This window comes from Runella sp. R0.1_18, from assembly GCF_057652155.1.
In genome coordinates, this window is sequence record NZ_JBYFCK010000035.1 from 1 (window position 1) to 41593 (window position 41593).

Genomic DNA, 41593 nt, shown 5'->3' on the forward strand with positions numbered 1-41593 from the left:
GATGGAACAACAGGTTTAGCTAAAACGGTTAGTCCTACAACAACAACTTCATACACGGCTACTTGCACAGTTGGCACTGCCCCATGCGCGGGAACAGGTACAGCAACGGCCACCGTCACGGTTACGCCCAAGCCGACACCCACACCGACGGTCAACAGCCCAACGATTTGTGCTGGTCAATCAGCAATCTTGACAGTTTCAAACTGTGCTGGCTCGGTTAGTTGGAACGATGGAACAACAGGTTTAGCTAAAACGGTTAGTCCTACAACAACAACTTCATACACGGCCACTTGCACAGTTGGCACCGCCCCGTGCGTGGGAACAGGTACAGCAACGGCGACCGTCACGGTTACGCCCAAGCCGACGCTTACCATTGAAACGACTGGTTGTTCAACCGATTTAACCACTTATTCAATTTCATTTACGAGCAATGGTTCTGTGGTATCGGATAAAGGGACTATGTTAGCCACTACTATATCGGGTATTCCATCTGGTCAAACGGTCACTTTAACTGCAAGCTTGAATGGCTGTACGACTGTATTATCAGTCAATGCACCGAATTGTAATTGTCCAAGCCAACCTATTGCCCTCGTACCATCTCAGGTAGTTTGTAAGGGAAATTCTTATCCTAAAATGGAAGCAAGCATAACGGGTTCAGGGACAATAGAATGGTACAAAACGAATACCAGTACAGAAATATTAGCAACAGGTACTACATTCACCCCCACGGGAATAGTGACAGCCAATGATAGCTTCTTTGTTGCAGTAAAGCCTACTGATTCCTCTTGTCCTCTAATGAATCGAACTAAAATTACTATTACCACACAAACTTGTCCCGATAATGTCGATGTAGCCTTGAAGAAGTATATCAATAAGAAAATCGCAAAAATAGGTGACGAACTGACTTATACGTTAGAGGTATTTAATCAATCGAAAGTAGGTGCAACGGGAGTAGAAGTAACGGATAGTATAGCAACAAGTATTCAGTTTTTGGCTGGAAGTTTTGTGGCAAGTCGTGGTAATGCGACTATAAGTGGAAATGTGATTAAGTGGATTATAGGCGATATTGCAGCTAATGGTGATACGGTAAAGCTATCCTACAAGGTAAAAGCAGTAAGTGAAGGAGTCCATTTCAATACAGCCGAAATATGCAAAACCAATGAAAAAGACATAGATTCAACCCCCTGCAATAATAAGGAAGAGGAAGATGATCTTGATCGCCAATGTTTTAGTGTTCCAATTAAATTATGTGCTGGAGAAAAAGTGCAGATGGACGTAGCTTTGAGGTATACGGAAGTGAGCTGGTTTAAGGATGGCCAGGAAATTATTTCTTGGAGAGGGCGCAATAGTGTCTTGGCTGAATCAGTAGGCACATATACCTTCACATCCACTAATGTAGCGTGCCCTGTGAGTGGTTGCTGCCCTATTATTATTGAGCCTGGCGATAACTGCTGCCCTGTGCAGTTGTGCATTCCACTTACAGTAAAAAGAAAAAAGAGATAACTAACTAATCGGTATATTTAAAGCTCCTGTTGACGTTGTTAAGAGGAGCTTTTTACTTATTATGAAGCTCTTTCTGATTTGATTAATAGTATTTTCTTTTTTTGTATTTGCAAATACGTTTTACACAATTCCCTGATTCTCATATTGTCCTGCTCCCCTAAGCCGCTACCAAATTAAAGTAGATATTTTGATTTTTGTCAATAAACTGTTGTGGGGTTAAATACCCCAGAGCTGAATGGGGTCTATCAAAGTTATAAGAGTTCCACCACTCGTCCAAATCCTGCTGAACCTCTTGTACTGTTTTGAAGTATTTCAGGTTAAGACACTCTTTGCGTTGCGTACCATTCAAGCGTTCTACAAGCCCATTTTGAGTGGGTTTACCCCGCTGTGAAAATCTAATTTCAATGCCATTTTCTCTTGTGAATTTTTCTAAGATGTGGCTGATAAATTCAGGACCGTTGTCGCATCTGATATACGCAGGCTTGCCTTTTTGAGCTATCAACTCCTGTAAAAGTTTCACAAGTTTTCTGGCCTTTATACTTGTCGCAGCAAACGATAGAAGTACTTTTCTTGAGCATTCGTCAAGCACATTTAAAATTCTTACTTTACGCTCATCACTCAAAAGTACATCGCTTAAAAAATCCATAGACCAGCCTTGATTTATCTGTTCTGCCGGCAACGGATTTATGGCTACTCTCTTTATCTTCTTACGTGCTTTGGGACTTCTTAAATTTAGCTTTTTAGCCTTATAAACCCTATAAACACGTTTTTTATTCCACGTTTTAGCTTGATTACGGCACTAATAAAACAATAACTTAAAACCCCAATTGGGCTTTTCTGCGGCTTTGTCTTGCAACATCTTTTCTATTTCGCCATCTTCGTTTTTGCGTTTACGCTTATAGTACAAACTTATTCTTCGCTGCCCTAATACCCGACTGCATCGCCTCACGGAAACCTGCTTTTCTACACTAATTTGCCTTACGATTTGTTGATGGATAAAAGGGGCTACAACTTTTTTAGGAGTTCATACCCCTCCTTGAGTATGTCGTAGTCAAGGCTTTTGTCGGCTAGTAGCTTCTTTAACCTTGCATTTTCTGATTCTAACTCTCGCATGCGCTTGAGCTCGTCTGTACCCATACCCCCATATTTACTTTTCCAATTGTAGAAGGTAGCTGGTGAAATACCATGTTCGCGGCATACATTTTCTATGTTCTTGTCTTTGCCTACGCTACCCAATATCGCTAAGATTTGAGCTTCGCTAAATTTAGTTTGTTTCATTGTTTTACCATTTTGATTGTGAAAATTAAGAAATTCCCTCCAACTTTAAATGGTTACGTCTTGTGGGAGCAGGACAATATAAATTATATTTTTTTCTTATCTTTTGATTGACTTTGCTACTTTTGTTCTTTAATACTAAGGCAAATAATGAAAAACTTGATTATCTTATTCATAATGGTATTTTTTTTACAAATAAGCTTTGCTCAAAAAACACCTACAACCATAACTGGTTGGCAACAAAAATTACAAACAGCCAAGCATGACACCACTAAAATGGTTTGTTATTTAGAAATAGCTAATTTACAAATTAGAGCAGATAGTATTTTTTATTATGTTCGGAAAGGACTAAATATAAGCAAAGGATATCCCAATCATATTATTAATGCTAAATTGTACAATGGTTTAGCTATGGCTTATGACCGATTAGGAAAATCTGACTCCGCTGCTTATTATTATGACCAAGCCTATCAAATAGGTTTAAGATTGAAGGACGACAAACAAATTAAATATGCACTTTTCAATAAAACTTTGTTGTGTAAATCGTCAGGACAACGCATAAACGAGTTACAACAAATACTCAAAAAATACAATTTTTTACAATCTAGAGCTTACGATAGGTTATTACTCTTTAGTATCTATACTAATATTGCTCAAGATTATATTACATTAGAAAACCTTAATAAAGGGAAAGAATATTTGCAAAAATCTCGAAAATTTATGATTTCTTTTCGAGACTCTGTCTATTATAATGTTCAATACTCAGTACTTTTATCATCTGAAGCAGACCTTTTTTACAAAAGCAATACTCCATCCATTACTCAAACCTTTTCCGAAAGGTATAAACCTTTTTTAAATGAAGCAGAGAAAATTGCTTCTATCAAAAAGAACGAGTTATCATTAAGTATGATGTCGGTAGTATATGGAAATTATGCTACTATTTTAACCCTTGAAAAAAAATATAATGAGTCTAATTACTACATCAATAAAGCTACTGTTGATATAAAAGTATTACCTGAAATCATTTTATATAATAAATATTATTCGTTGGGAAAAAACTACGTAGGGCTGGGTCAAATCAAAAAAGGGCTTATGTATCTAGAGAAATCCTATAATTTTTTTAAAAACTCTCAGTTTGATGACAAAGAATTTAATATATTAGAGAACATGGCTATGGCCTATAGTAAACTTGGAAAAGTCAAAAAAGCAAATGAATATTTAGTAAAAGCATTGAGTATTAATAAAAAATATAATAATAACCAACAACAACAACTAAGCTTAGAAGTAGAAAAACAACTCGAACTTTCTGAAAAGCAAAAAGAAATAGCCTTCCAAGAATTCCAGAACAAACTCAAAGACGAACGTATCAAGATAGAACAGCAGCAAAAATATATGTTTATTGGACTTTCAGCTTTAACCATTTTTCTTTTGGCTTGGGCGCTTAGTAGTTATCGAAAACAACGTCACCTAAGGCGCCTCTTAGAAATACAAAATTATTCTTTAGAAAAGAAAACGAAAGAACTTACCGATGCAAATCATGTCAAAGATAAAATATTTGCTGTATTGGGGCATGATTTACAAAACCCTATCAACGAACTAAAAGCGATATTGATGTTATTTAATTCTAATGCCATTACACCATCAAAACTAAAAGAATTTATGATACCACTTGCAAACAAAATAGAATCAGTTGAGGGGATGTTAAATAATCTTTTATATTGGTCACTTTTAGAATTAAGTTATCAAAATAATAAGCGTCATTTAGTAGATCTTAATCCTATCATTGAAAGAGTATTACAACAGTTAAAAAATAACGTTGAAGCAAAATCCATTAACATATTGTTGGAATTAAAACCAACCGAAGCCGTAGTAAATGAAAAGGAAATAGAAATTGTATTGCGTAATTTACTCTCTAATGCCATTAAGTTTACCCCCATAAACGGTACTATTTTAATAGAAAGTGTAAATACCAATAATCAAGCAAGCATTAATATAAAAGACTCAGGTATTGGTTTGCCAGAGTCTTTTAATTATAATACGCGCTTCCCAGAAACTCAAAAAGGTACATCTGGTGAGAAAGGAGTAGGATTGGGTCTAAAAATCTGCAAGGAACTAGTTTTAAAAAATGCGGGTGAACTTACCCTTAACAGTACTCTTGGTGGTACAACTGTATCTCTACTCTTTAAGTAAAGAGCTTAAATTTTTACTCATCAATATGTTTGTTCTTATCAAATAGCTGTAATAATCCTTCAAATTGAGGTCGATATGATTTTCCAATTGGGATAGCTATCTTTCCAATCCAGATATTTTTTGTATCTATACTAGTAATTTTTTTTACGTTAACAATGTAAGACTTGTGTACTCGTATAAATTTTTGAGAGTCGAGTTGAGTATTTAAAGATGAGATAATTTCATTAACAATATAAGGTACTTCGTTATAAAAAATTTTTGAGTAAATAGTAAAGGCTTCTATATAATCTATTTCATTTAGATTAAACCTTTGTAATATTCTACCCATTTTTACAATAATAAAGTCATTATCCAGAAAGCTATGATTACCAAAGTTTATAGATAATGCTCTATTTACAGCCATTATAAATCGCTCAAAAGTAAATGGTTTTACTAAATAATCTACCGCTTTTCCAATTTCGTAACTATCAACCGCATATTCTTTATGCGAAGTAGTAATGATAGTAGGTGGAAGATTGGAAAAACTTCGTAACAGTTCCAAACCTGAAATATCAGGTAATTCAATATCTAAGAATACTAAGTCTATTTTTTCAGAACAAAGGATATCGACGGCTTCAGAGTACGTTTGACAAGTCTTAACTAGTTGAAAAAGTGGCATCTTTTTTAAATAACTTTCAAGCATAAAGCTAAATACTTCACTATCCTCAATGATTAAACAGTTTCTAATGTGCATAATTTAAAAAGTTAAGATAAATTGATATTCATAAAAAATGTGCCAAGAAATCAACAACTTACCTAGGACATAACGCCAAGGATTATTTTTATGTATCAAAAAGGTCTGTTTATGTGTATAAATTAATCTTTTTGTGTAAAAAAAATGCTTTTTTGTATAATAACAAAAAAAGAGACAACTATCTTAAAGTATTTTACATATTTGACATGCCTATATTATTGACTTTTGTAAAGTCAAAATAGATATTTGGTGTTATTATTTTAGATATTGGTGATACCTTATTTATAAATATCAAAATTGGACTTCGATTTGTAGTGGGGGTATAACATACATACTTAGTACCCTACACGATGAACGTTTTTTTTAACCTAAAGGCATTGATAAAAATGCCATTAATCTCACTCTACCTACTTCTAACGGGGTGTTATACTGAATCTAAATATACGTATTCAGCAACATTATTATGTACCATTGGAGCATCTTCTACACCCAAAGGTATTGATTCTTTACCTATGCCACATCATCGTGAAGGTACTGGTAATAGTCATTTAACAATTTCTACTATCCATAAAGATGCCCAAAAGTGGTTTGACCAAGGACTGAATTACTTGCATGGGTTTTGGTACTTAGAAGCCTATCGGGCATTCAAAGAAGTCATTAAATACGATTCTACTTGTGCCATGGGCCATTGGGGTTTGGCAATGTGTGCCCCAGGTTTTGGGGGAAATGAGCCCATCTGGCAAAATTCTATCAATAAAGCACTCAAACTTCAAGCTTCTTGTACACCCTTTGAAAAAGATTTGATAGAAGCTTCGGCTGTATTGGTTAATGGTGGCATTGCAAAAGCCCAAACACCATTCAGAAACCTTTACAAAAAGTACCCCAATCAACCCGAAGCTATTGCATTTGCTGCCATCATTCTACGTCAACACGATAACGCAACTACACAGCAAGAAGTAAAACAGCTTCTTGAAAATTCGTTCAAAAAATATCCCAATAATGCAGCGCTAATGCATTATTATATCCACGTAATGGAACTACGGCCTGACTTCGCTAAGGCGTTTTCTGTTACTGAAAAAATGCTCAAAATTGGCAAAAACTCTCCACACCTGTCACACATGCCAGGCCATTTGTATTATCTGGTTGGTAACTACGAGAAAGCTGCCAAGGTTTTTAATCAGACTCGAACTCAAGAATTGGCCTACCACAAAGCTGAAAATATCCCCCTCTCTTCTAACCAAAACTACATACATAACTTACAATTTTTGGCAGTTGCACAGGCTGAACTTAACGACTACAAAACTGCTTACAAAACAGCCAAAGAATTAGCTTACATAACGCTGAGTAACAAAATCCCTAATACTGGAGCCGCCCAAATGCTACTATATGAAGGACGAATTTTACCTGCTTTGGTAGCCATCCGCTACTGGCAATGGCGAGATGCAAAAGATGAACTTAATTTTTGGCTGCATACCCCAGATGCCCCCATCACCAACCCGATGGTACGTATTTATCTGCAAGCTATAAGGGCTTATGTACAAGGTATGGCATCAATAACTCCCAAAGAAGGAAATACCCTCGTTTCAGCAAGCAAAATGGCACAGGACGAGATTGCCATTGCCAAAGGAGCCGAACTTACCCAATTGATGCAACAGTTTGAAAGGGAAGCAATGAAGTATCAACAAACAGCAGAGTTCAAAAGTATCAACGAAACCTACGATATACTCAACATGGCTCGCTACGAACTGGCGGGTTGGATAGACAACCTTAATGCTTCAAAACCCTTCAATGATGCGGCGTGGCAGGAGGCCATCAAACTGCAAAACCTAATAAAGTACGACGAACCACCCCGCCTAATGTACCCCATAGAGGAGAGCTTAATTCGGTTGCATCTCTACCGAAACGACAAGCAAGCGGCTTTGCAAGCTCAAAAGGCAGCCCTCAAGCGGAGACCCAATAGCAAACTAATTTTAGACTTAATATAACATAACAACTAATTTTTAAAACTAACATGATACAATCAAAAAAACGCCCCAACGATGGGCTGAATTTAAAACCCTGGTACAACCTCCTCGTAGGCATTGCTCTGCTTTTTTCTACCCAAGCCAATGCTCAAGTTATGCTATATGACCTCAAATATGCTACTCAAACATATACCTTTTTAAGAGGAGACCCTAATCAAAAAACAGGATTCGCTAGTGCTAGTATTCAGCAAGCACACATCTGGATGCATTCCACAGGTAATAGTTCTGTGTTTCTAACACGAGGTGCTAATGGACTCGCAGCAGATGGGACAGGTACGTGGGTTGCCCCTACAACGGCTATATTACAGTCATATAGTTTCATCACTAATACTTATAGTTCAGTATCATCAGGTCCAAGTCCTTTATTTTTGGGCAAGTTTTTTTCTGTTGGAAATGGCAACTTTATACTTACAGGTGTGGGTACATCGGGAATATGTAAATATACACAATCTGCTGCTGTATCTCCCACAAACCCATCGGTTTTGACTGTTATCAATGCAGGTGTAACAGGCTTATCAGCGAGTTCGTTTAATTACGCCAGTTTTGCTGATGGAAGTGATGTTTATTTTCATCGAGGTGCCCCTTACGAAGATATGTTTAAGTACAATGCTATTACCAATACGGTTAGCCCTGTTACTACCCTTTTAACTACGGGCAATGCCACCAGTTCGTCGGCAAAGATAGGCAATGCTATCTATTACAAAACGCCAACAGGACCTTTGTATAAGTATGACTTAGTCACCCAAACTCACACAAAAATCCAAGCGAATTCGGATGCTATAACTCGAAATTATATGGTTACTGACGGGCAAACTTTATATGCATTACCAGTCGATCTTTCACAAACATTGTACGACTATAATTTTTCAACGAATACATGGAGAGGTCTTGCAACTTTCCTTCAAATGTCTTCAACCAATAGGTTAGTATGGAATGGCACTTCTACCGTACCCGATGCAACAGCCTCGGTAATATCGGCTACTTGTACGGGTACAAGTACCAACAGCAATGCCCAACTTATACTAAATTCTTTTGCTAATGTTACCAAAGTTGGATATAGCATTGGTAACACCTATACGGGGCCTGCTTTTGCTTCGGCAACTACACTGACCACTGCCCCTTTTACCGTAGCAAGTACCTTGCCCAATCCTACTGTAAATCAGCCTTATACCATACGAGTTTTTGCTTCGGCTACGTCTTACATAGATAAAAAGGTGTTGATTAGCCCTATCAACTGTACGGCAGCAGATTTAAGCCTGACGGTAGCAACAGCAACACAAACAGGCAATAAAGGCGAAACGCTGACCTATACTTTTACGGCTACCAACAGTGGGCCAAACGCTGTAACCGATGCCATAGCCAATATCAATATTCCGAGCAATGCAACCCTGCTAAACGCCAACCCCAGCCAAGGAACTTATACCGAAAGTACCAAACAATGGAACATAGGGGCAATAGCCAATGGCGGTAGCAAAACACTCACGATTAGTGTAAAGGTCAATTAATAATTATTCATCATAACATTTTAAAGTGTAATTAATTTTTAAAACTAACATGCTACAATCAAAAAAACGCCCCAACGATGGGCTGAATTTAAAACCCTGGCACAGCCTCCTCGTAGGCATTGCTCTGCTTTTCTCCACACAAGCGAATGCTCAAAAAATTGGAACTTATCATTTGAGTAATAGTACTTATCACGGAGGTGATTACCTCAGGCAATATACCAGAGGTGTTCCAGATAATCTTCCGATAGGCCCTAATGTTGTCAATTATAAAAACGACATAATGTGGATGAATGGATATAAGGGTACTTACTTTGCAACACGAGGAGATAATGGAACAGATGGATCAATTGCAGGTTTAAGTACATGGACAGCCCCTACAACAGCTGATTTAATAAAGTACACTGTCGGCATTGGATGGAGTAACGTTTCATCAAGTACAAGCCCTTTGTTTTTAGGCAGGTTTTTTTGTATTGGAAGCAACACTTTTATACTTACAGGTGTAGGGACATCAGGAATATGTAAATATAGTAGTACTTTAGCTGTATCTGCCAGCAATCCATCGGTTCAGACCGTAATCAATGCGGGTGTAACAGGCTTAACAGCAACTTCGTTTAACTATGCCCAGTTTTACGATGGAACTTATATTTATTTTCATCGAGGTGCCCCCTACGAAGATATGTTTAAGTACGACCCAGTTACCAATACCGCCAGCCCTGTTACCACCCTTTTAACTACGGGCAATGCCGCCAGTTCTTCGGCAAAGATGGGTAATGCTATCTATTACAAAACGCAAACGGGTCCTTTGTATAAGTATGACTTAACCACCCAAACCCACACAAAAATACAAGCTACTACGGATCTTATAGTCCGACGTAGTATAGATACTGACGGTCAGTATTTATACGCTCTACCAAGTAATGGTACTAACACAGTATATGACTATAATTTTGCAACAAACACTTGGAACGAAACTGTAAACGCCGTCTCAATTTATTCAAATCAAAGGCTTGTATGGAATGGACTTTCAACCTCACCCACCGTAACAGCCTCGGCAATATCTGCTACTTGTACGGGTACAAGCACCAACAGCAATGCCAAACTTGTGTTAAATTCTTTTGCTAATGTTACCAAAGTTGGGTATAGCATTGGTAGCACCTATACGGGGCCTGCTTTTGCTTCGGCAACAACGCTGACCACTGCCCCTTTTACCGTAGCAAGTACCTTGCCCAATCCTACGGTAAATCAGCCTTATACCATACGAGTTTTTGCTTCGGCTACGTCTTACATAGACAATACTGTAATAATTAGCCCTATCAACTGTATAACAGCAGATTTGAGCCTGACGGTGGCAACAGCAACACAAACAGGCAATAAAGGCGAAACGCTGACCTATACTTTTACGGCTACCAACAGTGGGCCAAACGCTGTAACCGATGCCATAGCAAACATCAATATACCGAGCAATGCAACCCTGCTAAACGCCAACCCCAGCCAAGGAACTTATTCTGAAAGCACTAAACAATGGAACATAGGGGCAATAGCCAATGGGGGTAGCAAGACATTGACGATTAGTGTAAAGGTAAATTAAATTTTAAACAAACATTATTATGAAAACAATTATATCAAAACCTAACACCCGAAACGCTAAGTTTCTATGGGCATTCTTTTTGATTTTATTCATCACGCATCATTCATCATTTATCACGTCAGCCCACGCCCAAGCCTGTGCCTCTACTACGCCCTCAGTTTTGGCAAAATGGACTTTTCAAGAATTTACTGCAAATGCACAGTGTAACGGTGCTATTCAAAGAAGTAATGCTGCATCAAGAATATATCCTGTGTTAAAGTCTGATGCTTATGTTTATTGCCCAGACATCAACTCGGGTTGTGGACAGGCATTATTAGGTAGTACGGGGCATACAAACACAACTGATTTTTCCAATGCCCTTTGTTTAATGAATTTTTATTATGTAGAAAGTCTTATTGGTGGAAAATTTTGTACTGGAATTCCTTGTAATGGATATGACCCTAATAGTACGGTTTGGAATCCAGCTATTCCTGCCAATATATACACAACCTATATTATACCCCAAGGTAAGTATGGCTGTTTGAGTAGTTTTAGTTTGAAGATATCAACGCCAAACTCAACTACGCCAACCTTTGCAAAACAAGGTGTAGCAGTGTATCGCAATGGTGTACAGATTTATAGCCAAACCCAAAATATTACAAAGCCTCATGAGGTAATGACATTTACATTTCCAAGTACAGCAATGTTTTGCTCTGATGGCTCTAAAGAAGTAACGTATAAAGTTGTTTTTGGATTGGTTGAACGTTTAACAGATTTTAAAGCAGGTCGCCCAACAGGTTATGATGATATAACAATTAATGGTACTTGTGGCAGTAACCCAAGCCCCATTGCCGCTGTAACCCCTGCTACTTGTAGTGCTACTGGAGCAAATAGCGATGGTAGAATTAGCGTAGTGCCTGGTTCTTTTGCAACTACTTACAAAGCTGCTTATAGCAAAGGCAGTACTTATACTGGCACTGCCACCTACGCCAGTGGTAGCACTGCCATACCTATAACGGGTACAGTAGATGCCAAACTGCCCAACCCAGCTTCGCCTCAAACTTATACCATGCGGATATTTAGCCCTACGTGCTATACAGACAAAACCGTAACGCTCAATCCTGTTGTTTGTCCTGTTACCTGTAGCTCGCCTACGGCTAAGGTTGCCGCTGTATTGGCTACCTGCACAGGTACAACAGCCAACAATAATGCCCAAATTGCCGTTACTGGTGTAACTTATGGCGACAAAGTAGCCATATCGACAGGAGCAACTTATACAGGTACAGCCACCTATACAACTGCTACGCCCTTAGTGTCGGCAGCATATACTTTTACAGGTTTGCCCAATCCTGCTACTAACCAAACTTATACCGTTAGGGTATATAATGGTAGCAATACTTGTTTCAAAGATTTTCAGGTAATACTTGCCAATAAAGACTGTACCCCAGTGATAGCTTGTACATTTCCAGATGGTACTGTAAATGCAACCCCTGCTACTTGTACGGGCGGCATTGCCAATAGCGATGCTCAAATCAATGTGTCGGGTGTAAGCAATGGCGACAAAGCTGCCTATTCGATAGGGAATACCTATACAGGTACTACTACTTACGCTACGGCTACGGCATTGGTAAGTGGAGCAACCAACTTTACGGGTTTGGCAAACCCAGCGGCAAACCAAACTTATACGGTTAGGATATACAACGGTAGCAATACTTGTTTCAAAGACTATCAGGTAATACTTGCCAACAAAGATTGTGCTCCAGTAGTACCTTGTACATTTCCAGATGGTATAGTAAACACAACCTCAGCCACTTGTACGGGTAGCACTGCCAATAGCGATGCTAAAATCAATGTGTCGGGTGTAAGCAATGGCGACAAAGCAGCCTATTCGGTAGGGAATACCTATACGGGTACAACCAATTACGCAACGGCTACAACATTGGTAGGCGGAGCAACCAATTTTTTAGGTTTAGAAAACCCAGCGGTAAGCCAAGTTTATACCGTTCGTATTTTCAACGGAAAAGATAATTGTTACAAAGATTTTCCTGTTACTATCAACACCACAATATGCGTACCTACTTGTACCACTCCGACAGGCACTGTAACGCCTACCCAAGCTACTTGTACAGGAAGTACGGCAAACAGTAATGCTCAAATAGCAATAACTGCCGTAAGCAATGGTGACAAAGTAGCTTATTCGATAGGTTCTGTGTTTTCGGGCAATAATTATAGTGCGGCTACTGCCTTAGTGGGAGGTGCATACACCTTTACGGCATTGCCCAACACAGTAGGTGGACAAATTTATACCGTTAGAATTTACAACGGTTCGGATGCCTGTTATCGAGATTATAGCGTTACCATCAACGAAAAAATATGCGTACCTACTTGTACTACTCCCACAGGTACTGTAACGACTACTCAAGCGACTTGTACAGGAAGTACGGCAAACAGTGATGCCCAAATAGCCATAAGTGCTGTAAGTAATGGCGACAAAGTGGCTTATTCGGTAGGTTCTGAGTTTTCGGGCAATAATTATAGTGTGGCTACTGCCTTAGTGGGAGGTGCATACACCTTTACGGCATTGCCCAACACGGTAGGTGGAGAAATTTATACCATTAGAATTTACAACGGTTCGGATGCTTGTTATCGAGATTATAGCGTTACCATCAACGAAAAAACCTGTGTGCCAGCCTGTACCAGACCCACAGGCACTATAACCCCTACCGATGCCACCTGTACGGCAGGTACGGCAAATAACAACGCCCAAATAGCCATCACTGCCGTAACCAATGGCAACAAAGTAGGCATTTTTGCCGATGATATTTATACAGGCCCAGCCTATTCGGCAGCCACAGCCTTAGTGTCAGGAGCATATACTTTTACGGCACTTAGCAACCCAACAAGTGTAACAACTTATACCATCAGGGTATTCAATGGCAATGATGTTTGTTACCAAGATTACAATGTAAACATCAACTCAACTACTTGTCCTGTCCCAATACCACCTTGCGTTCCACCAATAGGTACAGTGCTTACGGCTACACAAGCTACTTGTGGAGCATCGGGCATGACCAATATAGATGCTAACGTGGCAGTAACAGCCGTAACAGGTGGCGATAAAGTGGGTATTTCGGCAGGAGATTCTTACACAGGCGTATCTTATGACAAAGCCGTGGCTTTGGCGGCGGGAGCTTATACATTTACAGGCTTGCCCAATCCCTCAGGAACACAAGTTTATACAGTAAGGGTTTTTAATGGAGCAGACGATTGTTTTACAGACGAGACAGTAACACTCACAGAAAAAGTGTGTGGAGCTTGCCAAACAGCTTGCGGAAGTATTTCGTCAGCCTTGGCTACCGATGCCGTGAGTAGTAATAATACTGCTTGTTTTGCGATTTGTTTGGGTACACAAAATATTGACCTTAAACTTACAGCAGGTGTAAGCCCTACTGCGGGTAGTACCTGTGGTAGTACAGGCACAGATTTTGTTTGGACATTTACCCTACAAAATACAGGTACAATGGCTGCTACCGATATTCAAGTAGCTGACCTTATGCCCGATGGTTTGACATTTGATTCTGCAAACCCAAGTGTAGGTACTTATTCTCCTGGTTCAGGTTGGTTAGTGCCGAGTTTGGCAGCAGGGGCATCAGCTACGCTTACGGTTACTACCAAAGCATTGGTAGCAGGTACGTATAAATATACTGCCGAAGTAATGTCTGCCTCACCGCTCAATGACCCAAACAGCACCCCTGCTAATGGTGTAAGCACCGAAGACGATTACAGTAGTGCTACTGCCACCGCAACAGGCAATAGCTCACCTACTATCAGCAAGGAGTTTAGCCCTATGCAAACGAAGGCTAATACACCAGTACGTTTGACGATTAAAATTACCAATAACGAACCTACACCTGTAAGTCTTACCCAAGATTTTATAGATGTATTTCCAACAAGTCCTGTCGGAGGAACGCCTTCTGCAATGGTAGTAGCAGCTACGCCAAATTTGAGCAGTAATTTAACAGGAGTAATTGCCACCGCAGGAGGGGCAAGCATCAAAATACCAAGTGGAACAGTGCTTCTACCTGGGTTAAACCAAATATCAGTAGATGTTATTGTACCAAGTGATGGTATGTATTGCAATGATATTGCCGTAGGAAGTCTGAAAACTACCATGGGTAATAACTGTTTGGCAACTGAGGCTTGCGTAATTGCTAGTAGTAATTTCCAAATTCCTCCAAGTATCAAAAAATCATTTAGTGTATCAAGTGTCAATACCAATACCAATGCGACACTGACCATCACCATTCAAAATCAAGACCCTTTGAACTTTACTCTCAGCGAAAAATTTGTGGATTATTTACCAACAGGTTTGATTTTGGGTGGAGCTACTTCGGGTACTTGTCCTAATATCAGTACATTCGGTAGCACCGACCAAGTGGGTCTTACAGCAGGGGCGGTTATTCCGACAGGTTCTTGTACCATTGTTGTGCCTGTAAAGTCTGCCACAGCAGGAACTTACTGCAACAGAATTGGATTGAACCAACTTACGGGTACAATCGGTACATACGAAAATATTGGTAATCAAAATATTGCAGAGGCTTGTTTAACCGTGGTAGCTGCACCATGTGCCGCCATAGATTTGACAAGTATCACACAAAGCCCAATTGGGAATATTGCCCCTAATGCTACGGTAAACTTTACTACTTTGGGTACAGGTATTGATGCCACAAAAACAGCATTCAATTGGTCGAACAGTTCGATAGGTGGAAGATTTAATCCACAAGGTAATACTGCAACTTGGACAGCCCCAACAACTGCGGGTGTTTATACCCTAAAAGTAATGGGTGATAATCAAGTAACAGGTTACGGAGCTTGTAAAGATTCGGTAACGTTATCTATTACAGTGACGCAGGCTTGTACACCGCCAGTTGCTACCATTTTACCCAAGATACAAACGATTTGTGTTGGAAGTGTAGCTGCTGCTTATACGGTTAGCCCAAGCACAGGTGTAGAATACACATGGTATGGCCCATTAGCTGATACCACCAATAGTTTAGGTACAGCCATTGCAAGTCAAACAACGGCAATGTTTACGCCCTCAGGAACAACCTTAACCACAGCAGGCACAAAATATTATGCCGTAGTTGTGAATAATACAGGTGAGGTCACGTGTGCTGATACTGCATTTGTAAAATTAGTTATCAATCCCAAACCAATAATCGCAGATAATTCTGTCACAATATGTGCAGGAGAGTCAGTCGATTTAACTTCTAAAATTACAAATTACAATACGTATTTAAGCCCAGTGTGGACAGTAGGAACGGCGAGTGGCACGGCGGTCACGACGCCAAGTTCGGTGAAACCGACAGCAACGACGACCTATGTGTTGGTGGCCCAAAATGCAGCGGGTTGCAAAGACACGGCCAACGTGGTAGTGACGGTGAATCTGAAGCCAATCGCAGGCACTGACCAGACGTTGGCTTGTGCGAATGCCGCGACGAATACGCTGACAATTTCAACGACGCTAGTACCCAGCCCCGCGGGGGGGGCGTGGGCACAGCTAGGAACAACTCCAGCAACGGCGACGATTTCGGGCAATAACGTGACAGACATGAGCGTAGCAGGCACGTATCAGTTTGTGTATACCTTGAACGGATGTAAAGATACGGTAGCAGTGACGGTGTCACCTTGTGCTGGATGCGTCAAACCCGATGCGGGAGCCGATGCAGCCTCGGTATGTCAACCGACGTCGACGGCGAAGTTGACGGCGGTGACGGCAGGTGGTACGTGGGCACCGATAGGTAGTCCAGCCAACCCAAGTGCAGCGACGATAGATGCGAGTGGCAACATCAGCGGTTTGAATGCGGCAGGAACGTACAGGTTTGTGTACTCGGTGACGGGTGGTGGTCAAACGTGTACGGACACGGCTCAAGTGATTGTCTTGGCCAAGCCCACGATAGCCGATGGTTCTGCGACGATATGCGCGGGCGAATCGGTGGATTTAATCTCGAAAATCTCAAATTACAATACATATTTAAGTCCAGCGTGGACAATAGGAACGGCGAGTGGTACGGCGGTCACGACGCCAAGTTCGGTGAAACCGACAGCAACAACGACCTACGTGTTGGTGGCCCAAAATGCAGCGGGTTGCAAGGATACGGCCAATGTGGTGGTGACGGTGAATCCCAAGCCAAGCGCAGGCACTGACCAGACGTTGGCTTGTGCGAATACCGCGACGAATACGTTGACGACTTCAACGACGCTAGTACCCAGCCCAGTGGGTGGTGCATGGACTCAGCTAGGCACGACCCCCGCAACGGCGACGATTTCGGGCAATAATGTGACAGGCATGAGCGTAGCAGGCACGTACCAATTTGTGTATACCTTGAACGGATGTACGGACACAGTAGCAGTGACGGTGTCGCCTTGTGCGGGATGCGTCAAACCCGATGCGGGTCCTGATGCGGCCTCGGTATGTCAACCGACGTCGACGGCGAAATTGACGGCGGTGACGGCAGGTGGTACGTGGGCACCGATAGGTAGCCCCGCCAACCCAAGTGCAGCGACGATAGATGGTAGTGGTAACATCAGTGGCTTGAATGCGGCAGGAACGTATAAGTTTGTGTACTCGGTGACTGGTGGTGGTCAGACGTGTACGGACACGGCCCAAGTGGTGGTGTTAGCCAAGCCCACGATAGCCGACGGTTCTGCGACGATATGCGCGGGCGAATCGGTAGATTTGACGACAAAGATTACAAGTTATGGAACGTATTTAAGTCCAGCGTGGACAATAGGAACGGCGAGTGGTACGGCGGTCACGACGCCAAGTTCGGTGAAACCGACAGCAACAACGACCTACGTGTTGGTGGCCCAAAATGCAGCGGGTTGCAAGGATACGGCCAATGTGGTGGTGACGGTGAATCCCAAGCCAATCGCAGGCACTGACCAGATGTTGGCTTGTGCGAATACCGCGACGAATACGTTGACGACTTCAACGACGCTAGTACCCAGCCCCGCGGGAGGTACGTGGACTCAGCTAGGAACAACTCCAGCAACGGCGACGATTTCGGGCAATAATGTGACAGGCATGAGCGTAGCAGGCACGTACCAATTTGTGTATACCTTGAACGGATGTACGGACACAGTAGCAGTGACGGTGTCGCCTTGTGCGGGATGCGTCAAACCCGATGCGGGTCCTGATGCGGCCTCGGTATGTCAACCGACGTCGACGGCGAAATTGACGGCGGTGACGGCAGGTGGTACGTGGGCACCGATAGGTAGTCCAGCCAACCCAAGTGCAGCGACGATAGATGCGAGTGGCAACATCAGCGGTTTGAATGCGGCAGGAACGTACAGGTTTGTGTACTCAGTGACGGGTGGTGGTCAGACGTGTACGGACACGGCTCAAGTCATCGTTGATACTAAACCAGTAATTACAGTTGCCAATGGTTACCCATCATGTCGTCAAAACGGCACTGCTTATTCGATTAAATTTGTGGCAACGGGTGGTGTAGTCAGTACAGTACCTACGTTAACAGTAACGGGCGATAGCATCACAACTATTCCATTGACAACCTCTTCGATAAAACTCATCATTACCAGTCCAACAGGATGCAGAGACACCCTCACAGTCAACGCACCTATTTGCGACAAACCCGTAGGAAGCATCGGAGATTTGATATGGAAAGATTTCAACAACAATGGTGTACAAGACCTGCCCGCTGAAAAAGGAGTTGCAGGCATCAAAGTCAACGTGTACGCTGCTTTGGGCGGAACTAAAACAGGTTCAGTACTTCAAAGTAAAACCACGGCAACCGAAGGGGATTACCTCTTCACGGGTTTGTTGGCAGGCGATTATGTCGTTGAAATCGACAAAACGAGCTTGAACGATACTTGTGCTATTTCAACAAAGCAGAATACTGGCACTGACGATACCAAAGACAGTGATTTCAACCCAACAACAGGGTTGAGCCAAGTAATCACCTTGAGTCCTGTCTTCAACCCTACTACTCCCGCAGAGTTGTTGGCGACTAATAACTTCACCGTAGATGCTGCTTTGGCCAAAGTAGTTCTTTGTGCTAAGCCAACGCTGACCCTAGGCGGGGTAGTATGTACAGGCAATAGTACCTACAGTGTCAACTTCAGCGCAAGTGGTGGGAGTGTCACCGTAAGTGCAGGCACCCTGAATGGAAACACAATTACAGGTATTCCAGTAGGGGTAAACGTAGTAGTAACAGCTTCAAATGGAGTTGGATGCACTGTCTCGGCGACACAACAAAGCCCAAGTGATTGCTCACAAGGAAATAATTGCAGCCTACCTTTGCTAGGTGTTGGCCAACCCATTTGTAATGGAACTACTTACTCTGTGGCCTTCAATGTAGTTAATGGCAACGTAACAACCAGTGCGGGGGTGGTATCGGGCAATGCCGTAATCAGCATCCCTGTCGGAGTTGATGTAGTGCTCACAGCTTCCAATTCGCCCACTTGTAGTTCAAAAGTGGAAGTAAAGTCACCCACCGATTGTAGTAGTCCGTGCGTAAATGCCGATGTATCGGTCAGTTTACCAGTATGCGAAGTAGTAGGTGGAAGCACTTACAAAGTGAATTATCTGACTACCACAGAAACAGTAGTCACTTCAAATGTAGGGACAGTGGGTACAGGTGTAATCACAGCCATCCCTTCAGGAACAACTCTTGTGTTGACGGTAAAGAAGGCAGGTTGTCCCGACAAGGCTGTAACCTTGATGAGTAAAGTGTGCCCAGATTGTGTCAAGCCAAGTTTTAAGCTAATTACCCCAACGCAGTGTTCATCGGATAACAGCACCTACTCGGTAGTGGTAGAAATTAGTGGGAAGTTAGGGACTCCTAAGTTTAGCTCTGGTATTGCGACGGGTACTAATCCCTATACAATTTCAGGCATTCCTAATGGGGCAAACTTACGAATAACCGACAGCTTGAATAGCGTTTGCCAGTTTGATACTGTAATAGTAGGCCAAAATTGTAACTGTATGCCGAAGCTACCTATTTTACTGACGGCCAGTATGACAGCTTGTGCTGGCGATACCTTCCCGACGATGAAAGCGACGGTAGTCGGATTAGCCACAGTGGAATGGTTCACGCAATCAACGGGAGGTACAGTCGTTTCTACAGGACTCAGTTATAAGCCATCGGGTAATGTACCAGCGACAGGTGCAGCCTACTACGCTCAAGCTCGCAGTACGGACCCTTCTTGTCCCACGGCAATAAGTACGAGCCGCGTCATGGCTACCATCAATGCCCAAGATTGCACCAAGGAAGTTGACTTGGCATTGAAGAAGTCTATCAACACAAAAATTGCTCAAATCGGTGATGTCTTGACTTACACCTTGAAAGTCTGGAACGAATCCAACAGCAACGCCACGGGGGTAGAAGTGGCAGATTCAATCGCGACGACGGTACAATTTGTAGCTGGAAGCTTCGCAGCGAGTCGTGGGTCTGCAACGATTACAGGTAACGTCATCAATTGGAACGTGGGCAACATTGCCGCCAATGGTGACACAGCTACGCTGACCTACCGCGTGAAGGCAACGCAAGAAGGAGTACATTTCAACACGGCAGAAATCAGCAAAGTGAATGAAAAAGACAAAGATAGTTCACCGAGCAACGGAAAAGACAGCGAAGATGACATGGATCGTCAGTGTTTTACTGTACCTTTCAAACTGTGTACAGGAAGCAAAGTAGAAGCATCGGTACCAACAAAATACACCAACGTCCAATGGTTCAAAGATGGTGGTTCTGTGCCAATTGCTTCGGGGAATGTAGTCTTGTTGAGTGGAGTAGGTATTTACACTTACACAGCTTCTAACCAAGCTTGCCCCACAGGCGGCTGTTGCCCTATTATCATCGAAAACAGCACCAATTGCTGTCCAATTGAAAAATGCGTGCCCTTTACGATAAAGAAAATTAAGAAGTAGATAAACACACCCTAACTCACAAGAGGCTGTCTCAAAAGGACAGCCTCATTTGTAGTTATAAATAGCTTTATTGCAAAAATTAATTAATATGCTGAATATTAATTAGTTACAAAATGGTATTATTTTTATAAATATCTGATTTTCAAGTACATAAAGATATTCATGCAACAAAGCCGTTATAAATTAGAACTTTCTCAATTTAAAAATTATATTTCTCCCTTTATTAAACGAAACTTAATCTTCTTTTTGCTTCTCGTCAATTTCATCAGGGGTTAAATTATCGAACACCAGAACAAGTATTAAAGAGAATAAAAGTACTATAAACAAAGCGGAAAATAGAATGATCTAGTAATTTCGTTATTCAACAAAATGGTCCACTTTCAGGGGCGCAGTATATTACCAGTATTTAAGAATATATACTACTATACCATTTTACCAAATATTTTTTAACCAATAGTCTATAACGGCGCGCAACCTCCAACACCACTCCATCAATCATTCGTATTTCATTTATTCTTTTATACTTGGGTAATAAAATATAACTACAGTTGATAATACGCCCTTTTCGTATCTTCAAAAAATGAGAAGGCAGCTTTGGCTCATAGAATGATAAAGTTTTTGAAGCTAGTACCTGAATATTATTTTTGAGAATAAACGCTGTATAATTCCCTCGACCCTCTACTCTTAAGATTTTATCAAATGGAATCACAGTTTTATTTCGGTTTAAGTAAATAGCGGATTCTGAACAAGGGCGTAATGATGTTTGCATATTTTGAGATGTTTAATTACAGACTTATACCAGCAATCCATCTTTTTGTAATGTATGTTCTATATTTTTTATGCAGTAATGCAATATTTTAAATATTTTCGCCTTATACATGATAAACTACCCCACTAGAAGTATAATATGAGTATGAGTTTTAAGCGAGGGCTTTCAGATGGTGATATTGTCGATGGAATTTTAGCTGGAGGAAGAGAACGAGACAAAGCGATTGAAGCTATTTATACACAAAATCGGAGTTTTCTAATAAAATTCCTGTCAAATCGCTCAAATACCAAAGACTATGTTAAACAGCCTGAGGATATTATTTGGGAATCGGTAGAAGCTTTAGTGCATAATATTATTGAGGGACGTTATGTTACCCAATCAAGTGCATCACTTTCGGCATACCTAACTACGATTTGTAAAAATTTATGGCATAAATTTCTAAGTCAGGAGTCTAACCGTGAAGAACGAGACGATAAATTTGCAAAAGAAATTTATGAGGACGAACCAGATATTAGTATTTTACTAGCTGAAAAAGAGAGGTGGGATAGGTACTTGGCCATTTTTGACAAAGCAGGGAAACACTGTAAACAAATTTTTACACTGTGGTTAGTGGAAGGAATGAGTGGTAAAGAAATGTCAGACATACTCATATCAGAAGGAAAACTCAAAAGCGAACAGAGTGTTAGGAACGCAAAAAGCGACTGCCTTGAAAAAGTGACATCTCAGTTGATGTCCCGATAATTTACAAAAACAATGAAACGAACTGAAGCAGAAATTCAACTGATAAGTAGCTACCTTCTGAGTCAACTTACGGAAGAACAGAAAAGAGCGTTTGAAGAAAGAATTGCGTCTGATAGCATTCTACAAGAAGATGTCACAAAATTAAAACTTCTGGCTCAAGTCACAGAACGGCAGTTACTAAGGGAAAAAATTCAACAAATTCAAGTAGCTAAATTTGCAGAATGGGCCAACGAAGAAACAACGATTGCGGTAAAAGTTATACCACTAAGAAATAGGTGGTTATTCACAAGACAACTAAGTGCTATAACTTCTGTAGCATCTATCGCAATTGTTATGGGTTATTTGTCATTTAGCGATGTAACTTATGAACCTATGGCTTTTTCAGAACGAAGTAATAATCATGTGATGAATGACCCCGTATTAGAGAAACTTAATAAAGCAGTCTCGTTAGTACAACACGGAAAATCTCTTGAAGCTACCTTGGTTTTTGACCAAATCGAAGAGATTCCCAATATACACCCTTATTACCGTGATGTGGCTACATGGTATGAAGTCGTAGCTCTACAAAAAACAGGTAAAAACCAACAAGCAAAAGATTTATTAGAACAAATTGAATCCAACCCTAAATTCCAATTTAACATACCAACAATTGATAAATGGAAAGTAAAGTGGAAATTGTTGTTTTAATTTTTTTGTTTTCTCCACAAATAATACCCACTTGCAAGTCCTATCAAAATAAACAATACTACAAACCATTTCCAATGGTTCTTTACTGAGCTTTCAATAGGATTCGTTCTTCCTATGAGTATTAAATTTGACCAGTAATAGGGGTGGTCATATCTTCGAGCAAGATGAGAACTCAAAAAGTCCAGCTTAGCACTTTGTAATGCCTGATCGATTGTAAGACCCTGATTAAGATAAACGTGTAACTTCGTTGAAATGTAAGCTGTTACGTCGTCATTGGCGTTCCAAAGAGTCGTAACTACCGAACGGGTACCTGCATACGCAAATGCCCTCGCAAGGGACATAACGCCTTCTCCTCTGTGTAACTTCCCTGCTCCCGTCTCGCAAGCACTCAAAACAACCAGCTGAGTATGGCTCAAATTCAAATCATACAATTCATTGGTAAAAAGACGGTACTCATTGCTATCAGGATAAAAAGCTATGAATGAGCGCATAGGGTCATTATCATTGGTCAGCGCATGTGTGGCAAAATGAATGATACCGTGATTTCGATATTGCTCCAAGAAGTGTTTTTTAGTAGCATCTTTAGCAAGATAAACATCACCACCAATCTGTTTTACCTCCCTTTCAGAGGCAGGAAGTGGTACAAGGGGGTTATCCCTAAAAGCACCATTGTTGGGTGCACTACCCGTAAAAGGGGCAATTGATAATCTCGAAGGATAAGACTTTGTTTTAAGGGTATCCAATAAAAGACTCACCGAATAAGCGTAACTGATTGCATACTTTTTTAGTAAATAATCATCAGGTTTAGCAGCTAATACTTCAAACGGCAAATAATTCAACTCTGTATCACGCACAATAATTAACCGCTTTTTGCTTGAAATCAATGGTATAATAGGTGTAATCAGATTAGTGTAAAGGTTTGCAGAAGATTGTTCACCTTCATACATTTTGCTTCCTGGATTTTGGCTTAACAATGTTCTAAATTGCAAAACTGATTTTCGGAAACTACTATCAACCCCCTGAACTACTACCTGTGAATGTTCACGTGTTAAAACCAATATATAAAGTTGAGTAGGTGTCAAAAAGTATTCAACTAAGGCTGCGTCATTACTAAGAAGTTTCTGTCTAATGTAATTTTTGTTAAATGACTGTGTAGCGTATTTAAGCTGAAAATAGGCGGGAAATTCTCTCTCAAATCGTTCGGTAAGTAGTTCTAATTCAAGTTCTTTATCTAGCAGCTGTGCTTTGTACTTTTTTGTATTGAGGCTGTCAATTTGCTGAATTATGACTTTTAAACTTGCTATCTGTTGAAATAATCTTTTCTCCTTGGCTAGTAACTTAGCAGGAATTGTTTTAGGCTTGATATCGGCTTCTCGAGTAATATCTGAGAGGATCGCAGCTCGGCTTTTTTCATAAAAATCATAGATAAGATTTTGGTAGAGAGGTTTATGCGTACGTTTATACATTTCGTGAGCAACCCGTATAGCTTGTTCATAAACTGAGTAGCTATTTTCAGTAAAGAATAATTTCGCTTCTGGAGATTGATAACTAAGTCTCATTCTATCGGCTAACTGTATAGCTAACTGATAGGTGTCCAAAGCTGCTTTTAAATCTTTTTCTTGGTGTGTTTGGTTGTGCAGTTGGCTGAAAGCACTGACCTTACCTAGAAGAGATAGAAAAAATTCACGCTCAATTAAAATATTATTCAAATCTGGGTTTTGATAAAAATCGTCACTTATAGAGTGTCGATGGCCTGCCTCTAGGGATTTTTGATAAAATGCTAATGCTTTTTTTGATTGGTTTTGTATAGTGTATAATTGAGCCATTTGCCCCAAGATATCGGCAGTTTCTATGCCTTTCGGGTTGTTTTTTTTGCTTATATTCAACGATAAGTGAAAACAATGAAGCGCCTTTGGCAATTGTGAAATTGCTTTATAATATATACCCAAAGCACGCCAGTAACGTTGCTCAAATAGTTGATTTGCAGAAACTTTACCCCCAACTTGGTTTAGTTTGTACTTTTTCCAGGAGACATTAATAGTTTTGAAAGCTGCTTGAAAATTTTGTAAGGCCAGATAACACTCTGCTAAATTGAGCCATATCCGTTCCGCATTGCTATTAATACGGCTAGATAGAGCCAGTTGGTAGTATTTTAACGAAGTATCATATTTTTTTTGATAAAATAAACTCAATGCCATGTTATTGAACAATACCCCTACATCAAAAGTTGAGACACGGGAAGATATGGAGAGTGTTTTTTGAAAATAAGTATCTGCCAGTTTAAAATCGTTCTCATGTAAAGCTCGAAGACCTCGATCAAGAAAATGATAGAGAGCTTCATCGCGGGTTTGAACCAGTTTACTTTTTTCAATAAGTGCATCTGCTTTATCAGCAAAATAATCAGCTGAATCACGTTTGTAAAGCCCATCATAAAAAATGGATAAATAACTCACAATACGAAACTCAATCGTATCATTTTGAAATTTTGGAAGTAAACTCAAAGCACTACGGCCTAATTGTACTGCTTTTAAAGTATTACCCTTGGTCAATTCTAGGGCAGCTAAGTCGGTGATAGCAAAGGCAAATTCTGCAAAATTTTTCTGTTGACGCCGTATTTCAACTACTTGGTGATACCATTTCTCTGCATCTTTGATATTCCCTTTTAAAAAACTAGAATCCGCTTTACGCTTATAATTAACCGCAACGTTTTGTTGTGCTATAACCTCTAAGTCATAGCACAACAAAACAATCATTAATAGTATGTATTTTGTTTGCACGTCTATGTTATTTAATTCCCCTCGCCTTTATCATCTGCTGAGGAGGGGTCTGGTGTGTAGCCAATATTAACTGGACAAACAGGGCATCCAAGCATGGTTTGGCCAGAGAAATCTTTATTTGAATTGGGTATAAAAATTTGAATGGGCAAAGCAAATTTGGTACCTATGCCTTTAAACTCATACTTGATATAATAAATTTGATTGCGTTTTGGTTTTGCTTTGGCTGTTGCAGTCAAGTCTATGAACCCTATAACTGGGTATCCTCCGATTGGGGCTGTTTTTTTACCAACTTTAATCTGCTGATAATCAGGCTTACCCATTCCCACTTTTATGACCGACGATGCTCCTTCAGTCCACACACGACTTTGGAAAACAGTAGGAACTTTATTGTAGTCCAAGTGTACTAAATACGCTTTACGGAGCATTGGTTCGCTTGCTTTGTAATGTCCTTCCAATATGGTATAAAAGTAATTCTTACTGATATTTGGTGCTACATAAATGAGGTCTGCGGTAATCATAGCTACTTGCTTCCCATTGATAGCTACTACCTTACGGTTATGTCCCCATAAGTCGATGTTTATCACACCATATGAAGTAAGATTGTTGAGATTAAAAAACATATCCTCCTTTATTTTACTGTTAGTTTGGCCTTGTGCTGCCTCTACAGCAGCCATAAACTCGGTCACATTGAAAGGTTTAGGCAATTCCTTCGTTATATACAACTTTATTTTATTACCTTCTACAACATAAAAAGCATTGCCAGAATTGGCTTGTGCTAATTTCAAGCTTTTGATGGGCTTTTGAAGCCAATCTGTCGTTGATTTAGCATCAATTTTTACATTAACATATTTGATTGAGGGTTGTTGGTTTGGCTGAACCGATAAGAAGCCTGTTACAAAAAGTGCGATAATTGCCAATAATGTTTTCATTCGATTGGTTTGTTTTTTACTTATACGTTAGGGTAGAAGTTATGTAACCAATTCTTGGTTATTTTTTTAATTCCGCTTTTGGAGATATTCCAATGCTCCTCAAAAGGCATCACTCAGTAACATTAAACAGTCGACATTTTTGGGGTAAGTAAAAAGCCTCTCATCATAGAGAGGAGAGGCTTTTACAACTATTCCTCATCAGATTCATCGTTTCGGATGGCTTTAGTTGCTCTGTGAAGCATCGAGAGTTGAGTTAGTTCAGCTAAAAAGTTTTGTTCTTTTCTTGATAGCGCATTTCGGAGTTGTAAACCTTCTCCGCCAATAATTCCAAGTCCAATCAAAATGTGCAAAATTTCGTCAATAATATTTATTATATCATCAACCCAGCCTGGAAGGCTACCAAAGATTAATTCCAAAATTTTTCTGATGATTTTTTTGATTTCTATCACTAAATCGGCGATGCTCATTCGAGTGATTATTGAAGTTGGGTTCGCTACCACAGCCTTGGCATTATCAAGAAGTAAGATACCCGATGAAATCTTCAAGAATCGTTCTGTTTCAACGATTCTTTGCTTACTTGCAACTGCATAAGAATCGTTTATGAAAGTAGCTAACTCTTTAAATTGCGCTTTAAATGCTGGAGCAAAAGTTTCAATACTCAGTTTGACATCTTCATCTTTGGCAGCTTTGAGTAACCCATCAATAATTTCAATGGGTAGTTTTTCGATTTTTTGTAAAAACTCTCCAATAATGCTTTTGGAAAGATTCGGTAATTCAGTTGATGGCATAGCAGTAAAAATTTAACAACACCCTACTTCCTATCAAGCCGTTTCGGGATTCTGCTTTGGATTATTTTATTTTTGACTTCAGGTTTTCAACCTCTTTTTTCAAGATTTCGACCTGCTTTACTAATTCTTCATACCGTTCACCAAACGCAGGTCTCGTATTAGTAGTAGCGCATACTTCGATGCAGGGGTCACCTTGAACGCGAGTTCGAAAGACATCCCCGTTTTCATCCACCATCAGTAAAAAGCCACAGTTTCTTTGAGGCAGATTTTGAAATCGAATATCAGCCACATTACGGCTATTGACGTGCAATAAGCGTTCTGGGCGAGTCACATTTGTTATTGTGCCATAGTTATCTAATCCTATTCCTACTCGCCCTGCATCACTAATTACCAGCGTATTTCTATTAAGTGGTCCTAAAATTATGTTACGACTATTTGGGGTATTAATATTAGAAGTGCTACCTGTGTTTATATACAAATTACCTCGTAGATTGGGTATATTTGATGTTTGGTTTACCCAAATCATAGCATCTCCTTTTTGAACAGAATATTCTCCACTGTTTGCAGTGACCCCAAGTTCAAGAGTCATATCTTCTGTAGAAATTCGTTGATTTGCTAAAGTGACTTTGTTAGTCCATATATGGTACCTAGCTCCAGGTGTTGTTGTTCCAACTCCTAGGCGCCCATCAGGTAACATCGTCATTTGTGGAGACACTCCATTGACCCACTGAAATGTAGGTCTATTTACAGAGCCAGCTCCAATCGCTGCCCCTTGGTAGCCCTGCTGAATAAACCCAACCCTTGATGTAAAAGTCATAATTGGAACATTACCATTATCTCTTCCTGTAGGTATGTTTGCCAATAAAGCGAGTCCTGCACCAGTCCCAGAATTTCCATGAATCATGGGAGTAAAGCCTTGGGGTAGCCCATTTGTCCCTCGTGCATTAGATATTCGAAGAAAATCATTGTTATAAATATTTCGTTGCCATGAAAACTCTGCAATAACACGTGGGTTGCTGTTATTATTGAAGATGACAGGTTGAGTAGCTCCAATAATTGGCGCTGAATTAATGGTTAATTGCGTTTGAGCAATTGAAACTACGCTCACCAAACAAAACATAAGTTTGGTCAACACGAACTTTATCTTATTCATTTGTGTAAAATTAAGTTTATAAAAACACCTACTCTATAAGCTTTTCGGTATCGGCTCCCACAATCTTTAAACCGCCAATGGGGGCGTATTACATTTCCTCACTTCGTAAATTTTAATGGGGCAATAGGAATCTTATTAGCCTTCAAAAATTCATTGACGGCCAACACCATTCGTACCTTTTGCTTTTCATCGGCTGTTTGATAGGCAGTCATGAAATCATCATTAATACCAGTACCAGGGTTCACTACTCTACCATATTGCATACTTTCCATGATTGGTGGCAAGTTGTATAGTCCACTAGGGTTGGCCAACGGAATCGCGTAACTGTAATTATCTAAATCACCCATCTGATTAATAGCAGGATCAAAAAAAGGCGTAAAATCATTTGGTAAAATGGTTCCTCGTTGCTCGGCAGTTAATAACACATTGGCATTTGTAGTGAGGTAATTTCCTGCCAACTTTGTGCTACTTCCCGTTACCCCACTTCCAGCACTTAACTGAGGTTCTGATACACACGATTGGAAAATTTCAATGTATCCTCTTATTTCAAGGTTGGCGTTTTCTCTTATGGTATCATCAAGTACATTCGGAAGCAATTGAAAAGAGCCTGTTTGGTTTCTTTCTAGTTTTACTGTAATAAACCCTGCCTTGGCTACGATAAAATTGTTGATTTCGCTCCGGATTTCAATTGGCCCATTGAGCAGACCAGCTTGAATTGCACCAGTAGCTTGACCGCCCGCAATATCATAAGCATACAAGTAATTATTGCCCATGATAGGATTTGGAGCAAGTATTCCAGTTATTGGATTGAGTTCTCTATTGGCTACTAAGTAGCCTGGATTACGGGTAGTAATTGTAGAATCTGATGGGTCATCGGTACTAAAAACAACTCTTATCTTTAAGTATACCCGTCGATTCGTTTGATTAGAGATGGTTAAAAAATAACCCTGAATAGCTCTACGAGCAATAGCATTTGTATCAATAAAATTAGGGTTGGATAGAACTCTTGGGGCAATTCTCTTAATCAGCAATTTAAAATTTGATACTAACATAATTCTACTTATTTCCGTTTTTACCTACTCTACAAGCTTTTCGGTATCCGCTCCCATGGTCTTTATGCCGCCAATGAGGTCCTGCTTGAACAAAGTGGTAGCTAGCCCCTTGATTTTTGAAGGAGTACACAACTTTGGATAATACTTTTTGATTAAAACTTTATGACTCTATTGAGCCACTAGACATTTCCACTCTGTTCCGTTATAAAGCCTTAGACAGTTATTGGTTGTATCAAAAATCAAGGCTCCTTTTGGAGGAGAGTTCAAAGAAGAGATAGCACTTGAGGAGAGTTGTGGAATGATCATAAAATTTGAGGTGATGGTTGTGGCTTGTGTTGGTTGTGACGACTGACCTATACACGTCCCCGTTAGAAGAAGCCCATTTCCCCAATCGCAGGGTGGTGTCAAGTCCGTCCCTGCTTTTGTATAAAGAGGGGTAATAGTTGGTCCATTTGCCCCAATAAAAACCTTATCAAGTTTCCAAGTGCTATTGACTCGGTAGATTCGATGCTGAGTAAATGGGACAGGTGAAGACAATGCCCAAGGAACATCAATGTAAATAGTACTCCCCGCATCACTATTAAAAACTTGGGAGTTTGAGGGGGTTCCTACATTGTAAGAGGTGTTAGCACTTGAAATAGTCGCTCCTATCACTGAGATTTGAGCATAGACAGGAGCAAGAGCGAAACAGAAAACAACAAATGCAGCGTATTTCTTCATAAGATAACAGGTAAATTAAATAAATAAAACATTGATTAACTTCCAAACGGGTAACTCTTACCATTTTGAGGAATTATACCTGATGTTCATTGATTTGTAACCTAGGCTTCAATTTTTTTTGATTTTTATGTATCATTATGCCTTTAACGGTCACTTGTATAGTTCAATATTTTTTATCAAAAAGCATAAAAATCAATATGTTACACTTTTTATTAGGAGGGTATGACCTTGAAATGATTGAGATTAGAAATTTACTTGAAGAGAATAATTTCCTATTTTCAGATAAAAATCTTAGTTGGGGTGCAAGTGTAGATAACTATAGTGATGTCATATTAGCCCATCCACTACACCATTTTGTAGGAGTAGAACTTGCAGTAAGAAATCCTTCCCTTTTACCCAAGTACTATATTGAAATCGATCACCACAATGATAAAGTTAATTTACCATCGTCGATAGAGCAAATTGCAACAATGCTCCAAATACCGCTGACAAGGTATCAACAACTTATAGCGGCTAATGATAAAGGCTACATTCCTGCGATGAGAGCCTTGGGAGCCACTGAGGAGGAAATCAGCACCATTCGGCATTTGGATAGAAAAACACAGGGGGTAACTCCAGAAATGGAGTTGATAGCTATTGAAGAACTCAACAACGTTCATTATTTAAATCACGATTTCATCACATTAAAAACGTCGTTGGACAAATTTTCGCCTCTAATTGATAGAATTAGTAAAAAAAAAGTACTTATTTATAACTCGAAAGTACTAAACTATTACGGGCAAGGGGTCAAAAATCTTGCTTTTAGCTTTAAAGATTTAATAGAAGCTCAAAAAATTTACCACGGTGGAGGTGACAATGGGTATTTTGGAACAGTGGTTGGCGCCTTTTCAGAATCTGAACTAAATTTTTTAATTTCTAAAATTATCGACCATGTCGCACGCTTCGATTCATAGTTACCACATTTTTTTGTTTCCATTTAAGTGGGAAATCTATCAGGGAAGTAAACACCAAGAAGCCCCACTTACCAAACGGGCGAACCTTGTTGAACTTTCCCAAAAAGTGAATGAAGATTTCTGGGAGAGGTTCACCTATCGCCCTCAAATTGATTCTGATGGTTTTCATAATTATGGTGAATTTGCGTATTTCTATGACCATACCCGCGACGTACTAAACCTCAACGAAGCCTATGAAGGAGTTAATTTAAAGCAATATCGCTATAAAGGGCTGTCGTTAAATGCTTGTTATGAGTTTAGTACTAAGGCAAAATCTTTCTCGCTCGAAATTGAAGATGTTTTACTCAATCTTTACGAAAATGGCGTGGGTGTCATATCTCTGTTTCTCAAAAACACTACTTACGAAAATAAAGAAGATATTTTTCTAATCAACGATTTTGGAAGGCGTATTTATCCACAATACTTGGGCGGCTACATTCCTCCCACCGATGCTCCCAAAGGAAGTTTTTTAGCTAATCAAATCAGCCTAAGCGGCGTAAATACGTGGTTGGGCAAACATGTTACTGAAGATTTTTCTCATTACAACTCTCTTGCTCATCTCCAAAATCAACCCTTTGTCTTACCCAAACATCTTTCCGCTTTTATGGGGGAAGGCTTTAAAACAATGCACCCTGGTTTAGATAAGGGAGAGATTGTGGTTAGCCCCATCATTGACGACCGAATGTTTACAGTTTGTATTTACTACAATCAAGAGTTTATTGAAAAATTAGCAAAACGTCCTTTATTTAATTCTACTACAAAAACTAAAAATGACGAATTCGGATATTCAGCAAATAGTGATTGGTATCAATTCATTTTTGTGGATGGTAGTAGTCCAAGCTGCTATAGCCCTGAAATGATGCGTGATCACATACAGAAAGCCACCTATGACCGTTGGTTAGCCTACCGAAATAAAAATCGGTTAGAAGGGCATCTTTTTGGAGTAAGCCGCTATTCCTTTGTGGTTGTAGCATCACCTGCTTGGTATAATCAGGTCATTGTTCGTAAACACATTTCGCACCAATATTTCCAACTCGTACTACTAAGTTTGGTTCAACGAGTTTATCTTATCAATTTTTCGGGAGAAGTAGCACGGATTTCGCAACGACTCAATGGTAAAACGACGCTGTTTAATACTGAAACAAAGGCCATATCGCAACTCTACCTGCTTTATATTCGGTTTGTAAATCGGATATTTTTTCGAGAAATAACTTCTCAGGAACAAGGTATTGAACTATATGATAAACTGCAAATCCAGATGCGTATTAGAGATGAGGTAAATGACCTTGATAAGGAAATCAGCGAACTTAATACCTACGCCGAAGCCCAACAACAAAACCGCCTGACTTGGATAGCAGGTATTTTCCTTCCTCCTTCATTAGTAGCGGGGATATTAGGAATGAATGCAATTATGGAGAACGGAGAGGATTTTAAAATTAACATTTGGATGGGAATTGGTCTCATACTTATGACCCTTATTTTTTCAAATTTTATTCTTTACCTATTTAAGCCAAAAAAATGAAAACAGAGCCTTTATTCAAAAACATCTTAATTGGCCTTTGTGCGCTAAGTATATTTATTGTTCTACTCTTTTCTTTCTGTTGTCACAGATTTGAAGAAACAGTTTATTCCCTCCTCATCTTATCTGTATGCTTTATTACCACCTTAGCTTGTCAGCTTTTATGGGCAAAATGGGAAGCTGAAAGAGCCTTAAAACAAGGAGAATTTGATAGAAAACAGCACATAAAACAGTTAGAAAGGCAAATAGAAGAACTCCAAAACAAACAACATTATCCAAAAACTAAAGAATTGTTGACTTTAGTAAAGGATTACAAAAAGGATAACTTCGAAAGTTTTAAGGAATTTATTGAATGGACTAAAAACCAATAATCGACATGTACAAGCTTGAATTCACCCTCCGCCAGCATACTCCACTGATACATTTTCAACATACCCAAGATGGAGCAACTCTAAGGGCTACCGAGGTAAAGCCTAAGTTGGATAGGTTTTTGATTGATAAACTAAAAAAGAATAATCAATTTGACTACAATTGGTTAATAGGCAGTGATGCTTCTAAGGAATCTTTGGATTATAAGTTATTCATCTATCCACACAAAGATTCTCGTAAAGAAAATATTGGAATCGAATTATATAATGCAGGTAATAGAGATAGGGGAGCTATTTCTCTTGTTTTAGCCAATATGGGCTTGCAACCTCAAGATAAAAACTATAAAAAGTTTATCTTATATAGTAATCCCCAAAATACTGGAGAGTTTATTGTAGAGATATTCAGCTTTCATACCAAGCTCTTGAACCAAATTAAAGAAACATTCTCTGACTTTATTTTTAGAAATAATTTCGGAAATCGTCAAACCAAAGGCTTTGGGTCTTTTTACATACATGAAAAAGAATCTATTTTCAAAAACTCTACATCAAAATATTGGTTTTCGATTGATCTGTCAAATTATACTAATTCAGAAATGGAAAGGCGTATATTTGCCTTATGAATTACGACTCAAAGATACACGAAAGTATAGATTACCTGTTAGAACAAGAGCGCAAGAGCTCCTTGTCTTTGATTAGAGATCGAGTGCGTTTTATTCGCTTGTTGAAAAGCGGCGAAGCAAAAACACAATCTGGTGCTGGTCAATTGATTGGTTTATGTGAACGTCAGTCCCAACGGCTTTGGCGCATTTACCAGCAAGAAGGACTTGCAGGCTTGCAAAAAAAGCCATCTTGGGGATATTGGGGTAAGTTAAGTAGTGTTCAGCTAACCCAACTTCGTCAATTTTTACTAGATGACCAAGCCGAAACATTAGCCGACATACAAGCCTATTTAAAAAACAATTTGGGCGTAAGTTATACTATTGGTGGAGTAAGCGACTTATGTAAACGCCTAAAAATCAAACTAAAAACGGGCCGCCCAGTCAATGTTCGTCAGCAAGCTGGGGCCATAGAAGAATTTAAAAAAAATTCAAAGATCTAAGGCAAAGCTATGCTGATGAGCTCATATTTTTCCATGATGAACTTAGGGCGGGTACACGCACAGAATTGAGTCGTAAATGGGCTCCGATAGGCCACAGGCCTATTGCTCCTGTGAAGATAGGCTATGAAAACACCTATTTATATCTAACGATTTGTCCATTTACAGGCGAAGGATTTGGGGCTTTTTTACCCAGACTTAACAGCAAATGCTTTGCATGGTTTGTGGCTAAAATTCAGCAAGAATTAACCGAAAAAGGCTTGTCACAAAAAGCCCTTTTTATTGCCGACGGGGCAACTGCTCATAAAGAAGAACTCTTTGATAAACAAAGGATTGTGTTTGAAAAACTACCCGCTGCTTGTCCAGAACTTAATCCTGTAGAGCGCCTGTTCAAGGAAATACGTAAGAGCCTGAAAAACAAAGTTTTTGAAACGCTGGAATTTGCCCAAAAGTGTATTCAAAAAGTTGTAAAAGAGCTTTGTTATGAGGAGGGAAAGATTACTTCAATAACCTGTTTCCCTTATCTGAAAAATACGACATAATAATATTTAATTAGTATTACATTTCTAATGAAGAAAAAATTAAACACGTTTTTGAGCATATTCACTTATTATGGAAGGCACTTCGGTCAGGGTTTAACGATGGTTACAAAGACAGAAATACCCAACAATTTAATACAACATTTTATTTCAAATCTCTAATGTTTGCTTATGCTAAGTCAAAGAGAATACAATGGGAAAAGAAAACTATAAAGAATATTATTTTTCAGAATCAATTACAACAACAAAAAGACAGACGGAAAAATATTGCCAGATCCTTGAATCGTCAAATTAGCGACCAAGATTTTAATAAAGAATTTCCACTTTTCTTTCAATCAAATTTCAAATACTTGATGAAAGATATGCTCGGACTTGCTATTGAAGAAGAATGGATTGCAGAATATAATGACAAGTTAACAAAGAGACATGTACGAAAAGAAGATGATGCATGGAAAAGCCATGATGACAAAATAGAACGCTATGCCTCTCCTATTACTTTTAAACCAATTTTTGATGAGCAAAAAAACAGATGCCAAGTATTTATTTTCATCAAGCCCATGCCTTCTGAAATGAGAGAGCAATGGTTTGAAATAAAGAATAATACAGGCACAACAGTATATTTACAGATACCCAAATCAGAGGTAGCCAATCTTACTGACTTTTTTTTATTTCTTTTTCAAAAAAAAGGCGGCATATATGCTTTCGATTTATCAAATCATATAGAAAACCGCTTCAAGATGCAATATGATAGAGACAAGCGAAAAGAAGTAGAGCATCCTAAATGGGTAACTATTCAAAAGATTATCAATGAAATTAGGAGCAATTACAACAAATGAACAAACCCATGAACCAATACCTCGCCATCACCCTCGGCCCTATTTACGAGACCTTTCGAAGTGTGCGACACACGCGCGAAGTATGGGGTGCCAGTTATCTGTTTTCCTACATTGCCAAGCGTATCATAGAAAAACTATGCGAGAATGGTGATACAGCTGCCAATGCGCATCATTTTGTCCAACCTAATATTTCAGACGAACGACTTTTTGAAAAAAATCAAAAGATGGGCGTTGGGCTTTTTCCTGACCGCATCATTGTCAATGCTGAAATTTTAAAAGGAAAGGATTTTGAAACAGAGATAAAAAGTAAAATCATTGATGAGTTAGCGAACTTGATGGGCGATACACAAGGGTTTTTGAAAAACTACCTTCGTATAGACTGGTGTTTTTGTGAAGTTAAAGAATCCGAAAACCCTATAAAAATAGCCGCTGCTTATTTGGAAAGTGCCGAGCTGCAACCCCGAATTGTCAGCAGTTTTGATTTAAAACTTGAAAACAAAAATGGAAGTACACTCCAAGCCAATGTCTTGAAGTTGTTCATGAAAGCCGTCAATAAAAACGGTTTTTTAAAAGAACATTATCAAGAAAAAGATGTAAACAATACTGAACGTTTTGAATCTCTGGTGGAAATTTCTACCCGTGAACTTTGGAAAAAAGATGATGCCGTTAAAAGTAAATACATAAAATTGGTGAACCAATATTTATGGAAAGACGATGAAGACGTTGACTCAGACGGTGATTTTGTCAAAGCATTACAAAAAGATTTTAAAGACGATTTCAAGACCTACCACAAATACGTATGCGTTGTCAAAGCTGACGGTGATGGTATCGGCAAACTTATCACTGGATTTACGGCGAACGACAAAATTGCGCAAATAGGAAATCTATCAAAAGGTTTGCTCGAATGGGGCCTCGAAGTAAAAGACACCATTCGTAAGTATGGAGGCGTACCTATCTACGTAGGTGGTGATGATTTATTATTTTTTGCGCCTATCTGCAATAGTTATTCTACAACTGCTTCCCAAAATATCTTTTCCTTACTGAAACAAATCAAAAAATCTTTCGAGGATAAGTTTGAAACGAATTGGAGTACCAATGGTGGAGACAAGGTTTCCTTGTCGTTTGGGCTATCCATAACTTACTACAAATTCCCACTATCGGAGGCTATAGAAAAGGCAGGCAAACTGTTGACACTGACAAAAGATGCAAGTAACAATAGTAATGGTGAAAAAGGCGGGAAATTAGCCATTAGTTTCCTCAAAAATAGTGGTAGTACATTTGATTTTGAGCTCAAACTGAAAGAAGATGACGCACTGCAAATGGCTTTTGGGGAACTATACAACACCATGACATCTGACCAATCTTTTCTGAATGGGGTCAATTTTAAACTCCGAGACAATCAAGAACTTATTGAGAAGCTAGCCGACAGTGAAAGCCGTTTACTGAATGTTTTTGTCAATGTTTTTGAAGAAGAAATAATCCCAACTAAGCGCAAAGCCAAAGACGAGTACCTAATGGTTCTCCGTGAATTTTTGCGCCTATCTTTCAACAAGTCGTACCATCGAAACAAAAATACTCGACAAAACCGTATGAAAGAAGGTACTATACTGGCCATGCGAGAAGTGTTTTCGGCTGTACGTTTTGCCAAATTTTTGCGTGGTTACGAAGAACTAAAAGACTAACTTTATGACTAATCAAACAACTTACTTCATCCAGCTCCGTCCGCGTGGTCGCTTCTTTTTTGGGGGTGACCGTGCGTTTACCGCCACGGGCGAGGCCGTTTATAGTGCCGAATCGTTGTATTTCCCTCAGCAAACTGCCTTGTTGGGTATGTTGCGCTATACCCTACTCAGGCAAGATCCCAAGGCAGCCATAGGCAACGGATTTGAACACGATGCTGAGGCACAAAATTGGGGTGGAATTTTGGAACTATCTCCTATTTTTTTGATAGATACGCTCACTCAGAAAAAGTGGTTGCCATTGGGAATGAATTTTCAACAAGACCCAAAATCTAAAGAAGTTGTTGAATTAAAAGCTCCTGTTGATAAAAAAATAGAGAATTTTAATCCTAAAAATGGATTTCTCAAAAATCAATGGACCAATGGAACTGATGTTTGCTCAGTTGAAGATTTCTTTACTGAAATCGAAACCGTGGGAAATAAGAAAGACCGACAGGGCAAATCACAGATTGAAGGTTTTTTCAAGCAAAAGGCTTACTGCTTGAAAAAACGTTTAAACAACAAGCCTGTTGATTTTAGTTTTGGATTTTATGCTTCTTTCAAACAACCACAGGCATTTGATAAAGTGCCATCAGTAGTACTGGGCATTGACCAATCGACTTTTAGCTTTTCAGCAAAAATAGAGGCTTCTCCCTTTAACGAAAATCAAACCCCCTCGGGAGTTAAAAAGTTGGTGTTGATAAGCGATGCCTACATCCCAAACTACGCTGAGCTGCAAGCCCAATGTGATTTTATTTTGGGAGTTAGCGTTCCCTTTCGTTATATGACTCCTGTTAAAAACAATAACTACTTTACCGAAAAACGACGGACAAATCAACAGTTTAACTTATTGGCGCGGGGTACAGTCATATATCCAAGAGATGTTGACAAAGTTATCAATTTATTACAAAGCCCCACTGCCTTTCGGCAGGTAGGGTACAATCATTTCAAAATCTCATAAAATCATGTCTGTCCAACTTTTCACTCTCATACCACAATCAAACCTCCACGCAGGTGCAGGTAGTTCTAATTACGGGGTTATTGATAATCTCGTGCAACGTGATGTAACCGACCAATACCCTTGTGTGTTTGCCAGCAGCCTCAAAGGGGCTTTTCGGGAACATTATGAAGAAGTCCTTAAAAAAAATGCTCCTGAAACCGAAGCCATTTTTGGAGGCACTGAAAAAAAGGGGGGATATATTTTCTCAGATGCACATTTATTGGCTCTGCCTGTTAGGAGCAACCAACGTGCTTATTTCATGGCTACCTGTCCAGCACTTTTGCAAAAGTTTCTGGATGTAGTAACGAAAGATTATGGCCTTTCAAATCCTATAATTACAGCTCTCACTGCCGAAGTTGAGTTAATCAAAAGGGTGTCAGCATTACCAAAAATTATCGGTCAGCCAATACAGAACCTAAAAATTGAAGATTTTGCCAATGTCGGGAATGATGTAGTAAATATACCCAAGTTCAAAGCACTGTTAGGTAACGATATCGTATTACTCTCAAATGATGATATGCAGTACCAATGCTCCGACTATGCCTTGCCAGTGCTGGCTCGCAACTGCTTAGACAATGGCCAAAGCACCAACCTTTGGTACGAACAAATCATTCCAAGAAAGACAGTCTTTTATTTCTTGGCTGAAAATATGACCAGTAGTCACACTTTCGATATAGGAAATAAACTTGTACAAATAGGGGGTAATGCCACGGTAGGTTATGGACGGTGTCAAATTTCTAAACTTTAAAAACACATGAGAAAGATAACCAATCTGATGGACAAGGCAGAAGCTGCACTCCTCCAAGAATACGAGATAAAGGGTAAAAAGCACCAACTTGTTAAAGATAAGGCCATAATTGAAAAATCGAAAGTGAGTGCCATTGCGGGATTTGGTGCGGTAGTTATCAACTTGGATCTGTTACCGGCGTTAGCCGTTTATGAGAACAATCACCCCGAAATTGTCAAAGCCTTGGGTAAAGTAATAGAAAAGGACAATCTTTTTGACCAAGCAAAAGCAACCGCCAAAGGAACACTCACCGCGCAACGTCTGCTCAAAGAACAGGTAATAGATGCATCAGTAGCTCTTAAAATCATGGCCAGAACTTTTAAAATAAATGATGATGAAAACAAATAAGAACTTCGGCTATTTGTTTGGGAAAGATTACTATAAAGGTTTTGACTACGATTTCAAACAAAATTATCAGAGTGATAAGGCCAAAGAGAAGTATTTTAATGGTTTTTTTGACCCAAAGCATGCTCCCTTTTTCGATACGGAGTTTGAAGAAAACGAGATTCCTATTGATCCCACAAACCAATTTGATCTTACTACCCGATACCCTGGACTTACACTTGGTACGGGTTACGGTCATGGTGTAAAGGGCGTGAGTGGTGATTTTAAAATCGGATTTTCGTTTGATTATACTACAGGACTGCCCATCATTCCTGGTAGCAGTCTCAAAGGTACTTTGCGGTCGGTCTTCCCGAATGAAAAAGGTGCACACGTTCATAAAAATGTGTCGCAGGAGATAAAAAGCGAAAAGCGAAAGTATATCCGAACAATACTAAAGGTAGCCGATGACTTTGATGTAGATGCCTTAGAATTAGAAATTTTTGAGGGAAAAGTAGAAGGCAAATACCTACCAATGAGTCAGCATGATATTTTTTTGGATGCTGAGATTGTAAAGCCTAATACACAAGGTTTAATTTTTGGCGACGACTACATCACGCCCCACGTGGATACTGAAACTCGCCGCCCCGCCCCGCTCAAAAATCCAACGCCCTTGCGATTTTTGAAAATACTTCCTAACGTAACCTTTAGATTTTCGTTTGAATTAAAAGACGGACTTATCTCAACCGCCGCCCAAAAACTCGCTCTTTTCCAACAAATCCTCCTCGACCTCGGCATTGGTGCCAAAACAAACGTTGGCTATGGCCGACTTAAACCTCCTAAATAGCTATGTCTGCTTCGCTACTGACTGTCGTTTTTGAAAATCAATATGTTCAAACCCACGACATACCCCAATGGCGGCGGGTGGTTAATGATGTGGTAGGATGGCAAGAGCCACTCCTGCACAATCATACCCCTGAAAGGGGGGAGTATCACCGCTACCCGTTGGTACAATATCGCGCCATTGATGGTTTGGGGGCATTGGTTGCCATAGGAGAGGGTGCGAGTGTATTGCTCCGTATTTTACCTTTGCTTCAAGCCGAACTTGGCAAGGCTCACTTGGATTTGGACCAAGCCCAGGTCACAGAGGCAGGTCGTGTACAGTATTCGCTTTACCGATGGTTGGCGCTTAGTCCAGTCAATTATAAAGAATGGCAACAAACTCGTTCGCTCATTGAGCATTTGCAGTTGTTGGAACGTGTGCTTACTGGTCAGTTGATAGGCCTACTCAAAACGCTCGAAATAGCTCCCTTGCCCGTGGTGAAGGTATGTATTGAACACCTCGATGAATTGGGGCATTTCAGTATTCCGACCGATAAAGGGGAGGTGCAGCATTTGGCTTTTGATGTAAAGTTTAACGCTACGGTGCGTTTACCCTTGCATCAGTTAGGCATCGGGAAGTTTAGCTCCAAAGGCTATGGTATTTTACACAGTTTGCCCACTCCCAAACGCCCATACAATGAGCCAACTCAACAAAACAAAAAAGGTCAGGAGGCTCGCTGAAATTTTCAGCAAGCTTACCTCAACCGCCGAAGTGGGGCAGTTTTTGGGAATATCTCCGCATCAACTTACCCTTATGGCGGAGTTTCCAGCGTATCGGTGTTTTACAATTCCGAAAAAAAACGGGGGGCACAGAATTATTGAAGACCCTCAAAAAAACCTCAAAAAAACACTTCAACGCCTCAACGACGCGCTGCAATGCAGCTACTTTTGCTACAAAACCCACGCAGCCTACGGATTTTTGATTAACCCCGACGACGACCCCGACCCGCGTAATATCCTTACCAATGCTCAAAAACACATCGGTAAACCTTGGCTATTGAATGTGGATTACGTGGACTTTTTTCACTCAGTGAGCACCCACAATGTAGCCAATTTAATGCTTTCGGATTATTTCTCGTTCGACGAGCCTACGGTGAGTATTCCGATAGTAATTGAGCAGGGTATTCCGATGCAATTTGCGCAGCTGTGGATAACTTAGAGAAGTGTTGC

General features: G+C 39.9%; 31 protein-coding genes and 1 pseudogene. 22 read left to right on the forward strand and 10 right to left on the reverse strand.

Annotated elements, in window-relative coordinates; translation table 11 throughout:
• Positions 1-1503, forward strand: a 1503-nt coding sequence (locus AC23P2_RS29720) for an Ig-like domain-containing protein (protein ID WP_487776559.1), incomplete at its 5' end; no start/stop codon positions are given.
• Between the two features lie 157 nt (positions 1504-1660).
• Here AC23P2_RS29720 and AC23P2_RS29725 read toward each other — a convergent pair.
• Positions 1661-2284, reverse strand: a pseudogene (locus AC23P2_RS29725) (IS3 family transposase); the annotation flags it as partial.
• Positions 2285-2508: 224 nt separating this feature from the next.
• Positions 2509-2781 (reverse strand): transposase, encoded by a 273-nt coding sequence (locus AC23P2_RS29730; RefSeq protein WP_487776560.1) that lies wholly within the window; start codon positions 2779-2781, stop codon positions 2509-2511.
• 147 nt (positions 2782-2928) lie between these two features.
• Here AC23P2_RS29730 and AC23P2_RS29735 point away from each other — a divergent pair, with 147 nt between their 5' ends.
• Positions 2929-4968, forward strand: coding sequence for an ATP-binding protein (locus AC23P2_RS29735; protein WP_487776561.1), 2040 nt, complete (start codon positions 2929-2931; stop codon positions 4966-4968).
• Between the two features lie 13 nt (positions 4969-4981).
• Here AC23P2_RS29735 and AC23P2_RS29740 read toward each other — a convergent pair whose 3' ends face one another.
• Positions 4982-5701 carry a LytR/AlgR family response regulator transcription factor gene (locus AC23P2_RS29740; protein WP_487776562.1) on the reverse strand — a complete coding sequence of 240 codons (720 nt, stop codon included), beginning with the start codon at positions 5699-5701 and terminating at the stop codon, positions 4982-4984.
• 512 nt (positions 5702-6213) lie between these two features.
• On the opposite strand from AC23P2_RS29740, the gene AC23P2_RS29745 reads away from it, so the two are divergent.
• Genes AC23P2_RS29745 through AC23P2_RS29760 form a run of 4 tightly spaced genes read left to right on the forward strand, consistent with a single transcriptional unit; the run spans position 6214 to position 20749 of the window.
• Positions 6214-7686: a tetratricopeptide repeat protein gene (locus tag AC23P2_RS29745; RefSeq protein ID WP_487776563.1), complete on the forward strand. Its 1473-nt coding sequence runs from the start codon at positions 6214-6216 to the stop codon at positions 7684-7686.
• 26 nt (positions 7687-7712) lie between these two features.
• The gene (locus AC23P2_RS29750) at positions 7713-9230 is read left to right on the forward strand and encodes a DUF11 domain-containing protein (protein ID WP_487776564.1); all 1518 of its coding nucleotides are present in this window, start codon (positions 7713-7715) and stop codon (positions 9228-9230) included.
• 49 nt (positions 9231-9279) lie between these two features.
• A complete protein-coding gene (locus AC23P2_RS29755; RefSeq protein WP_487776565.1) occupies positions 9280-10818 on the forward strand; it encodes a hypothetical protein in 1539 nt (512 codons plus the stop codon).
• 19 nt (positions 10819-10837) lie between these two features.
• Positions 10838-20749: a DUF7933 domain-containing protein gene (locus tag AC23P2_RS29760; protein WP_487776566.1), complete on the forward strand. Its 9912-nt coding sequence runs from the start codon at positions 10838-10840 to the stop codon at positions 20747-20749.
• Between the two features lie 406 nt (positions 20750-21155).
• On the opposite strand, the gene AC23P2_RS29765 is transcribed toward AC23P2_RS29760, so the two are convergent.
• A complete protein-coding gene (locus tag AC23P2_RS29765) occupies positions 21156-21518 on the reverse strand; it encodes a LytTR family transcriptional regulator DNA-binding domain-containing protein (RefSeq protein ID WP_487776567.1) in 363 nt (120 codons plus the stop codon).
• A 144-nt stretch (positions 21519-21662) separates the two neighbouring features.
• On the opposite strand from AC23P2_RS29765, the gene AC23P2_RS29770 reads away from it, so the two are divergent.
• Positions 21663-22259 (forward strand): RNA polymerase sigma factor, encoded by a 597-nt coding sequence (locus AC23P2_RS29770; RefSeq protein ID WP_487776568.1) that lies wholly within the window; start codon positions 21663-21665, stop codon positions 22257-22259.
• A gap of 12 nt (positions 22260-22271) precedes the next feature.
• Complete coding sequence (locus AC23P2_RS29775; RefSeq protein ID WP_487776569.1) at positions 22272-22946, forward strand: hypothetical protein; 675 nt, start codon at positions 22272-22274, stop codon at positions 22944-22946.
• Here AC23P2_RS29775 and AC23P2_RS29780 read toward each other — a convergent pair.
• The 6 genes from AC23P2_RS29780 to AC23P2_RS29805 all read right to left on the reverse strand — a co-directional run bounded on the left by AC23P2_RS29780 (position 22943) and on the right by AC23P2_RS29805 (position 30365).
• Positions 22943-25723, reverse strand: coding sequence for a CHAT domain-containing protein (locus AC23P2_RS29780; RefSeq protein ID WP_487776570.1), 2781 nt, complete (start codon positions 25721-25723; stop codon positions 22943-22945). The two genes, AC23P2_RS29775 and AC23P2_RS29780, sit on opposite strands and share 4 nt — an antisense overlap.
• Before the next feature lie 11 nt (positions 25724-25734).
• Complete coding sequence (locus tag AC23P2_RS29785) at positions 25735-26652, reverse strand: hypothetical protein (protein WP_487776571.1); 918 nt, start codon at positions 26650-26652, stop codon at positions 25735-25737.
• Between the two features lie 188 nt (positions 26653-26840).
• Positions 26841-27440 (reverse strand): hypothetical protein, encoded by a 600-nt coding sequence (locus tag AC23P2_RS29790; RefSeq protein WP_487776572.1) that lies wholly within the window; start codon positions 27438-27440, stop codon positions 26841-26843.
• 61 nt (positions 27441-27501) lie between these two features.
• Positions 27502-28593 carry a hypothetical protein gene (locus AC23P2_RS29795; protein ID WP_487776573.1) on the reverse strand — a complete coding sequence of 364 codons (1092 nt, stop codon included), beginning with the start codon at positions 28591-28593 and terminating at the stop codon, positions 27502-27504.
• Positions 28594-28691: 98 nt separating this feature from the next.
• The gene (locus AC23P2_RS29800; RefSeq protein WP_487776574.1) at positions 28692-29645 is read right to left on the reverse strand and encodes a hypothetical protein; all 954 of its coding nucleotides are present in this window, start codon (positions 29643-29645) and stop codon (positions 28692-28694) included.
• A 168-nt stretch (positions 29646-29813) separates the two neighbouring features.
• Positions 29814-30365: a hypothetical protein gene (locus AC23P2_RS29805; protein ID WP_487776575.1), complete on the reverse strand. Its 552-nt coding sequence runs from the start codon at positions 30363-30365 to the stop codon at positions 29814-29816.
• A 137-nt stretch (positions 30366-30502) separates the two neighbouring features.
• Between AC23P2_RS29805 and AC23P2_RS29810 the strand changes: the two genes are divergently transcribed.
• From AC23P2_RS29810 to AC23P2_RS29875, 14 genes are read left to right on the forward strand one after another with little or no spacing between them, the layout of a single operon-like run.
• Positions 30503-31318, forward strand: a complete 816-nt coding sequence (locus AC23P2_RS29810; protein WP_487776576.1) for a hypothetical protein — start codon at positions 30503-30505, stop codon at positions 31316-31318.
• Positions 31296-32879 carry a CorA family divalent cation transporter gene (locus tag AC23P2_RS29815; protein WP_487776577.1) on the forward strand — a complete coding sequence of 528 codons (1584 nt, stop codon included), beginning with the start codon at positions 31296-31298 and terminating at the stop codon, positions 32877-32879. Before AC23P2_RS29810 ends, AC23P2_RS29815 begins: the two co-directional genes overlap by 23 nt.
• Entirely contained in the window at positions 32876-33247 is a 372-nt protein-coding gene (locus AC23P2_RS29820) for a hypothetical protein (protein ID WP_487776578.1), read from the forward strand. The genes AC23P2_RS29815 and AC23P2_RS29820 overlap by 4 nt, the downstream gene beginning before the upstream one ends.
• 5 nt (positions 33248-33252) lie before the next feature.
• Positions 33253-33864 (forward strand): hypothetical protein, encoded by a 612-nt coding sequence (locus AC23P2_RS29825; protein ID WP_487776579.1) that lies wholly within the window; start codon positions 33253-33255, stop codon positions 33862-33864.
• Positions 33861-34343 (forward strand): helix-turn-helix domain-containing protein, encoded by a 483-nt coding sequence (locus AC23P2_RS29830; protein ID WP_487758543.1) that lies wholly within the window; start codon positions 33861-33863, stop codon positions 34341-34343. Before AC23P2_RS29825 ends, AC23P2_RS29830 begins: the two co-directional genes overlap by 4 nt.
• Before the next feature lie 23 nt (positions 34344-34366).
• Positions 34367-34882, forward strand: a complete 516-nt coding sequence (locus AC23P2_RS29835) for a transposase (protein ID WP_487776587.1) — start codon at positions 34367-34369, stop codon at positions 34880-34882.
• Between the two features lie 59 nt (positions 34883-34941).
• Positions 34942-35715, forward strand: coding sequence for a hypothetical protein (locus tag AC23P2_RS29840; RefSeq protein WP_487776588.1), 774 nt, complete (start codon positions 34942-34944; stop codon positions 35713-35715).
• Positions 35716-35723: 8 nt separating this feature from the next.
• Positions 35724-37397 carry a type III-B CRISPR-associated protein Cas10/Cmr2 gene (cas10, locus tag AC23P2_RS29845; RefSeq protein ID WP_487776580.1) on the forward strand — a complete coding sequence of 558 codons (1674 nt, stop codon included), beginning with the start codon at positions 35724-35726 and terminating at the stop codon, positions 37395-37397.
• Between the two features lie 4 nt (positions 37398-37401).
• Positions 37402-38394 carry a type III-B CRISPR module-associated Cmr3 family protein gene (locus AC23P2_RS29850; RefSeq protein WP_487776581.1) on the forward strand — a complete coding sequence of 331 codons (993 nt, stop codon included), beginning with the start codon at positions 37402-37404 and terminating at the stop codon, positions 38392-38394.
• A gap of 4 nt (positions 38395-38398) precedes the next feature.
• Positions 38399-39181: a type III-B CRISPR module RAMP protein Cmr4 gene (gene cmr4 / locus AC23P2_RS29855; RefSeq protein ID WP_487776582.1), complete on the forward strand. Its 783-nt coding sequence runs from the start codon at positions 38399-38401 to the stop codon at positions 39179-39181.
• 6 nt (positions 39182-39187) lie between these two features.
• A complete protein-coding gene (locus AC23P2_RS29860; RefSeq protein WP_487776583.1) occupies positions 39188-39568 on the forward strand; it encodes a hypothetical protein in 381 nt (126 codons plus the stop codon).
• The gene (cmr6, locus tag AC23P2_RS29865; RefSeq protein WP_487776584.1) at positions 39549-40388 is read left to right on the forward strand and encodes a type III-B CRISPR module RAMP protein Cmr6; all 840 of its coding nucleotides are present in this window, start codon (positions 39549-39551) and stop codon (positions 40386-40388) included. The genes AC23P2_RS29860 and cmr6 overlap by 20 nt, the downstream gene beginning before the upstream one ends.
• Positions 40389-40390: 2 nt before the next feature.
• Positions 40391-41104, forward strand: coding sequence for a CRISPR-associated endonuclease Cas6 (locus AC23P2_RS29870; protein ID WP_487776585.1), 714 nt, complete (start codon positions 40391-40393; stop codon positions 41102-41104).
• The gene (locus AC23P2_RS29875; protein ID WP_487776586.1) at positions 41061-41582 is read left to right on the forward strand and encodes an RNA-dependent RNA polymerase family protein; all 522 of its coding nucleotides are present in this window, start codon (positions 41061-41063) and stop codon (positions 41580-41582) included. The genes AC23P2_RS29870 and AC23P2_RS29875 overlap by 44 nt, the downstream gene beginning before the upstream one ends.
• Positions 41583-41593 lie beyond the last annotated feature (11 nt).

Coding starts and splice junctions, on each gene's coding strand:
- AC23P2_RS29870 (WP_487776585.1), top strand. CDS start 40,391: ATGTCTGCTTCGCTACTGACTGTCGTTTTTGAAAATCAATATGTTCAA.
- AC23P2_RS29760 (WP_487776566.1), top strand. CDS start 10,838: ATGAAAACAATTATATCAAAACCTAACACCCGAAACGCTAAGTTTCTA.
- AC23P2_RS29800 (WP_487776574.1), bottom strand. CDS start 29,645: ATGTTAGTATCAAATTTTAAATTGCTGATTAAGAGAATTGCCCCAAGA.
- AC23P2_RS29795 (WP_487776573.1), bottom strand. CDS start 28,593: ATGAATAAGATAAAGTTCGTGTTGACCAAACTTATGTTTTGTTTGGTG.
- AC23P2_RS29755 (WP_487776565.1), top strand. CDS start 9,280: ATGCTACAATCAAAAAAACGCCCCAACGATGGGCTGAATTTAAAACCC.
- AC23P2_RS29850 (WP_487776581.1), top strand. CDS start 37,402: ATGACTAATCAAACAACTTACTTCATCCAGCTCCGTCCGCGTGGTCGC.
- AC23P2_RS29815 (WP_487776577.1), top strand. CDS start 31,296: ATGTCGCACGCTTCGATTCATAGTTACCACATTTTTTTGTTTCCATTT.
- AC23P2_RS29745 (WP_487776563.1), top strand. CDS start 6,214: ATGCCACATCATCGTGAAGGTACTGGTAATAGTCATTTAACAATTTCT.
- AC23P2_RS29765 (WP_487776567.1), bottom strand. CDS start 21,518: ATGCAAACATCATTACGCCCTTGTTCAGAATCCGCTATTTACTTAAAC.
- cmr4 (WP_487776582.1), top strand. CDS start 38,399: ATGTCTGTCCAACTTTTCACTCTCATACCACAATCAAACCTCCACGCA.
- AC23P2_RS29785 (WP_487776571.1), bottom strand. CDS start 26,652: ATGAAAACATTATTGGCAATTATCGCACTTTTTGTAACAGGCTTCTTA.
- AC23P2_RS29820 (WP_487776578.1), top strand. CDS start 32,876: ATGAAAACAGAGCCTTTATTCAAAAACATCTTAATTGGCCTTTGTGCG.
- AC23P2_RS29790 (WP_487776572.1), bottom strand. CDS start 27,440: ATGCCATCAACTGAATTACCGAATCTTTCCAAAAGCATTATTGGAGAG.
- AC23P2_RS29775 (WP_487776569.1), top strand. CDS start 22,272: ATGAAACGAACTGAAGCAGAAATTCAACTGATAAGTAGCTACCTTCTG.
- AC23P2_RS29805 (WP_487776575.1), bottom strand. CDS start 30,365: ATGAAGAAATACGCTGCATTTGTTGTTTTCTGTTTCGCTCTTGCTCCT.
- AC23P2_RS29875 (WP_487776586.1), top strand. CDS start 41,061: ATGAGCCAACTCAACAAAACAAAAAAGGTCAGGAGGCTCGCTGAAATT.
- AC23P2_RS29730 (WP_487776560.1), bottom strand. CDS start 2,781: ATGAAACAAACTAAATTTAGCGAAGCTCAAATCTTAGCGATATTGGGT.
- AC23P2_RS29735 (WP_487776561.1), top strand. CDS start 2,929: ATGAAAAACTTGATTATCTTATTCATAATGGTATTTTTTTTACAAATA.
- cas10 (WP_487776580.1), top strand. CDS start 35,724: ATGAACCAATACCTCGCCATCACCCTCGGCCCTATTTACGAGACCTTT.
- AC23P2_RS29860 (WP_487776583.1), top strand. CDS start 39,188: ATGAGAAAGATAACCAATCTGATGGACAAGGCAGAAGCTGCACTCCTC.
- AC23P2_RS29830 (WP_487758543.1), top strand. CDS start 33,861: ATGAATTACGACTCAAAGATACACGAAAGTATAGATTACCTGTTAGAA.
- AC23P2_RS29810 (WP_487776576.1), top strand. CDS start 30,503: ATGCCTTTAACGGTCACTTGTATAGTTCAATATTTTTTATCAAAAAGC.
- AC23P2_RS29825 (WP_487776579.1), top strand. CDS start 33,253: ATGTACAAGCTTGAATTCACCCTCCGCCAGCATACTCCACTGATACAT.
- AC23P2_RS29740 (WP_487776562.1), bottom strand. CDS start 5,701: ATGCACATTAGAAACTGTTTAATCATTGAGGATAGTGAAGTATTTAGC.
- cmr6 (WP_487776584.1), top strand. CDS start 39,549: ATGATGATGAAAACAAATAAGAACTTCGGCTATTTGTTTGGGAAAGAT.
- AC23P2_RS29770 (WP_487776568.1), top strand. CDS start 21,663: ATGAGTTTTAAGCGAGGGCTTTCAGATGGTGATATTGTCGATGGAATT.
- AC23P2_RS29750 (WP_487776564.1), top strand. CDS start 7,713: ATGATACAATCAAAAAAACGCCCCAACGATGGGCTGAATTTAAAACCC.